The sequence below is a fragment of the Streptomyces sp. SID13031 genome, from assembly GCF_010548305.1.
In the GTDB taxonomy this organism is placed as follows: domain Bacteria; phylum Actinomycetota; class Actinomycetes; order Propionibacteriales; family Kribbellaceae; genus Kribbella.
Map to the genome: position 1 here is coordinate 227827 of NZ_JAAGLV010000012.1, position 57495 is coordinate 285321.

Annotated in this window: 50 protein-coding genes (1 of these 50 only partly in view); 29 read left to right on the forward strand and 21 right to left on the reverse strand. The window is 67.7% G+C overall.

What is annotated here, in order from left to right:
* Window positions 1-333, reverse strand: partial view of a S8 family serine peptidase gene (locus tag G3I17_RS24390; RefSeq protein WP_203590663.1) — the 5' end (the start) only. It extends 4041 nt beyond the left edge of the window; the window shows 333 of its 4374 coding nt (coding positions 1-333); it begins with the start codon at window positions 331-333; its stop codon lies beyond the left edge, outside the window.
* Window positions 334-664: 331 nt separating this feature from the next.
* On the opposite strand from G3I17_RS24390, the gene G3I17_RS24395 reads away from it, so the two are divergent.
* Both G3I17_RS24395 and G3I17_RS24400 read left to right on the forward strand, forming a co-directional pair.
* Window positions 665-1297, forward strand: coding sequence for a winged helix-turn-helix domain-containing protein (locus G3I17_RS24395; protein ID WP_164599886.1), 633 nt, complete (start codon window positions 665-667; stop codon window positions 1295-1297).
* A gap of 11 nt (window positions 1298-1308) precedes the next feature.
* Window positions 1309-2484: a threonine synthase gene (locus G3I17_RS24400; RefSeq protein ID WP_164599887.1), complete on the forward strand. Its 1176-nt coding sequence runs from the start codon at window positions 1309-1311 to the stop codon at window positions 2482-2484.
* On the opposite strand, the gene G3I17_RS24405 is transcribed toward G3I17_RS24400, so the two are convergent.
* Both G3I17_RS24405 and G3I17_RS24410 read right to left on the reverse strand, forming a co-directional pair.
* The gene (locus G3I17_RS24405; protein ID WP_164599888.1) at window positions 2481-2864 is read right to left on the reverse strand and encodes a hypothetical protein; all 384 of its coding nucleotides are present in this window, start codon (window positions 2862-2864) and stop codon (window positions 2481-2483) included. The two genes, G3I17_RS24400 and G3I17_RS24405, sit on opposite strands and share 4 nt — an antisense overlap.
* Window positions 2865-2917: 53 nt before the next feature.
* Window positions 2918-4906: an alpha-1,4-glucan--maltose-1-phosphate maltosyltransferase gene (locus tag G3I17_RS24410; RefSeq protein ID WP_164599889.1), complete on the reverse strand. Its 1989-nt coding sequence runs from the start codon at window positions 4904-4906 to the stop codon at window positions 2918-2920.
* A 251-nt stretch (window positions 4907-5157) separates the two neighbouring features.
* On the opposite strand from G3I17_RS24410, the gene glgP reads away from it, so the two are divergent.
* Window positions 5158-7770 carry an alpha-glucan family phosphorylase gene (glgP, locus tag G3I17_RS24415; RefSeq protein ID WP_164599890.1) on the forward strand — a complete coding sequence of 871 codons (2613 nt, stop codon included), beginning with the start codon at window positions 5158-5160 and terminating at the stop codon, window positions 7768-7770.
* A 204-nt stretch (window positions 7771-7974) separates the two neighbouring features.
* Here glgP and G3I17_RS24420 read toward each other — a convergent pair whose 3' ends face one another.
* Complete coding sequence (locus tag G3I17_RS24420; RefSeq protein WP_203590665.1) at window positions 7975-8430, reverse strand: hypothetical protein; 456 nt, start codon at window positions 8428-8430, stop codon at window positions 7975-7977.
* A 159-nt stretch (window positions 8431-8589) separates the two neighbouring features.
* Here G3I17_RS24420 and G3I17_RS24425 point away from each other — a divergent pair, with 159 nt between their 5' ends.
* The 4 genes from G3I17_RS24425 to G3I17_RS24440 all read left to right on the forward strand — a co-directional run bounded on the left by G3I17_RS24425 (window position 8590) and on the right by G3I17_RS24440 (window position 11400).
* Window positions 8590-9246: a hypothetical protein gene (locus tag G3I17_RS24425; protein WP_203590666.1), complete on the forward strand. Its 657-nt coding sequence runs from the start codon at window positions 8590-8592 to the stop codon at window positions 9244-9246.
* 221 nt (window positions 9247-9467) lie between these two features.
* Window positions 9468-9929, forward strand: a complete 462-nt coding sequence (locus G3I17_RS24430) for an SRPBCC family protein (RefSeq protein WP_164599892.1) — start codon at window positions 9468-9470, stop codon at window positions 9927-9929.
* Window positions 9926-10282 carry a metalloregulator ArsR/SmtB family transcription factor gene (locus tag G3I17_RS24435; RefSeq protein WP_164599893.1) on the forward strand — a complete coding sequence of 119 codons (357 nt, stop codon included), beginning with the start codon at window positions 9926-9928 and terminating at the stop codon, window positions 10280-10282. The genes G3I17_RS24430 and G3I17_RS24435 overlap by 4 nt, the downstream gene beginning before the upstream one ends.
* A gap of 161 nt (window positions 10283-10443) precedes the next feature.
* Complete coding sequence (locus G3I17_RS24440; RefSeq protein ID WP_203590667.1) at window positions 10444-11400, forward strand: DMT family transporter; 957 nt, start codon at window positions 10444-10446, stop codon at window positions 11398-11400.
* Here G3I17_RS24440 and G3I17_RS24445 read toward each other — a convergent pair.
* Both G3I17_RS24445 and G3I17_RS24450 read right to left on the reverse strand, forming a co-directional pair.
* On the reverse strand, window positions 11375-12247 hold the full coding sequence (locus G3I17_RS24445; RefSeq protein WP_164599894.1) for a transglutaminase-like domain-containing protein: 873 nt from the start codon (window positions 12245-12247) through the stop codon (window positions 11375-11377). The genes G3I17_RS24440 and G3I17_RS24445 overlap by 26 nt on opposite strands.
* A complete protein-coding gene (locus tag G3I17_RS24450) occupies window positions 12244-13095 on the reverse strand; it encodes a MerR family transcriptional regulator (protein ID WP_164599895.1) in 852 nt (283 codons plus the stop codon). The genes G3I17_RS24445 and G3I17_RS24450 overlap by 4 nt, the downstream gene beginning before the upstream one ends.
* Before the next feature lie 290 nt (window positions 13096-13385).
* Here G3I17_RS24450 and G3I17_RS24455 point away from each other — a divergent pair, with 290 nt between their 5' ends.
* Window positions 13386-13805, forward strand: a complete 420-nt coding sequence (locus tag G3I17_RS24455; protein ID WP_203590668.1) for a PadR family transcriptional regulator — start codon at window positions 13386-13388, stop codon at window positions 13803-13805.
* Between the two features lie 7 nt (window positions 13806-13812).
* Here the strand turns inward: G3I17_RS24455 and G3I17_RS24460 are convergent, their stop codons facing one another.
* A complete protein-coding gene (locus G3I17_RS24460) occupies window positions 13813-14625 on the reverse strand; it encodes an SGNH/GDSL hydrolase family protein (RefSeq protein ID WP_164599897.1) in 813 nt (270 codons plus the stop codon).
* Between the two features lie 114 nt (window positions 14626-14739).
* On the reverse strand, window positions 14740-16776 hold the full coding sequence (glgX, locus tag G3I17_RS24465) for a glycogen debranching protein GlgX (protein ID WP_239062877.1): 2037 nt from the start codon (window positions 16774-16776) through the stop codon (window positions 14740-14742).
* Window positions 16777-17163: 387 nt separating this feature from the next.
* Between glgX and G3I17_RS24470 the strand changes: the two genes are divergently transcribed.
* The 6 genes from G3I17_RS24470 (at window position 17164) to G3I17_RS24495 (ending at window position 23101) form a co-directional block, all read left to right on the forward strand.
* Window positions 17164-18210 carry a Gfo/Idh/MocA family oxidoreductase gene (locus tag G3I17_RS24470; RefSeq protein WP_164599899.1) on the forward strand — a complete coding sequence of 349 codons (1047 nt, stop codon included), beginning with the start codon at window positions 17164-17166 and terminating at the stop codon, window positions 18208-18210.
* Window positions 18210-19253: a Gfo/Idh/MocA family oxidoreductase gene (locus tag G3I17_RS24475; protein WP_164599900.1), complete on the forward strand. Its 1044-nt coding sequence runs from the start codon at window positions 18210-18212 to the stop codon at window positions 19251-19253. The genes G3I17_RS24470 and G3I17_RS24475 overlap by 1 nt, the downstream gene beginning before the upstream one ends.
* A gap of 203 nt (window positions 19254-19456) precedes the next feature.
* Window positions 19457-20236: an enoyl-CoA hydratase-related protein gene (locus G3I17_RS24480; RefSeq protein ID WP_164599901.1), complete on the forward strand. Its 780-nt coding sequence runs from the start codon at window positions 19457-19459 to the stop codon at window positions 20234-20236.
* Window positions 20237-21199 carry a class I SAM-dependent methyltransferase gene (locus G3I17_RS24485; protein WP_164599902.1) on the forward strand — a complete coding sequence of 321 codons (963 nt, stop codon included), beginning with the start codon at window positions 20237-20239 and terminating at the stop codon, window positions 21197-21199.
* A 20-nt stretch (window positions 21200-21219) separates the two neighbouring features.
* Complete coding sequence (locus G3I17_RS24490) at window positions 21220-22149, forward strand: acyltransferase (RefSeq protein WP_164599903.1); 930 nt, start codon at window positions 21220-21222, stop codon at window positions 22147-22149.
* Window positions 22142-23101 (forward strand): hypothetical protein, encoded by a 960-nt coding sequence (locus G3I17_RS24495; RefSeq protein WP_203590670.1) that lies wholly within the window; start codon window positions 22142-22144, stop codon window positions 23099-23101. The genes G3I17_RS24490 and G3I17_RS24495 overlap by 8 nt, the downstream gene beginning before the upstream one ends.
* 87 nt (window positions 23102-23188) lie before the next feature.
* Here G3I17_RS24495 and G3I17_RS24500 read toward each other — a convergent pair whose 3' ends face one another.
* The gene (locus tag G3I17_RS24500) at window positions 23189-23923 is read right to left on the reverse strand and encodes a class I SAM-dependent methyltransferase (RefSeq protein ID WP_164599905.1); all 735 of its coding nucleotides are present in this window, start codon (window positions 23921-23923) and stop codon (window positions 23189-23191) included.
* Between the two features lie 143 nt (window positions 23924-24066).
* Here G3I17_RS24500 and G3I17_RS24505 point away from each other — a divergent pair, with 143 nt between their 5' ends.
* Window positions 24067-24849 carry an electron transfer flavoprotein subunit beta/FixA family protein gene (locus tag G3I17_RS24505; protein WP_164599906.1) on the forward strand — a complete coding sequence of 261 codons (783 nt, stop codon included), beginning with the start codon at window positions 24067-24069 and terminating at the stop codon, window positions 24847-24849.
* Window positions 24850-24863: 14 nt separating this feature from the next.
* Complete coding sequence (locus tag G3I17_RS24510; RefSeq protein ID WP_164599907.1) at window positions 24864-25823, forward strand: electron transfer flavoprotein subunit alpha/FixB family protein; 960 nt, start codon at window positions 24864-24866, stop codon at window positions 25821-25823.
* A gap of 243 nt (window positions 25824-26066) precedes the next feature.
* On the opposite strand, the gene G3I17_RS24515 is transcribed toward G3I17_RS24510, so the two are convergent.
* The 10 genes from G3I17_RS24515 to G3I17_RS24560 form a co-directional block, all read right to left on the reverse strand.
* Window positions 26067-27749, reverse strand: coding sequence for a helix-turn-helix domain-containing protein (locus G3I17_RS24515; RefSeq protein ID WP_164599908.1), 1683 nt, complete (start codon window positions 27747-27749; stop codon window positions 26067-26069).
* 369 nt (window positions 27750-28118) lie between these two features.
* Window positions 28119-29222 (reverse strand): o-succinylbenzoate synthase, encoded by a 1104-nt coding sequence (menC, locus tag G3I17_RS24520; protein WP_164599909.1) that lies wholly within the window; start codon window positions 29220-29222, stop codon window positions 28119-28121.
* Window positions 29222-30184, reverse strand: coding sequence for a GNAT family N-acetyltransferase (locus G3I17_RS24525; RefSeq protein ID WP_164599910.1), 963 nt, complete (start codon window positions 30182-30184; stop codon window positions 29222-29224). The genes menC and G3I17_RS24525 overlap by 1 nt, the downstream gene beginning before the upstream one ends.
* Window positions 30181-31302 (reverse strand): M20 family metallopeptidase, encoded by a 1122-nt coding sequence (locus tag G3I17_RS24530; RefSeq protein WP_164599911.1) that lies wholly within the window; start codon window positions 31300-31302, stop codon window positions 30181-30183. Before G3I17_RS24530 ends, G3I17_RS24525 begins: the two co-directional genes overlap by 4 nt.
* Window positions 31302-34625, reverse strand: a complete 3324-nt coding sequence (locus tag G3I17_RS24535) for a serine hydrolase (protein ID WP_164599912.1) — start codon at window positions 34623-34625, stop codon at window positions 31302-31304. The genes G3I17_RS24530 and G3I17_RS24535 overlap by 1 nt, the downstream gene beginning before the upstream one ends.
* A complete protein-coding gene (locus G3I17_RS24540; RefSeq protein WP_164599913.1) occupies window positions 34622-35392 on the reverse strand; it encodes an ATP-binding cassette domain-containing protein in 771 nt (256 codons plus the stop codon). Before G3I17_RS24540 ends, G3I17_RS24535 begins: the two co-directional genes overlap by 4 nt.
* Window positions 35389-37302: a dipeptide/oligopeptide/nickel ABC transporter permease/ATP-binding protein gene (locus G3I17_RS24545; RefSeq protein WP_203590671.1), complete on the reverse strand. Its 1914-nt coding sequence runs from the start codon at window positions 37300-37302 to the stop codon at window positions 35389-35391. Before G3I17_RS24545 ends, G3I17_RS24540 begins: the two co-directional genes overlap by 4 nt.
* Entirely contained in the window at window positions 37302-38294 is a 993-nt protein-coding gene (locus G3I17_RS24550; RefSeq protein ID WP_164599915.1) for an ABC transporter permease, read from the reverse strand. The genes G3I17_RS24545 and G3I17_RS24550 overlap by 1 nt, the downstream gene beginning before the upstream one ends.
* 4 nt (window positions 38295-38298) lie before the next feature.
* Complete coding sequence (locus tag G3I17_RS24555) at window positions 38299-39882, reverse strand: ABC transporter substrate-binding protein (RefSeq protein WP_164599916.1); 1584 nt, start codon at window positions 39880-39882, stop codon at window positions 38299-38301.
* 36 nt (window positions 39883-39918) lie between these two features.
* Complete coding sequence (locus tag G3I17_RS24560) at window positions 39919-41307, reverse strand: serine hydrolase domain-containing protein (RefSeq protein WP_164599917.1); 1389 nt, start codon at window positions 41305-41307, stop codon at window positions 39919-39921.
* A gap of 228 nt (window positions 41308-41535) precedes the next feature.
* Between G3I17_RS24560 and G3I17_RS24565 the strand changes: the two genes are divergently transcribed.
* The 7 genes from G3I17_RS24565 (at window position 41536) to G3I17_RS24595 (ending at window position 49109) form a co-directional block, all read left to right on the forward strand.
* Window positions 41536-42738, forward strand: a complete 1203-nt coding sequence (locus G3I17_RS24565) for a cysteine desulfurase family protein (protein ID WP_164599918.1) — start codon at window positions 41536-41538, stop codon at window positions 42736-42738.
* The gene (gene mnmA, locus G3I17_RS24570; protein ID WP_164599919.1) at window positions 42738-43826 is read left to right on the forward strand and encodes a tRNA 2-thiouridine(34) synthase MnmA; all 1089 of its coding nucleotides are present in this window, start codon (window positions 42738-42740) and stop codon (window positions 43824-43826) included. The genes G3I17_RS24565 and mnmA overlap by 1 nt, the downstream gene beginning before the upstream one ends.
* A gap of 14 nt (window positions 43827-43840) precedes the next feature.
* Window positions 43841-44077 carry a DUF1272 domain-containing protein gene (locus G3I17_RS24575; RefSeq protein ID WP_164599920.1) on the forward strand — a complete coding sequence of 79 codons (237 nt, stop codon included), beginning with the start codon at window positions 43841-43843 and terminating at the stop codon, window positions 44075-44077.
* Window positions 44074-45081: a methionine synthase vitamin-B12 independent gene (locus G3I17_RS24580; RefSeq protein ID WP_164599921.1), complete on the forward strand. Its 1008-nt coding sequence runs from the start codon at window positions 44074-44076 to the stop codon at window positions 45079-45081. Before G3I17_RS24575 ends, G3I17_RS24580 begins: the two co-directional genes overlap by 4 nt.
* A gap of 31 nt (window positions 45082-45112) precedes the next feature.
* Window positions 45113-47242, forward strand: coding sequence for an NAD-dependent DNA ligase LigA (ligA, locus tag G3I17_RS24585; RefSeq protein WP_164599922.1), 2130 nt, complete (start codon window positions 45113-45115; stop codon window positions 47240-47242).
* A gap of 82 nt (window positions 47243-47324) precedes the next feature.
* Entirely contained in the window at window positions 47325-48878 is a 1554-nt protein-coding gene (locus G3I17_RS24590) for a PT domain-containing protein (protein ID WP_164599923.1), read from the forward strand.
* A gap of 6 nt (window positions 48879-48884) precedes the next feature.
* Complete coding sequence (locus tag G3I17_RS24595; RefSeq protein ID WP_164599924.1) at window positions 48885-49109, forward strand: hypothetical protein; 225 nt, start codon at window positions 48885-48887, stop codon at window positions 49107-49109.
* Window positions 49110-49209: 100 nt separating this feature from the next.
* On the opposite strand, the gene G3I17_RS24600 is transcribed toward G3I17_RS24595, so the two are convergent.
* A complete protein-coding gene (locus tag G3I17_RS24600) occupies window positions 49210-49854 on the reverse strand; it encodes an ACT domain-containing protein (protein ID WP_164599925.1) in 645 nt (214 codons plus the stop codon).
* Window positions 49855-50116: 262 nt separating this feature from the next.
* Here G3I17_RS24600 and gatC point away from each other — a divergent pair, with 262 nt between their 5' ends.
* The 3 genes from gatC (at window position 50117) to gatB (ending at window position 53500) form a co-directional block, all read left to right on the forward strand.
* On the forward strand, window positions 50117-50416 hold the full coding sequence (gene gatC, locus G3I17_RS24605; protein WP_164599926.1) for an Asp-tRNA(Asn)/Glu-tRNA(Gln) amidotransferase subunit GatC: 300 nt from the start codon (window positions 50117-50119) through the stop codon (window positions 50414-50416).
* A 79-nt stretch (window positions 50417-50495) separates the two neighbouring features.
* Window positions 50496-52001, forward strand: a complete 1506-nt coding sequence (gene gatA / locus G3I17_RS24610) for an Asp-tRNA(Asn)/Glu-tRNA(Gln) amidotransferase subunit GatA (RefSeq protein ID WP_164599927.1) — start codon at window positions 50496-50498, stop codon at window positions 51999-52001.
* Entirely contained in the window at window positions 51998-53500 is a 1503-nt protein-coding gene (gene gatB, locus G3I17_RS24615; protein WP_164599928.1) for an Asp-tRNA(Asn)/Glu-tRNA(Gln) amidotransferase subunit GatB, read from the forward strand. Before gatA ends, gatB begins: the two co-directional genes overlap by 4 nt.
* 126 nt (window positions 53501-53626) lie before the next feature.
* Here gatB and G3I17_RS24620 read toward each other — a convergent pair whose 3' ends face one another.
* Window positions 53627-54592, reverse strand: a complete 966-nt coding sequence (locus G3I17_RS24620; RefSeq protein WP_343238398.1) for a PQQ-dependent sugar dehydrogenase — start codon at window positions 54590-54592, stop codon at window positions 53627-53629.
* A 247-nt stretch (window positions 54593-54839) separates the two neighbouring features.
* Between G3I17_RS24620 and G3I17_RS24625 the strand changes: the two genes are divergently transcribed.
* The 3 genes from G3I17_RS24625 to G3I17_RS24635 are packed head-to-tail and all read left to right on the forward strand — an operon-like array spanning window position 54840 to window position 56871.
* Window positions 54840-55379, forward strand: a complete 540-nt coding sequence (locus tag G3I17_RS24625; RefSeq protein ID WP_164599929.1) for a hypothetical protein — start codon at window positions 54840-54842, stop codon at window positions 55377-55379.
* Between the two features lie 39 nt (window positions 55380-55418).
* Window positions 55419-56126, forward strand: a complete 708-nt coding sequence (locus G3I17_RS24630) for a hypothetical protein (RefSeq protein WP_164599930.1) — start codon at window positions 55419-55421, stop codon at window positions 56124-56126.
* Window positions 56127-56145: 19 nt separating this feature from the next.
* Window positions 56146-56871: a peptide deformylase gene (locus tag G3I17_RS24635; RefSeq protein ID WP_239062831.1), complete on the forward strand. Its 726-nt coding sequence runs from the start codon at window positions 56146-56148 to the stop codon at window positions 56869-56871.
* Window positions 56872-57495: the final 624 nt, after the last annotated feature.

Here is a 57495-nt window from a genome sequence, read left to right on the forward strand (position 1 = left end):
GCTCTGGTACGACGTGTGCGACGCGTCCAGCTCGGCCTTGACCTTGGCCTGGCTCTCCGCGGCGGTCTTGCGCAGAGCGGCCGCAACCGCGGTACCGCGCGCGTTCCAGTCGCCGATCTTGCTGGCGGCGGTCAGGTCGGCCTTGTCGCTGAACCGGACCCAGAAGTCGGTCGCCTCCTTGGCGTCCGTACCTTCCAGCTTCGACAGCAGGTCAGGCTTGATCTTGGAGGCCGGCGCCGGAGTTGCGCCGGGCGTGGTGGGTGGTGCCGCCTGAGCCAGGCCGGAGGCGGCCAGCCCGGTGGTGATGACGGCCACCGCCGCCAGAGCGCTCACCAGCGATCTGGCGAGCCCCCTCTTCCGTTGATGTGACATCTCTGCAGCCCCTCACTTGTACGACCCCGAGTCGACTCCCCCGAGTCATGGTGCAGAGGTGCAAGGCTTCACAGCGGTTTGGGTGGTGAACCGGTTCTGTGAACACTCCGTGCCCCCCAGGTCGCGACGTGTTACGTCACGTGCCTGCCGAGGACCCTATGTGTCATGCAAAGGTCTGAACAAGCACACCTGGTGAGCAAGATGTGACGGACGGTCGCTCCGTTCGAGGCAAGTTTCGCCATTATTTGTCAATGCGTTGACGATTAAAGGCAGAGGTTGACATCGTAATCAGATGGTCACCGCCCGTGTCCCCGCCACGAACGACGGCGCCCTCGATCTGACCGGTTCCGCCCAGGAGTCGTTTCCACTGCTGATCGCAGTGGCGGCGTCCCTGGAGGAGCGGGTCCGGCTCGCGGAGCTCGTCGACGATGTCGCACCACTGCTGCTCGTTTCCAGCCTGGACGAGCTGCGCAAGCTGATCACGCCCGCTCAGCCCCCACCTCCGGTACCACCGGAGCAACCCGAACCGCCCGAGCCCGAGTCGGTGGCCGAACCGCCACCCCGCAAGGTGCCGGACCGGCGGACCGAACGCGTCGGCCCGGAGGCCGACGTGCTGACCATCGACTCGGCCCGGTCGGTGGCGAAGTGGCGGGACCGCGAGGTTCCGCTGACCGATCTCGAGCACGATCTGCTCACCTGGCTGATGACGGAGCCGCTGCGCGTGTGGACCTATGAGGGTCTGCACCAAGCGGTCTGGCGCAACCGCCACCTTCGCGGTACTGCTGACGTGCACTCGCTGGTGAAGCGTGTACGCCGCAAGCTCGACGAGCTGGGCACCACGGTCACCATCGACGCGGTGCGCGGTACCGGTTTCCGCCTCACCGATCACCAGAACCCAGCGGTTACCGGGTTGCGCGCTGGGTAGCCTCTGAAGTCGTGCGCTTCTCCAGCTTGAGTCACCTCGACTGTCCCCAGTGCGGCCTGACCCACGACGCCGATCAGGTGATCGGATTGTGTACCTGTGGGTCGCCGCTGCTCGCCCGGTACGACCTCGACGAGGTGCGGGCCGGGCTGAGCAAGGAGCAGGTCGCGTCGCGGCCGGCCGATCTTTGGCGGTACCACGAACTGCTGCCCGTGCGTTCGGAGGAGAACGTGATCAGCCTGGGGGAGGGGATGACGCCGCTGCTCCCGTTGCCCGCCTACGGGCGCGAGCTTGGAGTCGAGCGGCTGCTGATGAAGGACGAAGGGCTGATCCCGACCGGCACGTTCAAGGCGCGGGGCGCGGCCGTCGGGGTATCACGGGCGCGCGAGGTCGGCGTACGGAAGATCGCGATGCCGACCAACGGGAACGCCGGGTCGGCCTGGGCGACGTACGCGGCACGGGCCGGGATGGAGGCGCTGATCGCGATGCCGATCGCGGCGCCGGAGATCTGCCGGCGCGAGGTGACCGTGGTCGGTGCGGAGCTGAAGCTGATCGACGGGCTGATCGGCGACGCGGGCGCGTGGGTGCGCTCGCAGTTGGCTGAGCGCGGGGGCTACCAGGATGTGTCGACGCTGAAAGAGCCCTACCGGATCGAGGGCAAGAAGACGATGGGGCTGGAGATCGCTGAGCAGCTCGGCTGGCAGCTGCCGGACGTGATCCTCTACCCGACCGGCGGGGGAGTGGGGTTGATCGGGATCTGGAAGGCGCTCGCCGAACTGCGCGACCTGGGCTGGATCGACGGGCCGATGCCGCGATTGGTCGCAGTCCAGGCGACCGGGTGCGCGCCGATCGTGCAGGCGTGGGAGAAGGGGCTGCCGTCGAGTGAGCCGTGGCCGGATGCCCACACAATTGCTTTTGGCATCACCGTGCCCAAGGCGCTCGGTGATTTCCTTTTGCTGCAGGCGATTGCGGAGACCGGCGGCTGCGCAGTTGCGGTCGAGGATGCGGACATCTTGGCTGCTCAGCGACGGGTCGCCGAGCTCGAAGGCAGCTTCATCTGCCCTGAGGGCGCCGCCAACTTCGCCGCGATCCGGCAACTGCGCGAGTCGGGCTGGATCAAGGCCGGCGAGCAGGTGGTTGCCCTCAACACCGGTACCGGGCTCAAGTACCCGGAGACTGTGACGCTCTAGTCCTCGGTGTGGATCTGCTTCCAGCGAGTGGCGAGCACCAGGCCGGCGATCAGGCCGACCGGGTACAGGTAGCTGTAGTTCGCTGCTCCGCCGCTCGGCTCACCGATTGGCAGGATCAGGATCACCGTGACCGCCACCCCGACGGTGGCGGGGAAGGCGAGCCGCTCGGCGAGGTCCCGAGGGCTGTACCACTGCCACAGCACCCCACCCAGAACTCCCGCCAGGCTGAGGACGCTCATGGCGATCCGGTCGGACTGGCTGAGCGGATCCTGCACGCTGTCCGAGAAGAACTGTGACAGCACGAAGCCGATGACCGCCGGGATGAGCCACCCCGTCTTGAGCCGCATCTCGGGTGACACCCGGTCGACAACCGTCCTCATCGCCCCCACCTTTCGTTGATGGGAGCGATGATGTCAGGTGATCAGGCCCATGATCAGGCCTGGCCGCGGCGTACCGCGAGGATGTGACAGGGGTCGCCGTCGGGGTCGAGCTTGACGTAGTTCTGCTGGCCCCAGCGCCAGGTGGCGCCGGTGATCTCGTCGTACACGGTGAAGGTGTCCTCCGGGCGCATGCCGAGCGCGGCCATGTCCAGGTGGACGAGGGACTCGCGGACCGAGTGCGGGTCGGTGTTCACCACGACGATGACGGTGTCGCTGTGGCCGTCGGGGCCGGTGACGCGCTTGGAGAAGCACATGATCTGTTCGTCGTCGACCTTGTGCAGGCTGAGGTTGCGCAGCTGCTGCAGCGCCGGGTGGCGGCGGCGGATGTTGTTCAGCAGGGTCAGGTACGGCGCGAGCGTGCGGTTCTCCGCTGCGGCAGCCTTCCAGTCCCGCGGGCGGAGCTGGAACTTCTCGGTGTCCAGGTACTCTTCGGAGCCCGGCCGCAGGGCGACGTGCTCGTACAGCTCGAAGCCGGCGTAGACACCCCAGGCCGGCGACGAGGTGGCCGCGATCGCGGCGCGGATCTTGAACGCGCCCGGTCCGCCGTACTGCAGGTAGGCCGTCAGGATGTCGGGGGTGTTGACGAAGAAGTTCGGCCGCAGGAAGTGGCCGGTCTCCTCGGTCAGCTCCTGCAGGTACTCCTCCAGCTCCCACTTCTCGTTGCGCCAGGTGAAGTACGTGTACGACTGGTGGAAGCCGACCTTCGCCAGCTCCTGCATCATCGGCCGCCGGGTGAACGCCTCGGACAAGAAGATGACGTCCGGGTCGGTCTTGCGGATCTCGCCGAGCAGCCACTCCCAGAAGTTGACCGGCTTGGTGTGCGGGTTGTCGACCCGGAACACGGTGACGCCGTGCGCGATCCACAGCTTCACGATCCGCAGTACCTCGGCGTAGATGCCTTCGGGATCGTTGTCGAAGTTGATCGGGTAGATGTCCTGGTACTTCTTCGGCGGGTTCTCGGCGTAGGCGATCGAGCCGTCGACGCGGACGTTGAACCACTTCGGGTGCTCGGTCACCCACGGGTGGTCCGGTGAGGCCTGCAGGGCGAAGTCGATGGCGACCTCGAGGTTGAGCTCGCGGGCGCGGGCGACGAACGCGTCGAAGTCGTCGAAGGTGCCCAGCTCGGGGTGGATCGCGTCGTGCCCGCCCTCGGACGAGCCGATCGCCCACGGCGAACCCGGGTCGCCCGGCTTCGGGTCGAGCGTGTTGTTCGGGCCCTTGCGGTACGACGTGCCGACCGGGTGGACCGGCGGTACGTAGAGAATGTCGAAGCCCATCGCGGCGACGGCGTCGAGCCGGTCCATGGCGGTACGGAAGGTACCCGAGACCCACTCCTGCTTCTCGTCGTCGTAGTACGCACCCTCGGAGCGCGGGAAGAACTCGTACCAGCTGCCGTACAAGGCGAGCTGCCGATCCACCCACACCGGGTACGTCTCCGACGAGGTGATCAGCTCGCGGACCGGGTACCGCCCGAGCGCCGAGCGGACCTGCGGCGAGATCCCCGCGGCCAGTCGCGCCTCGGCCGGCAACGCGCCGTTGGCCAGCGCCTGCGCGGCGTCACTGAGGGTCGACCGATCCACCCGTACTGCGGGCGGTACGCCGGCTGCGGCGCGATCGAAGAAGGCCGCCCCTTCGGCGAACATCAGGTCGATGTCGATACCGGCCGGGATCTTGATCTCTGCGTTGTGCCGCCATGTCCCGTACGGGTCGCTCCAGCCCTCGACGGCGAACGTCCACGCGCCCTGCTCCTGCAGGGTGACGTCGACCGTCCAGCGGTCCGAGCCCTGGCCGACGGGCGTCATCAGCATCCGTCTGGTCTGTCCCGTCGGCGACGTCAGGACGACGTTCGCGTTCACCGCGTCGTGGCCTTCGCGGAAGACATTGGCCGCGATGGTGAACGTCTCGCCGACCGACGACTTGGCCGGATACGCTCCGGCGTCGACGGTCGGGGTGACCTCGGTGATCGGGATGCGCCCAGTCATGGAGTTAACGAACCTTCGCTTTCCGCAGTAGGCAGGAACAGGGAAGTACAGCACTGACGTTATCGGTTCCCCGTACCCCGACGCGCCATGTACCAGTCACGGTTTGGATCAAACTGTGGATTGCTTGCTCACAGGGTGATACAGAATGAACCTTTGGTGTTAGTGGTCTGGTCCTGCAAGTTCTTGCTCGCGTTGCAAGATCGATGCAGGCCGGGGGTGCTCTCGGCGCTCCGGGCCGGTACGGTGTCCCGGTGCGAGCGATACGACGATTCTCCGTCCGCCCTGTCCTGCCCGAACCGTTGACCGGTCTCGGCACCCTGGTGAACAACCTGCGCTGGGTCTGGCACCCGGAGACGCAAGACGTCTTCGAGGCAGTCGACCCACAGCTGTGGCGCAGCACCGGCGGTGACCCGGTCCGGCTTCTCGGTGAGGTCCCGGCGGCCCGGCTCGACGAGCTGGCCAACGACCAAGCCTTCCTGCGCCGGCTCGAACTGGCCGTCAGCGACCTGAACGGCTACGTGACCGACGACCGGTGGTTCCAGGCCGAGGCCGGTTCGCCGGTCAACTCGGTCGCCTACTTCTCCCCGGAGTACGGCATCACCCACGTGCTGCCGCAGTACTCCGGTGGGCTCGGCATCCTGGCCGGTGACCACCTGAAGGCCGCCAGCGACCTCGGTGTGCCGCTGATCGGCGTCGGCCTGCTGTACCGGCACGGCTACTTCGGTCAGTCGCTGAACCGCGAAGGCTGGCAGCAGGAGCGCTACCCGCTGGTCGACCCGGACGGGCTGCCGATCAGTCTGCTCCGTGACGGTCCAGAAGCCAGCGCTGCTCCGGCCACGATCAGCGTGACCCTGCCTGGCGGCCGCAAGCTGTGCGCGCAGATCTGGGTCGCCCAGGTCGGCCGCGTGCCGCTGCTGATGCTGGACGCCGACATGGAGGACAACGAGCCCGCCGAGCGCGAGGTGACCGACCGGCTGTACGGCGGGTCCACCGAGCACCGGCTGCTGCAGGAGCTCCTGCTGGGTGTCGGTGGCGTCCGCGCCGTCCGCGAGTTCTGCCGGGTCACCGGTCACGCGGCGCCGGAGGTCTTCCACACCAACGAGGGTCACGCCGGCTTCCTCGGCGTCGAGCGGATCCGCGAGCTCGCCACCGACCAGGGCCTCGACTTCGACACCGCGCTCGAGGTCGCCCGCGGCGGTACCGTCTTCACCACCCACACCCCGGTCCCGGCCGGTATCGACCGGTTCCCGGTCGAGCTGATCCAGCAGCACTTCTCGCCGGACGTGTTCGGCGAGGGCGTCCCGATCGACCGGATCCTCGCGCTCGGCGCCGAGGACTTCGAGAACGGCGACCCGGCCGTCTTCAACATGGCCATCATGGGTCTGCGGCTGGCCCAGCGCGCCAACGGCGTCTCCAAGCTGCACGGTGTCGTGAGCCGCGGGATGTTCGCCGGTCTGTGGCCGAGTTTCGACCCGACCGACGTACCGATCACCTCGATCACCAACGGCGTCCACGCGCCGACCTGGGTCGCGCGCGAGATCCACCAGCTGACCTACGCCAACACCGACACGGCCGTCGACGGTGACGGGATCTTCGAGGGTCTCGACAAGACCACCGACGCGCAACTGTGGGAGACGAAGCGGATGCTGCGGCAGCGCTTCATCGACGACACCCGCGCCCGCGTCCACGCCTCCTGGGTGAACCGGGGCGCTTCGGAGGCCGAGCTCGGCTGGGTCAACTCGATCCTCGACCCCGACGTTCTCACCATGGGCTTCGCCCGGCGCGTCCCGTCGTACAAGCGGCTGACGCTGATGCTGCGCGACCCCGCGCGGCTGAAGGCGATGCTGCTGCACCCGACCCGGCCGATCCAGATCGTGATCGCCGGCAAGGCGCACCCGGCCGACGAGGGCGGCAAGAAGCTGATCCAGGAAATGGTCCGCTTCGCCGACGACCCCGAGCTGCGGCACCGGATCGTGTTCGTGCCCGACTACGACATCGCGCTCGCGCAGCCGATGTACCCCGGCTGCGACGTCTGGCTGAACAACCCGCTGCGTCCGTACGAGGCGTGTGGCACGTCCGGTATGAAGGCGGCGCTGAACGGCGCGCTGAACCTGTCCATCCGCGACGGCTGGTGGGACGAGTGGTACGACGACGAGTTCGGCTGGGCGATCCCGTCCGCCGAAGGCATCGAGGACACGGATCGTCGTGACGACCTCGAGGCGCACGCGCTGTACGACCTGATCGAGAAGCAGGTCGCACCGCGGTTCTATGACGGCGAGGTCCCGGGCCGCTGGATCGAGATGCTCCGGCACACGATCAAGGAGCTCGGTCCGAAGGTGCTCGCGACCCGGATGGTTCGGGACTACGTGCAGCAGCTTTACGTCCCGGCCGCGCACTCGTCGCGTCAGCTCAACTCGACGTACGAGGGTGCACGCGCGCTGGCCGCCTGGAAGAAGCAGGTGCGGGCTGCGTGGCCGGCCATTCGGGTTGACCACGTGGAGCTGCAGGGGCTCGGGGATATGCCGCAGCTCGGTACTACCGTCGGCATTCGCGCCTTTGTCACACTGGGCGACTTGAAGCCGTCGGACATCGACGTGGAGGCACTGCACGGGCGCGTGAACTCGGAGGACGAGATCACGGATCCGGTCGGGGTCTCGCTGTCGCTGGCCGAGACCTACGAAGGCAACCGGCACCGCTACGAAGGCGAACTGAAGCTGGACCGCACCGGACCGTTCGGCTACACGGTCCGCGTCCTGCCCCATAACCCGATGCTCGCCAGCCCGGCGGAACTCGGCCTGGCGGCGGGTCCGTCAGACCCGGACGACCCAGAAGCCCCGGACCTGCCTGCAGGCTCTGAATTCTGAGCTCTTGATCTCTGACTGAACGCGGGCCCCGCCTACCTCACTAGGCGGGGCCCGCGTATTTTTCCCACGCCCACCCCCTGGTGCGCGGGCTCCTGCGTCGCCCGCTTGGTGAAAGCGTGCCGTGCTCGCCGTGCCCGAGAGGCCGACCGTCTCCCTGCCAAGGGCTGGACCATGGCGGGGGACAGCCCATTGACCAGGTCCCGCTCAGGCTTGCTCGTCCATCGGCGACGACAGGGCCATCAGCAACTCGGGGTCCGTATAGATGTGCGCGGTGTTCGACCACTCCGTGATCAGCTGGAGGACAAAGGCCGGTGAGCCGACGTCCTCGCTGGCGTCCCATCCCGCGGCGAGTTCTCGAGCGAACTCCCGCTGATCACCATCCGGCAGGTAGCGAACCCAAGGAAACACCTGCGGCAGCAGATCGACCAGCTGACTCGATCGAAGGACAGGATCACTCAGGATCGCCCGCAGAAAGTCCCCGGCGATCTTCACGAGTCGGTCGCCTTGAGCCGCCCGTGAAACAGTGGTCAGCACGAAGTCGTCCTCGCCACCGCCGTTCTCGATGCGCAACGCTTGGCGCGGACTCGACGTCAACTTGTCGATCGTCTCAGTAGGCCGCTGCAGAAATTCGCTGAACGCTACTTCCTGCATCTCGCCCATGCACCCAAAGGTTAGATGCCAGACTGTACCAACACCATTCAGCTGCACTTGGCAGTCGAGCCTGAGTCGCGACCATGGGGGAGGAACTCGGACCTGACGGGTAAACTTCTACCGGTCTCGCTACGGGGTATGTCCGCCCGGTCGATGGAAGAGTTGCCGATGACAATCAAGTGGTTCCAGTTGGTCGGCGGATCCGGCTATGGCGAGTCGGGTCGCCCCGTGTTCTCCAGTGCGGTGAGTGATCGCGCTTGGGAAGCTTTCCCGGAGCTAGAAGGTCGCGTGTTGTCGGAGTTTGAGGGGGCGCGCTGGTTGCTCCAAGGAGGCTACGAGCGGGTCGCGGTCGGGCTTGAGTTCCGGACCGAGAAGAAGGGCCGGCAGTTGCGAACTGTCACCGAGATCGGCCGATTGATCTCCGTCGACTATTCGGTGGTTTGGCCGGAGTTACAAGACGCCACGGTCGATCAGATTCGTGAGCGTTTGATGCCGATAGTTGTGGATGCGCTCGAATTGGTGGGCGAGAAGAAGGCGCTAGGTCACCTCCCGCGCCAAGGGCTGGGAGATGAGTTGGTGGCTGTTCCACTCAAACCGCTAATCGACGACCCGGCACCGTATGCCGACGTACCAGGGGACAGTTTCGTCGTCACCCGCGAGTTGCCTGCTGACCTGAGCCCTGCGAAGGCGGTCGAGGTGCTGGAGGGCTACGAAGCAGATCTGGACGCGATCCTGTCGCGGGCCGGAAAGAAGAACGTCATCGAGGCAGAGACCTCCTCCAGCGCAGTGCGCTGGGTGATCCAGGTGCCGACTTCGAACGACTAAGACGACTCCTGGCCTGCGGAGTCTTCGACGCTGGTTCCGTACTCTCACGGTAAGGCACACAGCAACATTTCGTTCCTGCATAAGTGGGGTCGACAGCCTCGGGTATCACCCGGCGACCGACCCGACCGGTCGGCGTCATGGCCGGGTACTTCCGACTCATGCTGTCCGGCGTGGGGCTTTCCGCTACTCTGATGTGCAACCAAGCATTGCAGGAGGATGGGATGGAGTTCGGAACGCTCGAGCGCGAGATCTACGTCGGGGCGTCGCCCGAGATCGTCTTCGACGTGGTGAGCAGTCCCGAACACCTCAAGGAGTGGTGGCCGGACGACGCCCGGTATGACGCGACGCCCGGCGCGACGGGGGAGATCACCTTCGGCGAACCCGATGCCGGTGGGAAGGTCGTGCAGTTCACCGTCGTCGACGCACAGCCGCCACGGCTGTTCTCGTTCCGCTGGACGCATCCGGCCGGCGAGGTCGCGGCGGAGGGCAACTCGCTGCTCGTCACGTTCGACCTCACCCCAAGGGGCGACGGCACGCTGGTCAAGATGACCGAGACCGGCTTCCGCGAGATGGGCTGGGAGGTCGCGGTACTGGAGGAGCAGTACAACGACCACACCTCCGGCTGGGACTACTTCCTGCCACGGCTGCCGTCGTACGTCGAGAAGCTAGGTGCTCGATCATGAGCGCCGCGACGATCGACGACGACCTGTGGTCCGCGATCGGCGACCCGACCCGCCGCCGAATGCTCGACCTCCTACTGGCCGCCGGTGAAGGCACCGCCACCAGTCTCGGCCAGCAGTTGCCGGTCACCCGCCAGGCGGTGGCCAAACACCTCACCGTCCTCGACCGGGTCGGCCTGGTCCAGGCGAGATCGGCCGGCCGCGAGAAGCTGTACCACGTCGACGAGGCCCAACTCGCCCGCGCGGCCGCCCAACTGGAATCGGTCGGCTCCGCCTGGGACGCCCGCCTGAACCGCATCAAGCGCCTGGCCGAGGCGATCCAACGTAAGGCCGACGCCAGAGTCGGACGCCGCTGACCACCACCCCACGCAAACCGTTGCCAAGGGCACCTTGTGCACCGGCTAGGCATGATCGCCCCACGATTCTGCCTAGCCGGTGCACAAAGTGGTCAGCAGGCGGGTCCACCTGGGACCGGGCGGAGGCGTGAGGGTGGCGTTCGCGTGGAAGGATCCGTTGGGTGAGGCATCCTGAGGTTCGGCAGCTGGCGGCGATCGGGCTGGCGGCGGTCGGCGGAATCGCGCTGGCGGTGCAGGCCAGGTTCAACGGAGGCCTGGGCGCGAGCCTTGGTGACGGAGTTGTTGCGGCAATGATCTCCACCGGCAGCGGGATTCTCGTCCTGCTGGCGATCGTGCCGGCGTCGCGCGGTGGCCGGCGCGCCCTCCGGCAGATCCGCGAGGCCCTGCGCGTGCGGGGTCTTCGTTGGTGGCAGTGTCTCGGCGGGGTAGCGGGTGCCCTGTACGTCGTCAGCCAAGGCGTCAGCGTCAGCTCGCTCGGAGTCGGCGTCTTCGTGGTGGCCGTCGTCGGCGGTACTTCGGCCGGCAGCCTCGCCGTCGATCGCGCCGGACTCGGGCCGGGTGGCTCCCGGGCGATCACCACGCCACGAGTGATCGGCGCGATGGCCGGCGTCATCGCGGTGGCCATCGCCGGTCATGACCAACTGACCGGCAACGGCTCGCTGTGGCTACTGGCGCTACCGGTCCTGGCAGGGCTCGCCCTATCCGTGCAGTCCGCGCTCAACGGGCGCGTCGGCGCCGTCGCAGGCTCGCCCTGGGCCGCCGCGCTCGTCAACTTCGTCGTCGCCGGCTGCACGCTCTGCATCGCGTTGCCGATCGAGTACCTGTTCCGAGGCGGCCCGCCCGGCGAACTCCCGTCAGAACCCTGGCTGTACGGCGGCGGCTTCCTCGGCGTCGGCGTGATCGCCATCGCGACCACGGTCGTCCGCCGCCTCGGCGTACTCGTCTTCGGCCTCGCCAGCATCGTCGGCCAACTCCTGGGCGCAGTACTGCTCGACACCCTCGGCGCCCACCGCCCACCCGCGACGACCTGGATCGCGATCGCCCTCACCCTTGGCGCAGTCGCGGTAACCACGCTGCCCAAAGCCCCGCCGCCTAAAGCACCGTCGCGCGCCGCTTGAGATCGATGGTCACCGGCGGATCGCCGGCCGGCGAGAGTTGCAGGATCCGATCGCCCGGAGGCAGGTCAGGGTCCGAGGCATAACGAGCAGCCAGTACTTCGGCAGCGGAGTCGTCTCCGTTGTCGGCGGCAACCAAAAGGGTGGCGATCTCGTCGACCAGGGTCAGGTCGCCGTCGAGGTCCCCGGACATCGCACCCCAGCTGTCCCAGAGCAGCAACTCATCGCCTTGCAGATGGGACAACTGGAAGAGCACGTAGTTGCGGATGAACCATCCACCCCGGATCGGCAGCGACGGATCCACCCCGAAGGTGTCGCCATCCAGCTCGCCTGCGCGATAACCCAGCCAGACCTCGGCCGCCGACCGGAACCACCCGGCCGACATGTCCTGCGGGTCGAACTTCCAGTGCGGACCGGGCTCCAGTTGCGCGTCCACCATCACCCAGCGTTCGCCGTTCCAGTACTCGACCACGACATGGTCGTGGTTGAACCCCTCGGCGAAGTACGAGCTGAAGCCGATCCGGCTGCGCGCCGGGACTCCCTGGTGGCGCAGGGCGGAGACCGTCAGCAGCGTGTAGTCGCGACAACAGCCGACTACCCGATCGAACGGCTCGCGTGGTGTCGCGAGCGCAGTACCGTTGCGCCTCTGGTCCGTCGCCAGCATCGCCGACACCCAGCGATGGTTGATCTCCTCGTAGCGGTCCCCGGTGAACTCGATCCCGCCACCGCGGTAGTGGATCACCAGGTTGCGGATCACCGCGGTCAGCCCGGGAATGTCCGAGGGCAGCTCATCGAGCAGTGCCGCGTGGACACCAGGGTCACTGTAGGAAGTCTGGTCTGCATAGTTCATCGAGCTGGTCCTTCGATCGGTTGGGCGATGTCGACGGCCGGGTCGGACCCGGCGGCGACTGGGAAGCCAGGGTGGTAGACCTCGCGAACCGGCCCGGTCGTCGGCCGTCCGGAGCGCCGGACCCAGTCGTCGAGCAGGTCGTAGGCGAGCATGATCCGCGGGTACGCGCACTCGTCCTTGGTGATCGTGCAATACGCCTCGGTATGCGCAGCCTCGACCCGGATCGCGATCGGCCCAGCCGGGTCCACCAACCCGGTGAACGGCACACACACCTCGACGGTCGCCTCGCTCTCCGGCGTCACCGCCCCGTGGTAGATCACCCACGAGCCCCCGGGCAACTCAGCGCCGGCCTGACCGAGATGCGCCCGGATCTCGATCGTCGACGAGACCAGTACTCCGATCAGCGACTGCTGGTCCGTATCGGCGCGGATGGACGCCACCTTCATCTCGGGTACGACGCGAGTCAGTACTGCGCGTGGCGGCAACCCCGGCGTCGCCGACCGGAGTAGTCGGTTCCGCAGGTACTCCAGCGTCGCCCGCCGCGCCTCAGTGGTCGCCTGCTCAGCGGCCCACCACCGGTCCAGCCGGATCAGCCCCTCTTCGTCGGTCCCTGCCAGTACTTCGGTGATGGTGCTCAAAGGCATGTCCATCTGACGCATCACGCTGATCCGGCGGGCGCGCTCGAGCTGGCTCACGGAGTACAGGCGAAACCCGTTGGCCGGGTCGACTCGCGCCGGCGCCAGCAACCCCGATACGTCGTACAGGCGTAGTGCCTTGAGGGAGAGCCCCGCGCGGCGGCCGAACTCGCTGATCGTCAGCTCGCCGTCGGTGTCCTGTGCGCCCGTCATGGGGATCAGTGAACACCCTGCCCCTGGGGCAGGGGGAAGGTGGAAAGCGGGGGTTGCATTCATGACGCTAACGATATATCTTTAGTGTCATGAACAATATCGAGGAGGAGTCCATGAACACCCCCAACGAACGTGAAGGCCGCCGAGGCGGTCGCCGCCACCATCCCCGCCGCGGAGGACCGCAGCTGGGAGAAGGCATGCCGATGCACCGCGGACGCGGTGGTCGAGGACCGGGACGCGGCTCAGGCCGTGGCCGAGCCCCGCGCGGCGATGTCCGAACGGCCGTCCTGATGCTGCTGACCGAGGAGCCGATGCACGGCTACCAGTTGATGCAGGCCATCGCCGACCGTAGCGGCGGACGCTGGACCCCCAGCCCCGGCGCGATCTACCCGACCATCAACCAACTGGAAGACGAGGGCCTGGTCACCGTGACCGCGGAGGCAGGCCGCAAGCTCGTCACGCTGACCGACGCCGGCCGCGGCCACGTCGCGGAGCGTAGCGAGACGTCGACCGATCCCTTCGCCGGCTTCGCGAACGCAGAGCCCGCCACGGATCTGCGCGGCCTGCTGGAAGAGCTCCACGGCGCAACTCGCCAGGTAGCTCGGAGCGGCTCGGAAGAGCAGCGCACCGCAGCAGCCAAGATCCTGACCGACGCCCGTCGGTCGCTGTACCTCCTGCTGGCCAACGGCTCACAGACGCCCGAAGCCTGATGAACACCTATCCCTTGCTGGTCGCGCGGGCGATACTCGCCGGCAGTGCGGCCAGCAAGGCGTCGGCTTGATGCCGGTATCCGACGTCGTTCGGATGGAACAGATCAGGAGCCAGCTTGCTGCGCCACGGTGGGCGGACGTGGCGAGAGACCTCCGCCACCGGCAGGCCGCGTTCGGCGGCTGAGCTGTGGATGGTCCGGTTGATCCCGGCCACGTACGGGCTGCAGAGGCCGCCGACGGCCCAGAACTTGTCCGGCAGCAGGAGATCCATCACCACCGAGTGCGACGGCAGCCGCCGGATCAACTGGCGAAGATTGCCGTGGAACGTCTTCGGCGCCGTGCCGAGGATGTCGTTGCTGCCGATCCCTGAGGTCACCAGATCCGGTTCGACACCCAGTTGATCGAGTGCATCGAGCTGGTCATCCAAGACGTGGGCCGCCTGGGCGCCGGCCCGGGAGAGGTTCAGGACACGCCAAGGGCGAGCCGACTGGCTGTTCAGCGTGTTGAGCACCTGGCCGACATACCCGTGCATCGGCGAGGTGGCGCCCAGACCCTGCGCGGTCGAGTCGCCGAGCACCACCCAGAGCGGGCCGTCGCCGTCGAGCGCGGTTTCGTTCTGCCGATTCCAGTACTCCGCGAAGGTCCGCGCCTGGACGTCGACGAACGCAACCCCGTCGAGCCACCGGTGCACGGCCCGTCGCGACGTCGTCCGCTCCGCGTCGCCCCAGCGAAGTACCAGCTGGTGCAGCAGGCCGATCGGGGTCGTGTGGTCGTGCTTACTCGGCTCGTAGTGCCGCAACCCCGCACCCAGTAAAGCCATCGAGCGCCCCCTCCGGACATCACTCCACCGCCGGAACACAGGAGGTGACCCGGACGTGAACAGCTGGTGACGATCGAAGGTACATCACCAAGATGAACAACCCAGGGGACGAATTCAGAGCGCGCGCAGCAGCACCAGACAGCGCGGGGCGAGTGGCACCACCGCGCCGGCCGCGACCTCGGTCGCGCCGCTGGAACTGGTGTCGAGGACGACCTCGTAGGCCGGGGCCCAGGACGCGTCCGGTACGACGACGTCGCGGGTCTCGGCCGTTGCGTTGAGGGCGAGCAGGAACGAGTTGTCCACCGGAACGTTGCCTTCGGCATCGGTTCCGCGCAGTGCGTCGCCCGCCAGGAACATGCCGATCGTCCGCAGGTTGCCGTCGTGCCAGTCGGCCTCCGTCATCTCGCCACCGTGCGGCGCGATCCAGGACAGATCCTTCCGGCCGCCGGATACCACCGGCTGACCCGAGAAGTAGTGCCACTGACGCAAGGTCGGATGCGTGGCCCGCAACGCCAGCAGCTTCTTGGTCAGCCCGAAGTGTTCCGACCACGCCGACGGCAGCGACCAGTCGAACCACGAGGTCTCGTTGTCCTGGCAGTACGGGTTGTTGTTGCCGTGCTGCGTCCGTCCGCACTCGTCGCCCGCGGTGATCATCGGTACGCCGGTGGACAGCACCAACGTCGCCATCAGGTTCGCCATCTGCCGCCTGCGCAGCGCGGTCACCCCGGCGTCGTCCGTTTCACCCTCGAAACCGCAGTTCCACGACCGGTTGTCGTCGGTCCCGTCGCGATTGTCCTCGCGGTTGAGCTCGTTGTGCTTGTGGTCGTACGAGACCAGATCCCGCAGCGTGAACCCGTCGTGCGCGGTGATGAAGTTGATCGACGCATACGGGTAGCGCCCGTCGTCGCCGTACAGATCACTCGACCCCGACAGCCGGTACGCGAGGTCCTGCACCCCGTACGACGAAGTACGCCAGATGTCGCGCACGCTGTCGCGGTACTTGCCGTTCCACTCCGACCACGGCGTGCCGAAGTTGCCGACCTGGTAGCCGAAGTTCCCGACGTCCCACGGCTCGGAGATCAGCTTGACCCGCCCGAGCACGGGGTCGGCGGCGACCTCCGCCAAGAACGGATGCCCGACCGTGTCGACCTCGTGCCGCTCGTTGCGGATCAGCGTCACCGCCAGGTCGAACCGGAACCCGTCGACGCCCATCTCCTCGACCCAGTACCGCAGGGAGTCCATCACCAGCCGCCGGACCTGCGGGTGCGACGTGTCGACCGAGTTCCCGGTGCCGGTGACGTCGTACATCGTGCCGCCCTGCGTCAGCCGGTAGTACGCGCGATTGTCGAGCCCGCGGAAGCTCAGCGTCGGCCCGTCGAAGCCGCCCTCGGCGGTGTGGTTGTAGACGACGTCGAGGATCACCTCGATACCGGCGGCATGGAACGCCGCGACCATCGCCTTGAACTCCGCGACCTGCTCGCCGAGCGACCCCGAGGACGAGAACGGCGCGTGCGGCGCGAAGTAGTTGAGCGAGTTGTAGCCCCAGTAGTTCGGCAGTCCGCGAGCCGCGATCGCCGGCTCGGTGAGGAAGTGATGAATGGGCAGCAACTCGACGGAGGTGACCCCGAGGTCGACCAGATAGTTGATCACCGACGGATGCGCCAGCCCGGCGTACGTGCCGCGCTGGTGCTCCGGTACGTCGGGATGCAGCTTGGTGAACCCTTTGGTGTGGAGCTCGTAGATCACCGTCTCGGTCCACGGGACCGGCCGGCTGATCGGTGGCGGCGGCTCGGAGGCTGCCACGACCACCCCGACCGGTACGTGCCCGGCCGAGTCGCCCTCGGAGGAGTCGTAGATGAGCGGGCTGGCAAAATCCAGCACGCCGTCGACAGCTTGCGCATAGGGGTCGAGCAGAAGCTTCGCCGGATTGAACCGCAGCCCGTGCGTCGGGTCGAACGGCCCGTGCACCCGATACCCGTACCGCTGCCCGTGACCGATCCCGGCGACGAAGCCGGTCCAGTACTCGTCCGTGTGCGCGAGGTCCAGGTTGCGCTGGCCGCCGTCGTCGCCGATCAGCGTCAGCTCGACCCGCTCGGCGGCGGGCGCCCAGACGGTGAAGGTCGTGCCGTCGGGCTGGACCACCGCGCCCAGCCGGACGTCCGGATCTGGCGAGGGGCCGAGCGCGTTCGGGGCGGCGGTGGCTTCGGTCACCGGCACATTGTGCCCATGACAGGTCAAACCTGCCTCACACGAGTCACAAGCTGCACGTAAGGCCTCTGGTTATGCTCGCAACAGAGCACTTACGAACACAGACGCGCACCAACACCAGCCCGCGCCAACTTTGTGCACCACCTGAGCGAATCTCCGGCCTCAGAACACTCACGCCGTGCACAAGGTGGTCGTCTGGACGGAGGGGCGTGACTGCCAGGGGTGATGATGGCGGCGGCGCTGGTCCTCTTCGTCGTGCTGCGGCGTCGCGTTGTCGGAGGCATGCCTTCTCCGGTCTCAAGTAGCTCAAGTCTCAAGTTAAGGACATAGATGTCTGACTCTGATCTGACGGTCGGGCTGATCGGCGCGGGCAACATCGCGCACGTTCACGTCTCGGCCTGGAAGGCGCTCGGTGCGCGGGTGCTCGTGCACTCGGCCGCCGGCGCCGAGGAACTCGGCGCGAAGTACGGGCTGGAGCTCGCCCCGACGCTCGACGGCCTGCTCGCGGCGGTGGATTTCGTCGATATCGTCACGCCGTCCGCGACGCACAAGGAGATCGCGCTGGCCGCGATCAAGGCCGGCCGCGATGTGATCTGCGAGAAGCCACTGGCGCTGAAGGCCAGCGACGCACACGAGCTGTCCGAGGCAGCGGCCGCCGCCGGCGTACGGATTTATCCGGCGCATGTGGTCCGGTACTTCCCGGAGTACGTCGCGGCGCACGAGGCGGTCGTCGCGGGGCGGATCGGCAAGGTCGCTGTCGCCCGCTTCTTCCGCCAAGCGTCGTCTCCGGCCGGCGCCGGCTGGTACCGGGATGTCGCACGTTCGGGCGGCGTCATCATGGACCTGATGGTCCACGACCTCGACCAGGCGCGGTGGCTGTGCGGTGAGGTGACCAGCGTGTACGCCGTACAGAGCCCGCCGACCGTGGATGGGATCAGCCCGGTCAACGTGGCGGCGCATGTGACGCTGACGCATGAGGGTGGCGCGATCAGCAACCTGCGCGCGACCTGGGGAGCTACTGGGACGCCCTTCAAGACGGGCTTCTCGATCGCCGGTTCTGAGGGCGTGCTTGAGTACACGTCGGATCAGGCCACTGGTTATTTTGAAGAACTGCAGGGTGAAGCTGTCAGGGGAGATCTATTGATCCCTTCGTCGACGCTTTATGAGAGCCCTTATCTGACCCAGCTGCGCGAACTCTCTGCCGCTCTGAAGGACGGCTCTGTGCCGCGCGTGGTTGCCGCTGATGGCGCGGCCGCCGTCTACCTTGCCGAGGCTGCGCGCGAATCGATGGCGACTGGTCTCTCTGTAGACATGGCAGCTTTTGTACCTTCCCCACCCCGCCGCCCCGGACGCTTCAACCCGGCAGGAGTGGCCTGATGACCCTGAAGGTAGCGATCGCGTCTTTCGCGCACACCCACGCCTCGTCGTACGCGCGGCTGCTCGGCGCTTGGGGGGACGTCGAGGTGCTGTCGTCGGATCCTGACGGTGCTGTGGCGCCTGACGCGGGTCCTCGGGGCGCCTCATTTGCCGCGAAGGTGAGCATCCCTTACGTCGACTCCTATGACGAGTTGTTTGCCTGGGGCCCCGATGCCGTCGTGGTGACCTCGGAGAACGCGCTGCATCGCGGGCTGGTGGAACGCGCGGCGGCCGTCGGTGCGCACGTGCTCTGCGAGAAGCCGCTGGCGACCGAGGTGGCTGACGGCGAGGCGATGCTGGCTGCTTGCGAGGCGGCCGGGGTGATCTTGATGGTTGCGTACCCAGTGCGCTTCGCGCCGTCGTACGGGCGGCTGCGGGCGTCGGTCGAGGCGGGGCGACTCGGGGAGGTCTTCGCCGTGCTCGGGACGAACAACGGGAAGATCCCGTACGCCCAGCGGCAGTGGTTCACTGATGCCTCGCTCGCGGGCGGGGGAGCGCTCGTCGACCACACCGTGCATTGCGCGGACCTCATCGACGGGCTGACCGGGGGAGTGCCGGCCGCTCGGGTGCACGCGGTGGCGAACCACGTGCTGCACCAGGACAAGGGCGTTTCGGTGGAGACCGGTGGTTTGGTGACCATCACCTACGAGAACGGGCTGCTGGCAACCATCGACTGCTCCTGGAGCGTGCCGGACAACGGCCCGACCTGGGGAGGCGTGACCCTGCAGGTGACCGGCACGAACGGCTCGGTCGAGATCGCGCCCTTTGTCTCCCACGTAGGCGGCACCGACGCGTCCGGCGAGGTCTTCCTCCCAGTCGGCGGCGACCTCGACTCGATGATGCTCGCCGAGTTCCTCACCGCAGTACGAGCCTCCGGCGCACCAGTCCCCGGTGCTGCGCCCGCCGTCATCCCCCAACCCGACGGCGCAGTAGGCCTCCGCACCCTCCGCATAGTCGACGCAGCCCGCCGCTCGGTCGCCTTGGGGCAGCCCGTCGACGTCTAGCCGGGGCTCCCGGGCCGCCACCACACACCAAGCACCCAGATTGGCGCTGGGTCGGCGTCTGTCACGCTCAGTCGCCGCTCCAGCCGCGGGTTGGTGTGTGGTGGCGGTCCGGGTGCCTCCCGGTAGTACGACTATTTCGGGTGGTCCGGTACCGTGCCCGGGGATGTGACCGGTGGGTAGTACCACGACTTGAGGAGCTGGAGATGGGTGAGTTCGTCAACCTGACCGTCGCCGACGGGGTCGGCACGATCCGGCTGGACCGGCCGAAGATGAATGCGCTCAACGTCCAGGTCCAGGACGAGATCCACGCCGCCGCCATCGAGGCCACCGCGAACGACGAAGTCCGCGCAGTCGTGATCTACGGCGGCGAGCGGGTCTTCGCGGCCGGCGCCGACATCAAGGAGATGGCGGATATGTCGTACGCCGACATGGTCCGCCGCTCCGGTCCGCTACAGGCGGCGCTGACCGCGGTCGCCGCGATCCCGAAGCCGACCGTCGCCGCGATCACCGGCTACGCGCTCGGCGGTGGCTGTGAGCTCGCGCTCTGCGCCGACTACCGGATCGCTGCCGACGACGCCAAGCTCGGCCAGCCTGAGATCCTGCTCGGCGTCATCCCCGGTGCCGGCGGCACGCAGCGGCTGTCCCGCCTGGTCGGCCCGTCCAAGGCCAAGGACCTGATCTACACCGGCCGCTTCGTCGACGCGGCCGAGTGCCTGCAGATCGGGCTCGTCGACAAGGTCGTACCGGCTGCTGAGGTCTACCCGGCGGCCGTCGCCTGGGCCGGGCAGTTCTCCCGCGGCGCTTCGCTGGCTTTGCGAGCGGCCAAGGAGGCGATCGACAACGGGCTCGGCGTCGAACTGCACACCGGGCTGGAGATCGAGCGGCAGCAGTTCGCCGCGCTCTTCGCCACCGAGGACCGCACGATCGGGATGAAGTCTTTTGTCGAGAACGGCCCCGGCAAGGCCGAGTTCAAGGGAATCTGAATGACCACCTCTCCTCCCAAGCCAACAACCGCCAAGCCCGCCGCCACCGCCGAAGAGGTCGAGGCCGCGTGGAACGACAACAAGCTCGCCCAGGTGCTCTACCACGACTGGGAAGCGTCGACCTATGACGAGAAGTGGTCGATCTCGTACGACGAGCGCTGCGTCGAGTACGCCCGGGACCGGTTCATCGACGTGGCCGGCTCCGCGGGCTGGCCGTACGGCAAATCGCTCGAGATCGGCGCTGGTACCGGCTTCTTCACGCTGAACCTGAAGCTCGCCGGAGTACTCGCCGAGGCGCACGTCACCGACTTGTCGCCCGGCATGGTCGAGGCGGCCAAGCGCAACGCGGACACGCTCGGCTTCGCGATCGAGGGCAAGGTCGCCGACGCGGAGAAGCTGCCGTACGACGACGACACCTTCGACCTGGTGATCGGGCACGCGGTGATCCACCACATCCCGGACGTCGAGCTGGCGTTCCGCGAGATGCTGCGGGTACTCAAGCCGGGCGGCCGCTTCGTCATCTGCGGCGAACCGACCCGGTACGGCGACTTCATGGCGCGGCGGCTGTCGCGGCTGACCTGGTGGGCGACCACCAATGTGACCAAGCTGCCCGCGCTGTCGCACTGGCGTCGCCCGCAGTCGGAGCTCGACGAGTCGTCGCGGGCCGCGGCACTGGAGGCCGTGGTCGACCTGCACACCTTCGACCCGGACACGCTCGCGCGGATGGCCTCGCGCGCCGGGGCCGTCGACGTACGGACTGTCACCGAAGAGTTGCTGGCTGCTTGGGTCGGGTGGCCGATCCGGACCTTCGAGGCCGCGGTACCGGAGGAGAAGCTCGGGTTCGGGTGGCGGATGTTCGCCTACAAGTCCTGGCTGCAACTGTCGAAGGTCGACAAGGTTCTGTCTCAGGTAGTACCCGATGAGCTCTACTACAACGTGTCGATCACCGGGGTCGCGCAGTAGCTCGTGTACATACTGGACAGATGCGGTTGCTGACGGCGGCGAATCTGCGCTGGGTGGTGCGCCACCGGGCGTGGACGCCGTACTACCTGAAACGCTACTGGCGCTTCGCCTGGTTCAAGCTGCGGCACCCGCAGGTGGTGACCGAGGGATTCGTCTTCCTCGGCAAGAAGCTGGAGATCGTCGCGCGGCCCGGGCACGGCCGGCTGATCCTGGGCAAGTGGGTGCACCTCGGCGACGAGACCCGGCTGCGCGCGCACGAGGGCACACTGCGGATCGGCGACAAGGTCGTCTTCGCGCGCGACGTCACGGTGAACTGCTACCTCGACATCGAGATCGGCGCGTCGACCCTCATCGCGGACACCACCTACATCTGCGACTTCGACCACAAGACCGAAGACCTGGACCTCCCGATCAAGGACCAGGGCCTGGTTAAATCCCCGGTCCGGATCGGTCCCGACTGCTGGCTTGCCACCAAGGTCACCATCACCCGGGGCACCGACATCGGCCGCGGCGTGGTGATCGGCGCCAACAGCGTTGCCCGAGGCAACATCCCGGCGTACTCCGTAGCAGTAGGCATCCCAGCGGTAGTAGTCCGAAACCGCCAAACCCGCTACGAAGCCAACGCCCCCCACCGCGCCTACCTGGCCAATCTGGCCCGAACCAACGAAGAAACCACCACCCGCCTGAAAACCGGCAAACCCCCCACCCCAGCAGCGCCCCCACCACCTGCAGAAGCAGCCCCTCCCGACACTTCCGCAGCGCAAACCAACCCGACCCCCGCCGTCCGACAACCGGTGCCCGCGCCTTCTTTTACAGGTGAAGGTGACTCGCGGGGTAACAGCCCGGGTACGACTGGTGATAAAGCAGATGTAACCGGGGGGTTCTCAAGTTACTCACCAGTCGGGCACTATGTCCCGGAAGTCGTCGAAGGGGAGTCGCAGCGTGGCTGAGCAGGCGGACAGTGGGTCCATCCTGGACCAGGCGGCGGCCGACGGCTCGATCACCGACGCACGGCACCGGGCAGTCGATCCGGTCCCGATCGTGGTGGCAGATGTGACTGACGGTGCGGATCTGGCTACGTTGGAGTCAGCGGACGGCGCGCCGCCGGCACCGATCTGGAGGGTGCGACGCAAACTGTCGCCGCGCCCGGTACCGAGCAACCGACGCAGGAAACCGCCGGTACAGGCACCGGCGACGGACGAGGAACCGACCCTGGCTGAGGAGATGGACGACGTGGGTACTCAACCCGACAAGGCGGCCAAGACCGCCGATGCGGAGAAGGCGGTGACGAAGGACGTGGTGGCTGAGGAGACTCCCGCGGCCGAGGCGTCCACCGGCAGCCGTGGTACGACCGCGACCGCGACGAAGCCCGCGAAACCGAAGACGGCGGCGGAGATCGTCGCCGAGCAGAAGGCCCGCGAGAAGGCCGCGGCCGAGGCACCCCAGGACACCGCGGTGACGAAGCCCGTCACCCGTCAGCCGGCCGCGCCAAGCACGACCGCCGCGGTTGGCTCCACCACGCCCAAGCCCGCCGCGAAACCGGTCGCCGCCGCCAAGAAGACGGCTTCTTCGTCGAATGCGGACAAGGGCAAGGCCGCGCTGTCCGCGGTGGGTTCCAGCGTCAAGCGCTTCCGGAACGTGCTCGCCTCGCTGATCTGGCTGATCGCGGTGATCGCGGCCGCAGTGCTTGCTCTCGGCGCGCTCTTCACGGCTCTCGACCAGGCCAACCAGAGCAACGAGATCGTGAAGTGGGTGCTGGAGCGCGGGCACGACCTGGTGGGCCCGTTCAAGGACCTGTTCCGGCTCGAGACGGCGAAGAACACCCTGCTGGTCAACTGGGGCATCGCGGCGCTGGTCTACCTGACCATCGGCAAGATCGCCGAGCGCTTCATCCGCCCCTGACCTCCTCCGGCACTACGTACTCCGGTACTCCGGTACTCCGGTACTCCGGTACTCCGGTACTGCGTGGTCCGGTACCAAGCGCTGGTACTACGTGGTCCGGGACCGGGCGACGACGATGAGGTCGAGACTGTCGTCGAGGTCGCCCGCCCGGATCACGAAATCCTGGTACCTGGTCTCCTTCACCAACTGGACCAGGTCGCTCGGCCAGTCCGCGTGATCAGACGCCAGGTGCGCGTCCACGCAGGATCCGTGCTGCCGCTCCCAACCGGTCAGCTTCTCGCCATGCCAGAGCCCGAGCGTCTGGACGATCTCGAGATCCGCCTCGACGAGCTCCGCGAACTCCGGGCCGGTGAGTTCCCTGGTGTGGTACCAGTTGCCGCTCGGGAAGGTGAGCCGATTAGGCGTCGACAGTACGACGATGGCGCCCGGTTCGGCGATCCGCGCGCATTCGCTGACGAAGCGCGGCTGTTCCCACAGATGCTCGATCGTCTGCAGTGAGACGAGCAGTCCGAACGTGTCGTCGGCGAACCCGGTCTGGACGAGATTGCCCTGCACCAGATTGACCTGTGGATAAGCCTTCGCGGCATGCCGAAGCGTCGTACCTTCATAGTCGAGACCGAACACCTGCCCAGCTCCCGCCCGGTGCAGCAGGTCCGCGCCGTACCCCTCGCCGCAGCCGGCGTCGAGCACGCGGCCGGTCTCGGAGCTGAGCCAATTCGCCGTGATCCAGCGATAGGCAGCCTCGTGGCGCGCGAACCAGTAGTTCTCATGCCAGATCCCGGGGGCTGTTCTCTCACCGGTGAGCGGTAACGTCTCGGTCACCCGGTCAGACTAGGTGTTCCGGTGGGTAGGTGCTCTGCACGCCCGCCGGACTGTGATGGGACTCGCACGCGTCTTATGTTTCTCGTGAGTAACATCCGTGGCAGGCTGGGAGAGACCGTTAACCAGAAGGGGTCCCACACGCTATGAAGATCGTCGTCTGCGCGAAGTTCGTGCCGGATGCCACGGCGGACCGCCGCTTCCGCTCCGAGGACAACACGGTGGATCGCGCCGGGGTCGACGGGCTGCTGTCCGAATTGGACGAGTACGCCGTCGAGACTGCGCTCACCGTGAAGGAAGCCGGTGACGGTGAGGTGACCATCCTCACGGTCGGCCCGGATCAGGCTGCCGACGCCATCAAGAAGGGCCTCCAGATGGGCGCCGACGCCGGCGTCCACGTGAACGACGAAGGCATCCACGGCTCCGACGCCGTGGCGACCTCGCTGATCCTGGCCAGGGCGCTGGGCAAGCTGGAGGCCGACCTCGTCGTGTTCGGAATGGCCTCCACCGATGGCTCGATGGGCGTCGTCCCGGCGATGGTGTCCGAGCGGCTCGGGCTGCCCGGCGTCACGCTCGGCTCGTCGGTCACCGTCGACGGCAACACCGTGACGATTCGCCGTGACGGTGACACCGCCAGCGACACCATCGAGGGCACGCTCCCGCTCGTACTGAGCGTCAGTGACCAGTCCGGTGAGCCGCGCTACCCGTCGTTCAAGGGCATCATGGCCGCGAAGAAGAAGCCGGTCGAGACCTGGTCGCTGGCCGACCTGGAGATCTCGCCCGACCAGGTCGGCGCCGCGTCGGCGTGGACCGAGGTCACCGAGGTGACCGCCCGTCCGCCGCGTTCGGCCGGCACGATCGTCACGGACGAGGACGGCAGCGGCGCTGCCCAGCTCGTCGAGTTCCTGTCCACCAACAAGTTCCTCTGAGGGGCGAGCAAAACATGGCGAACATTCTCGTTCTCGTTGACCACACCGGTGGCAAGGTCCGCAAGACGACCGCGGAGCTCCTCACCATCGCGCGCCGCCTCGGCGAGCCGGTCGCCGTCTACATCGGCGAAGGCGTCCAGGACGCACTGCCGGCCCTGGGCCAGTACGGCGCGACCAAGGTGATCGCCCTGACCGACCCCGAGCTGACCCAGTACCTGGTGGCTCCCAAGGCCGAGGCGCTGGCGCAGGTCGCGGCCAAGATCGAGCCCAGCGCGATCCTGATCTCGTCGAGCTCCGAGGGCAAGGAGATCGCCGCCCGGCTGGCCGTCAAGCTCGACTCGGGCCTGATCACCGACGCCGTCGACGTCCAGGCCGCCGACGACAACAGCCCGGTCACGACGCAGTCGGTCTTCGCCGGCAACTACTCGGTCCAGGCCAAGGTCACCCACGGCACCCCGATCATCACGGTCAAGCCGAACGCCGCGACTCCCGAAGCGTCCGAGACTTCGCCGGAGGTGGAGGAGTTCGACGTCACGATCTCCGACGCCGCCAAGACGGCCAAGATCACCGACTCCAAACCCCGCGAGGCCACTGGCCGCCCGGAGCTCACCGAAGCCGCCATCATCGTCTCCGGCGGCCGCGGTACCGGCGGCGACTTCACCCCGATCGAAGCCTTCGCCGACTCCCTCGGCGCAGCAGTAGGCGCCTCCCGCGCGGCAGTCGACTCGGGCTGGTACCCGCACGCCTACCAGGTGGGCCAGACCGGCAAGACCGTGTCGCCCCAGCTCTACATCGCCGCAGGCATCTCCGGCGCCATCCAGCACCGGGCCGGCATGCAGACCTCGAAGACCATCGTCGCCATCAACAAGGACGAAGAAGCCCCCATCTTCGAACTGGTCGACTTCGGCGTAGTAGGAGACCTCCACAAGGTCCTCCCCGCCACCACCGAAGAAGTCACCAAGCGCAAGGCGTGAACCACCTGAAGTGCCTGAACCACCTGAAGTGATTGTCCAACGCCCGGTCCGGTCCTCCCCGACCGGGCGCTGGCATGTCTACTCGTGCCTCCAGGCTGCAAGGCCAAGCTGGTCAGGCCGAAAGACGAGCAAGACCTCAAAGCTGCACTCCCACGACTGTCAACCGAGCAGCGCGTCTGGCTGGCCGACATGATCGACCACCTCCACCCCGGCCATCCCTGGTCGGCCCGGATTCGCTGAGGCTCAGGTGCAACCGCCGACGGGGCTGACGCGGGGTGGGTTTACGACGCGGAGTTGGAGCATGGCGGCGAAGCGGGCTTCGGGGTCGTCGAGGTCTAGGGCGGCTACTTCGGCCAGGCGGCGGAGGCGGTAGCGGAAGGTGTTGGGGTGGACGTAGAGGGTGGCGGCTGCGGTGATGACGTCGCCGAAAGCGTCCAGCCAGGCTCGGAGGGTTTCCAGGAGGTTGGTGTTGTGTTCGCGGTCGTAGGTGACCAGGCGGGCGATCGGGCCGGTCGGTTGGTCTCCGCGGGCTTCGATCAGGTCGCGCAGCTCCAACAACAGGGTTTCGACGTGGACGTCGGCCAGGCGGGCGACGCGTTGGGAGCCGCGGGCGGTTCGGAGTACTCGGAGGGCTCGGTCGGCGCCGGCTCGGGCGTGGGGGAGGCGGGCGGGTTCCCGTACTACGGGGCCGACCCCGATCCTGGCGGTCACGCGGTCGCCGATTCGGTCTAGGAAGTCCTTCGCGATCCGTACTGCGTTCTCCTCGCCGTCATCCCGATCGGCACGCACCGGGATCAACCCGTAGGCGATGTCACCGACGAGCGCGCAGGCCGAGCGCGGGTGGACAGCACCCAGGTGCATCGCGAAAGCATCAGCGAGGCGCTGCCGCTCGGTGGCGAGCCCGGCCTCACCGGCCAGCGAATCGGAGTCGGGCACGCCTGCGTGACCGAGTGGGGTCCGCATTGACAGAGCCAGTACTACGACAGGCTGGTCGGCCAGGCCTAGGCGGTCGAGCGCATCGCGGGCTCCGGCGCCGCCTTCGAGCGCAGTACTGACCAAGTCGGCGCGAAGCCGGCGTTCGACGTCGGCGCCGGCGCGGATGCGGAGCATGTGGAGGGCGACGAGCTTGGCCGCGTCGCTGAGCGCCTGGGTGCGTTCCTCGCTGAGCGGGTCGCGGACCGCCGCCCAGATCGAGCCGAGGATCTCGTCGCCGGCGCGGACGGCGACGGCGACCCGGGGGAGGGTGAACTCGCCCTTGGTGACAGGCAAAGGGGGAATGTAGACCGGTTGATCGGTTCGATACAGCTCACGGAAGACGCCTCGCTCGTTGAGCAGGCGAGAGTAGCGCGGGGGGACCTGGCGGCCGAGGACGGTCTCGACCCGGGCGGGGTCGGCTTCGTCCTGCCGGTTGGAGAAGGCGAGGACGCGGGAGCTGCGGTCCTCGATGGTGACTGGCGCGTCGAGCAAGGCGGCGGCTGCGTTGGCGAGGGCGAAGAGGTCGCCGGAGGGCATGCCGCCGAGGGTTTCCGGCTCGGCCACTCCGACGTCGCCCTCGGCGAGGAGGGAGCGGAGGAGTACTGCGAGCTGGTCCCAGGAAGCGCCTCGGGTCAGGCCGAGCAGGGCGACGCCGGATTCGGCCACCGCGCTGGTGATCGACTCGTGCTGGGCGATGGGGGAGCGGACGACCAGCCCGGCGGCTTGCTGGCGGCCGAGGTCGCGTAGTACCCAGGCGATGACGGACGGCTCCTGGAGGCCGACGCCGAGGACGAGTGCGTGGTGGGGGAGGACGGGCTCGTCGAGCGGATCGTGGATGACGACGCCGCCGATCTCGGCCGGCCGGTCAGGGTCGCCGTGGACGAGTTCGAGCAGGGTGTCACCCAGATCGTCGAGGACACGGCCGAGGCTGGCGCGAGGTCGGTTCGTCACGGAAGGCAGCACCTTTCCGAAGCTAGAAGCCAGATCACCACCCTAGTTCGTCCAACCGCACAATCTCAGCCCCCCAATTAGTCCGCCCCGACAACGAGCGCTGGCCCCCTCCGCGGATGCGCCACCGCCATCTCGGGGGTTAACCCCCGAGATGGCGGGTTGCCTAGCAAGAATCTGGCTGGGCAACCCACCGTCTGAGGGGTTAACCCCTCAGACGTCGCGAGCACGGGCAAGTGCGCGAGCACGGGCAAGTGTGCGAGCACGGGCAAGTGTGCGAGCACGGGCAAGTGCGCGAGCACGGGCAAGGGTGGGGTGGGCGGCGGTCCGGGGTGGGGTGGCGACGGCGGCTGGTGGGGGTGTTGCGCGTCGCTAGAGCGGGAGCCATTCGGTGGTGGTGGTTACGGCGGCGAGTTGGTCGGGGAGGGGGTCTACGCCCACGCCGGGGGCGGTGGGGACGGGGAGGTGGCCGTTTTCGAGGGTGAAGGGGGTGGTGATGTCGGTTTGGTAGTACCGACTGGAGGCGGAGGTGTCGCCGGGGAGGGTGAAGCCGGGGAGGGCTGCGAGGGCGACGTTGGCGGCTCGGCCGAGGCCCGTTTCGAGCATGCCGCCGCACCAGACGGGGATGCCGTGGGCGACGCAGACGTCGTGGATCCGGCGAGCCTCCAGATAACCGCCGACCCGGCCGGGCTTCACGTTGATGATCGAGCAGGCGCCCAGGGAGATCGCCGCGGCCGCCGAGCGGGCGGAGGTGATGGACTCGTCCAGGCAGACCGGGGTCTTGATCAAGCGAGCCAGTTCCGCGTGCCCGAGCACGTCCTCTTCGTCCAGCGGCTGCTCGATCAGCAGCAGGTCGAAGGGGTCGAGGCGCGCGAGGTGCCGGGCGTCCGAGACCGAGTAGGCGGTATTGGCATCGACTTGGAGCAGCACATCGCCGAAGCGTTCACGGACGGCGGCCACCGGCTCCACATCCCAGCCGGGCTGGATCTTCAGCTTGATCCGCAGGTAGCCCTCGTCGAGATATGCGCCGACCGCGTCCAGCAGCTCGCCGATCGAGTCCATGATGCCGACCGACACCCCGCACGGCACCCGGTCGTGCACCGCGCCGAGTTCGCGCGCCAACGGCCGCCCCTCGGCCCGCAATTCTGCATCCAGTACTGCAGTCTCCAGCGCCGCCTTCGCCATCCGATGCCCGTGGAACTTGGCCAACGCCGGCCCCACCCCGACAGCAGAAAGCCGTTCCACCGAAGCGACCGCAGGTACGAAGAACCGCCGCAGTACGTCGATCGCGCCGTCCACGTACTCCGACGAGTAAAGCGGTCCGCTCATCGCGACGCACTCGCCCCACCCCTCGGCCTCGGTGCTGACGACGCGGACCAGCAACGCGTCGCGCGTCGTCTCGGTCCCGAACGACGTCCGGAACGGCGACACCAACGGCAACGAGATCCGCCGCAGTTCGACCCCGGTCAGCTTCATCACATGACTCCATTCGCAGGAAGTTCCAGTACGTACCAACCGGCCCGATCGAACCCGGTCACCCGCGCCCCGTCGGCCAGCAACCCACCCAGCACCTCCCGCAAGGCCACCCGCCACTCCTTGGCCGCAGCCGGGTCCGTACCTCGCAAGCTCTCCACATCACCCGGTACTGCGACCAGCACCGTCTCGCCGGACGTCGTACCAGCCGCAGGTCGCCCGTCGTCGGCGACACCCAAAGCAACCGTTGCCTCCCGCAACTTCTCGGCAAGATGCGAGCTGAGGGGCGCGGCAAAGGCGATGGCGCCGATCGGGGGAGTTCGGGCGGCGGCCTCGATGACCGCGGGCGCGTCCAGTTGCCAGCGGACGAGGAGGCGGTCGCTGTCGTCGCCGTTGTTGATGCCGTCGGCCATGAAACCGTAGAAGTTCGTCAGGTACTCCGTCGGCCGGGCGGCGAGTTTCACCAGGTTGAAGTAGGCGTTGCGGCGGATCAGCGGGTCGAAGGTCCAGGAGATCGCGGTCACGCCGCGTTGCAGGGCCCAGGCTCGCTGGTGCAGTTTCAGGGCGAAGCCGACGTTGCGGCCGCGAGCGGCGCCGGAGACGCCGGCGACGTGGCTGTGCATCGTCACCTCGGCCGGTGCGCCGAAGAAGCCCACGCAAGCGCCGATCAGGTTGTCACCGTCGTAGGCCCCGCCGACGTAGTTGCCCGCCTTCGTCAACGCTCGCAGCAGTTCCGTCGTCACCGGTGGGTTCTTCGGGTCCGGTCGCCAGATCGAGTTGTACAGGCGGTAGACCTGGTCGAGCTCCGCGAGTTCGCTAAGCTCACGCACCTCGATGCCGGCGGCTACAGCCGCCGCCAACCCATCCCGCTCAGCAGCGTCGACGACGCCAGCCGCTCCCGAGGCACCAATGGTTTCCGGGGCAGCGGCGAGGTCTACCAAGCCCGTTTGGTCAGGCGAGATCATGGTCTGTCCAACAGGTCGGCGATCAACGCCGTCAACAGGGCTGTCCGCGGCGCGATCTCGGCCACCACGACGTGCTCGTCGTCAGCATGAGCGCCACCACCGACAGCTCCCAACCCATCCAGCGTCGGAGTACCGACCCCCGCGGTGAAATTCCCGTCGGAGCCGCCCCCGACCGAGATCTCGCGCAAGGCAGGAAGCCCCAGCGACGCAGCAAGCTCAGAAGCCCGCTCGTACAGGTCCGCCGACATCTTCCGCTCCAACGGCGGCCGGTTCGGACCACCCAGGACCTCCAGCGACGCCTCAGCGAGCACTGGCTCCAACGCGTGCAGCGCCGCGTCGACCCGAAGCTGCTCGGCGACGGTCCGCGCCCGCACATCCACCAGGAACGAAGCCAACGCGGGCACCGTGTTCCGCGTAGTACCGGAGGTCAGGAACGTAGGCGTGACGGAGGTGCCCAGAGCAGCTGAGCCAAGCTTGCTGACGGCAAGGATCTGGTACGCCGCCTCGATACTCGCGTTCACCCCGAGCTCTGGTTCGAGCCCGGCATGCGAGGCGCGCCCCACGATCCGGATCTCGTAGTTGGAGACCCCCTTGCGCTCCAGCTTGAGCGCGCCCTCCGCCGAAGCCTCCAGCACCAACGCGGCTGAGCAACCGGCCGCTTCCGCTTCGATGAGCGCGCGAGACGACGGCGACCCCAGTTCCTCGTCACCGGTCACCAACAGCGTGACTCCTGTCGAAGAGGGCAGCGCGGCGAGCGCATGGAAGGCCATCACCAGACCGGTCTTCATGTCGAAGCTGCCAGGCCCCCGCAGTACGCCGTCCTCAACCCCAAATGGATGAGTAGCAAGCGAACCGACAGGCCAGACCGTGTCGTGATGTCCGAGTACCAGCACGCGCGACGGTCCGTCGCCGAGTCGCCAGCGCAGATGCGTACTCCCGTCGACCACCACGTACTCCGGTGCGCTTCCGAGCCGCTCCGTCCCGAGCTGCGCCACCAAGTCGGCGCTCGCAGCGACCGCCGCTTGGTCGGAGGACGGCGACTCGAAGGTCACCAGCGTCTCCAGGTCGGCCAGCATCAACGGCAACGCGGCCTGCATACGCTCGACAAGTGCAGTCATCAGCTCACCTTCGGTGTGGCACGGACTCCGGAGTGCAGATACTTCTCCCCGGTCGGCAGTGAGTAGAACGTCACCGGCGTCCAGGTCTGCGACCCAGGTTGCCGTACGACGAACAGGTCGCCAGTCGAGTCGACCGGGACCATCGTGAATTCGTGCGTCGGCTCCGGCAACAGCGCGGCGAGCGGCCCGGTCACCGTCGACCGCAGTACCGCCTGCCCATCGCGGAGCAACACCTCTTCGATCACGCTCGCCCGCTCGTACCGCCCGAGATGCTGCTGCAGATCGACGACCGGCGGTTCCGCGGGAGGTACCAGCGGTGAAGGCATCTCGACGTCGGCCAGCTCCCGGAAGATCTCGCGATACAGGTCTTCGTAGAGATCACGCGTCTTGCCGCCGTTGGTCAGCAGAACCACAGCGAGCCCCTCCGAGGGCAGCACCCGCAGGAAGGCGGCCTGGCCGATCGTGTTGCCGTCATGCCCGATCAGGCGCTGACCATCCCACCCGAACCGGATCCAGCCGAGCCCCCACGAGTCGCCGAGCGAGTACTTGTCCGGCAGCTCGGCATGCTGCGCTGCCATCGCGGCCACCGACTCCGGCCGAAGCACCTGCGTACCAGAAGGTGCGACCCCGTCCCGCAGATGAAGCTGGGCGAAGGCCAGCGTGTCCGCAACCGTCGAGGTGATCAGGCCGGCCGGCCCCAACGAGCGAGGCAGCCCCCAGACGGGCGCGACAGAAGGCTCTTCGTCACCCTCACCGACATGCCCGACGGCGGCGCGATGCATGAGCGCCTCCTCGGGCAGCGTGACCGTGTGCTCCAGCCCGAGCGGTACGAAGATCCGCTCGCGCAGAGCCTGGTCCCAGGAATGACCGGTGAGCTTCTCGATTACCCGTCCGGCCAGCGAGAAGCCGGAGTTGCAGTACGACCAGGTGGCCCCGAGTGGATGGTTCTGGCCGACCTCGGCCAGCCCGTCGACGTACTTCTCCAAACAGTCGTCTCCCCGGCCGGTGTCGGTGAACACGTCGCCGTCGATCCCGCTGGTGTGCGTGAGCAGGTGCCGCATCGTCACCTGCTTGGCGACGTCAGGATCGGCCAGCCGCAGCTCGGGCAGCACCTCGATGATCGGCTGGTCCAGGTCGAGCAGTCCTTCGTCGACGAGCTGCATAGCCAGAGTCGCCGTCCACACCTTCGAGACGGACCCGATCTGGAAGAGCGAGTCTGTAGTCGCCGAGACGCCCGTGCCCGTGTGCAGCACGCCGGTCGCGACTGAGACCAGTTGCTCATCAGAACCAATCCCCAACCGCAGGATGCCAAGCGCAGCACCCGGTACGCCGTGCTTCGCCGCGAGCGTGGTGAGCCGGCGTTGCCACTGCGCGGCGTCGATCCGGGCTCGCCGCGGGCCGGCCGCGTCGCCGGCGTACTGCTCGACCCAGTCGAGGATGCGGCGGTTGAAGTCGAGGCGGTGCGACGGCCTGCCCTCGACGATGAAGAGGTGGCTCGCCTCTGGGTAGAGCACTAGTTGCGTCGGTACGCCTTGCTCGCGCAGCGCTGTGTGCCACTGCTGAGCCTGTCCGACCGGGCAACGGACATCCGCGTCGCCGTGCAGCACCAGGGTCGGCGTCTTCACCTGGGCGACCTGGCCCAGTGGATTCATGGCAGTGAAGTCGCCGGGGCCGTCCAGCTCGTAGACGGTGAGGAAGTGCCCGCTGTCGGAGGTGCCGGCCATGCTGGTCAGGTCACTGACCACACCACCGGTGACGGCCGCCGCGAACCTGTTGTCGCGACTGGTCAGGTAGCAGGTCATGAAGCCGCCGTAGCTGTATCCCGCCACCGTGAGGCGCTGCGGATCAGCGATGCCCTCGGCAACCAATTCGTCCAGCGGCTCGAGGAAGTCCTTCGCGTCCGCGGTACCCCAGCCGCCCGCCACAGCGTTGTAGAACTCCTCGCCGTAGCCGTCGCTGCCGCGCGGGTTCACCAGCAGGACGGTCCAGCCGCGCGCCGCGAGCTCCTGGTGGTACAGGTGCACCTCGTCGGCCACCGCGTTCCACGCGTTGTGCGGACCGCCGTGGATGTCGAGCAGCAACGGCTGCGGCCCGGTCGCCGAAGGATCGCGGATCAGGTAGCCCGCCACGACAGTCCCGTCGGAGATCGTGAACGACCGCTCCTCCCGCGCGTAGTGCTCCACGTCGGAGAACTTCTCCCCGTACGTCGTCCGCGCGGCGGCTTCGCCGGTCGCCAGGTCCAGCGTGACGACCTCGCCGTATGACGTCTCGGTGTAGAGCACGACGGCCGCGACGCCACCCGCGATGCTGAGACCCGACACGTTCTGCCCCGGCTCGCCCAGCACCCGTTGGGGCGTGCCGCCCGCGACAGGTACGGAGTACAGGTGACTGCAGCCGCGGTCGCGGATACAGAAGAGCACCGTGCGGCCCTCATCGCTCAACGCAGGAAGGGCTCCCGGGTACGCCGGCCCGCCGGGCATCACGTTGCGGTCGAGCGACTCTGCGAGGTTCACCAGCTCACCGGAGGCGAGCGAGAGGCGGAGCAGACCGGCGTGACCGACGGGGCCAGACGGGTTGCCCACGATCAGCAGTGCCTCGCCGTCAGCCGTCCAGAGCACCGGACCGGCCAGGCCCTCAGCCAGACCGACCTGCTGCGGTACCGCCTTCTCATCGGTCGCATCGAGCACGTACGCCGGTGATGTCGGGTTGAGGTCGACGTCGGGTGCAGTGGCGGCCCCGAAGGCCAGCTTGGTGCCGTCAGGCGACCAGGCGGGGTCACCGGCGTGCCAGTCGCCCTCGGTAGCCTGCCTGCACTCCTTCGTCCCGACCTCCAGCAGGTGCACGTGCTTGCGCATCGTGCGCAGCCAGCCGGCACCGTCGGCCTGGTAGTCCAGCCGCTCGGTGACAACTGGCGCATGGTCGCTGGCGTCAGCAGCGATGTCTACTGGAGCAGCGAACGCGATCCGGGTCCCGTCCGGGCTCCACTGCGGCGCACCAGCTCCCAACGGCAGCGTCGTGAGCTGCTCTGGCTCGCCACCGCCGGCCGGAAGCAACCAGACTTGCGCCGGTCCGTCCTTGGCGCGCAGGAACGCCAACTGACTCCCATCCGGCGACCAGACCGGCGTGCTGTCGGCATCACCGCGGGTGAGCCGCTGTGGCTCGCCACCGGACGCTGGTACTCGCCACAGGCTCCGCAGCGTGCGGTCGCCCTCCAGGTCGGTGGTCCGTAGTACGTAAGCGACCTGGGTGCCGTCCGGAGACAGCGCCGCTTGCTCCGGTACTGCGAACTCGGACAGGTCGTCGATGCGCAGACGTCGGGTCACTGGGAAATCCTCCTTGAAGACGAAGTGGTGCCGCGGCGGGGTACGGCCGCGAGAAGTTCTCTGGTGTAGTCGTGCTGCGGGTTGCCGAGCACCTCGTGAGCCGGCCCGAACTCCACGATCCGGCCGAGGTACATCACCGCGATGAGGTCGCTCACGTAGCGCACCACGGCGAGGTTGTGCGAGATGAACAGCATCGACAGCCGCAGTTCGCGTTGCAACGAGCGGACGAGGTTGAGCACCGTGCCCTGGATGGAGACGTCGAGCGCCGAGGTGATCTCGTCGGCGATGATCACATCGGGCTGCCCGGCCAGCGCACGGGCGATCGCGACCCGCTGCCGCTGACCACCCGACAACGCTCCCGGGTAGGCAGCGGCCTGCTTGGCGTCGAGCCCAACCAACTCGAGCAGCCGGTTCACCTCGCTACGACGGTTCTTCTTGTCGGCTCGAGGTACGGCCTCGCCGATCGAATCGCCGACGGTCATCCGCGGGTCGAGGGACGAGTAGGGATCCTGGAACACCATCTGCAGCGGCCGACGTTGCCCGGCGCGGTGCACGAGCGGTACGCCGTCGAGCAGGATCTGCCCGGACGACGGCGGGTTCAGCCCGACCGCGGCGCGGGCCAGCGTCGACTTGCCCGACCCCGATTCACCGACCAGTCCGACCACTTGCCCGGACGGTACGACCAGGCTGACCCCGTCGACGGCGGTCATCGCGCGGCTGCCCGTGCCGAACCGGACAGACACGTCGTCGAAACGCAGTTCGCTCATCGTTGCCCCGTCCGGATCGATTCGCTGTCCAGATACCGAGCTTGCCAGGCCGCCGTCGCCTGCGGGTTCCAGCAGGCCACCTGATGGTCCACACCGTGCCTGACCAGCGCCGGGTCCTCGACGGTGCAGCGATCCTCGGCGAACTCACATCGGGCTGCGAAGGCACAACCAGGAGGGAACTGCGCCGGATCCACCGGGCGCCCCGGGATCACCGCCAGCGGCTCGTCGAGCGGCGTATCCAGATCCGGTACTGCGGCCAGCAACGCGCGCGTGTAGGGATGGCGGGCCCCGGTCGCGAGCGCATCGGACGGCAACTCCTCGACGATGCGCCCGGCGTACATCACCAGGACGCGATCGCAGACCTGCGCGACGACGGTGATGTCGTGGCTGATCAGCAGCACGGCGACGTCGTTCTCGGTCCGGATCTTCTCCAGCAACCGGAGCACCTCCCGTTGCACCGTCACGTCGAGCGCGGTGGTCGGCTCGTCGGCGACGATCAGCGCCGGCGCTCCCATCAGTCCCATGCCGATCATCGCGCGCTGCCGCATCCCGCCCGAGAACTCGTGCGGATACTGCCGCGCCCGTCGCTCGGGCTCGGGGATGCGGACCGCGCGCAGCCGGTCGATCGCCCGCGCCATCGCCTGCCGCCGGGACATTCCCTGATGCTCGCGAGCGCCTTCGGCGAGCTGGACTCCGATCCGCTTCGTCGGGTTGAACGAGGTCATCGGGTCCTGGAAGACCATCGCGAACGACGTCCCCAGCAGCCGTCGCCGCGCAGCCGCAGTACTGCGAACCGCCAACCTCCCGAGCAACGGCGCACCGAGAAAGGACAACTCAGCGGCTCGTACCTGACCAGGCGACTCGATCAGCTGGGCAACCGCGAGCGCGGTGAGGCTCTTCCCGGAGCCGGACTCGCCGACCACGCCGACGATCTCGCCCTTGCCGATCGTGAAGCTGACCCCGCGAACCGGGGTGACCGGCCCGGGAAAGCTGACGTGCAAGTCCTTGACGACCAACACGGCATCGTCATCGACGGCCGCGGCAGGCCTGGTCTCCGGCACCCGATCGGGCAACCGCGCCCCCTTCAGGACCGGTACGCCGAAGCCCTTCGCCACCGACTCCCCGAAGAGGTTGAACGCCAGCCCGGCGATGACCACTGCGACTCCAGGCGCCAGCGCCGCGGCCGGGTGGACGTAGATGCTGTTGAGGCTCTCGCCCATCAACCGTCCCCAGTCGTACGCCGGTGCCTGCACCCCCAGGCCGAGGAACGACAGCCCGGCGAAGGCGAGCAAGGCGCCGCCGGCCCCGATCGTTGCGTTCACCGCGAGGGGTTCGGCGATGTTCGGCAGGATGTGCCGCAGCAGGATCCGGAACCGGCCGACCCCGACGACCCGCGCGGCCGCGACGAAGTCCCGCTCCGCGACCCCGGCCACCAGCGTCTGCGTCAGCCGCGCGAACGCCGGCGCTCCAGCAAAGCCGATCGCCAGTACCGCGCCCTTCGCGCCCACTCCGAAGATCACCGCGAAGAACAGTGCGAGCAGGAGTCCGGGGAACGCGACGGCGATGTTCACCACTGCCGTCGTCAGCCGTCCGGCACGGCGACCGAGCAACGTCGGCGCACATCCCAGCGCGAGACCACTGACGACCGCGATCGACGTCGCCAGCAAGGCGAGCAGGATCGACGTACGGGAGGCGACGAGTACTCGGTAGAAGATGTCACGACCGAGGTTGTCGGTGCCGAGCCAATGCGCTGCGGATGACCCTTCCAACAGGTGGTCGGTGTCGATCGCGCTCGCTTGGTGCGACCAGATGATGGGGGCGAAGAGAGCCAGCAGGAGTACGCCGAGCAGGAGCACTCCGGCGCCTGCGCCGACCGGCGTACGGAGTACTGCGATCCAGCGGGATCTCATCAACTCTCCCTGATGGTGGATCGGGGGTCCAGCAGGGCGAGGATCACGTCGACCGCCAGGTTGACCAGTAGGACGCCAGCGCCGTAGACGAGCACTACGCCCTGCACCAGCGGGTAGTCCTTGGCCAGGATCGAGGACACGATCGTGCTGCCCAGACCTGGCCAGCCGAAGACGTTCTCGACTAGTACGGTCCCGGCGACCAGTCCACCGAGCAGTAGGCCGCCCAGGGTGATCGTGGCCGTCACTGCGTTGGGGAGGGCGTGCCGTAGGTAGACGGCGGCTGCGGGGAGGCGCTTGGCCCGCGCAGTACGCAGGTAGTCCGTCTGCAGTACTGCGAGCAGCTCCACCCGGCAGATACGCGCCAGCACGGCCGCCGGGCCGATCGCCAGGGAGATCACCGGCAGCACGTACGACGCGAGGTTGCCGCGGCCGGCGACGGGGAACCAATGGAGCTTCACGGCGAAGAGATAGACGAGCCCGACCGCCAGCAGGAACTCAGGGATCGCGGCCAGCACCACTGAGGCTGACGTGAAGCTCAGCTCAGCGCGTGGCCGGCGCCCGGCGCGGGTGAGGACACCCACGACCAGGCCGACGGGTAACGCGATGAGGACTGCCACCAAGAATGCGGCGAAGGCGAGCTGCACGGTGGCCGGTAGACGGTCCTGGATCACGTCGGACACCGGGAGGCCAGTGGTGATCGACGTACCGAAGTTGCCGGTGAACAGGTGCTGCAGGAAATGCAGGTACTGCTGCCACAGCGGGTCGTTGAGGCCCAGCGACTCGCGCTGCGCGTCGACCAGGCTCTGAGCTGCGGCCGGACCGAGTGCTCCCCGGACCGGGTCGCCGGGGATCAGGTGGATCATCAGGAAGGCAGCACTGACCAGCACCAGGACAGACCCGATCAGCCGTCCGATCCGGCGGACCGCGAACCGGACCCACGGGTGGGTGCTGAAGTTCACCGCCGCCCGGGGGACGCCGACCGTCGTGGTCACCGGATCACCCCAGCATCCGGATCGAGGCGGGCGAGACGCCGTCGCTCAGCTCGAAGGTCGCGCCCTTGGCGAAGATCGGCACGGTCGCGTTGACGAACGGCACCAAGTTGAGCTGCTTCATCAGGGCGCGCTCGGCCGTCGCCCAGTCGGCACAGCCGTCCGGGCCGGCGATCGAGGACGCCTGGTGGACCGCGGCGTCGTACTCGGGGTTCTTGATCGAGGAGAAGTTGCTGCCGTTCGGCGGCGTGGTGCCCGACATGAAGCTGACGAGCTGGCTGGGCAGGTTCACCGTGAGTGGGATCAGGCCGGCGTGCCAGGTGCCCTGGCCGCCCAGGATGAGCGTGCCGATCTCGGCGGTGGAGACGGGTTTGAGTGAGACTTCCACGCCCAGCTCAGCCCAGGTCTTCTGCACCAGCTCCGCGCCCGACTGCACCGGGGGACCGAGACTGGTCAGGAAGTAGAAGACGACTGAGAGTTTGGCGCCGGCCTTCTCCCGGATTCCACCCGCAGCTGCCTTCCAGCCGGCTGCGTCGAGAGCGGCCTTGGCGGCGTCGAGGTCGTGGCCGGGCAGGTTGCCGGTGACGGTGTCGTCGTTGCAAGGGCCGGTGCCCGGGACAACCAGGCTGGTGGTCGGTGTGCCGGTCCCGCTGGTGAGCACCTTGCCGAGCTGGGTCAGGTCGAGGGCTTGCGTCAGCGCTCGGCGTACGGCGAGGTCGGCGGTCGGCAGGCCGGCCTTCTGGTTGAACCAGAGCTCACCCAGCGGAGTGCCCGCGCTGCGAGAGTAGAGCTTCTGCGCTTCCAGCCGCTGCTTGTCTGGTCCGGCGATGCCGGCGATGTTGACCTGTCCGGAGATCAGCAGGTTCGCCGCGGTGGTCTCGTTGGCGACGACCTTGAGCACCACCTTGTCCGGCAGGCCGGGCTGGTCGGCCTTGAAGTCGCCCGGGCCCCACGCGTACTCCTTGCGGCGAGTCAGCGTGTAGTGGTCGCCGGGGACGGCCTCGGCGACCGTGAACATGCCCGTGCCGTCCGAGCCCTGCTTGAGCAGTCTGCGGTCCTTCATCCCTTTGCTGCAGACGATGTGCAGGCCGCCGACGTTGCGGACCAGGAAGGCGTCGGGAGCAGCCGCCGTCACGGTGACAATGCCGGTCGCGTCGTCGCCGGTGGCCTTGGCGCCGGCCGGCACGAAGACGCCAATCCGGGTCGACTTGCTGGCCGGGTTGCCGACGAAGGTGATGTTCTCCGCCACCGTGCTCGCCGTCAGCGGGCTGCCGTCCAGACACGTGATGCCCTTGCGCAGCGTGTACTTCGCCGTGGTGGTCGTGCCCTCCCACTTCTCCGCGAGTCCCGCCACCTGCTTGCCGGCCGAGTCGAAGTTGACCAGCGAGTCGTAGAGGAACGCGTCGACCTGCTTGGTGATCGACAGCGAGGTGAACTGCGGGTCCAGGTTGCCTGGGTCGGACCCCAGCGCCATGGTCAGCGTCTGGCCTGCGACGGGTTTGCCTGCACCGGTGGTGGTGGTCTGGTCGCCCGAACTGCAGGCTGACAGAACCAGCCCGGCTGCGACCGTGACGATGAGTACGGATCTCATGGTGTACCTCTCAGGGGACGGGACAGGACGGTCGGGTCAGGCGGAGGCGCGGCGGATGGCGCGGCCGCTGTGGACGTACAGGGCGTGGCCGGCGCCGTCGTCGCCGAGGAAGACGTGCGGGACGTGCATGCCGTTCTCCGCCTTCAGCGCGATCAGGCTCTGCTCGTTCCGGCCGACCAGCTCGACCGGTTCCGGCGCGGGACCGAGCTCGGCGAAGATCCCCTTCGGCGTCTGGTCGAGCCAGACCCGGCCGTCCTCGTCCTGCCGGATGGTCAGGTCGGCGACCTCACAGCTGTAGGTGCCGAGGAACCGGTCCGCGTCGATCGGCACGGGCGTTGCCGGCGGGGTGGGCAGCGCCGGCAGGTCCAGGCCGGCGAGTTCCTTGACCACCTGGGCGACGACGGCCTTGTAGAGCTCGATCGTGTCGCCACCGTTGGTCAGTACCGCGACTGCCAGACCATGCTCGGGTACTACGCGCAGGAAGGCGTTCTGTCCGATGGTGCCGCCGTCGTGGCCGATCACCGTCGTCCCGTCCCAGTCGAAGAGCTCCCAGCCGAGCCCCCACGAATCACCCATCATCCCGAGCGCCGGCAGCTTGACCTGCGGGTCCTGCATCGCCTTGACGCTCGCCGGGCTCAGTACCGAAGTACCGTCCGCCGCTGTTCCCGAGTCGAGGTGCAGCTTGGCGAAGGCGAGCAGATCGCGTGGGCTCATCGCGAGCATGGCGCCGGCGGGTGCCATGCCGCGCGTCATCGCCCAGATAGGAGCAGGCGCCGGTGCCGCCTCGGGTGCGGGCCGGAGGTGCCCGACCGCGGCACGGTGCAGGATCGCCTCGTACGGATCGGTGGCCGCGTGCTCCAGGCCGAGCGGGGTGAAGAGGTACTCCCGCAGGACGGCGTCGAACGGCTTGTCGCGCAGTACCTCGACCAGCCGGCCGAGGATCACGAAGGCCGCGTTGTTGTAGGAGAACATCTCGCCGGGCGCGAAGAGCTGGCCGACCTCGGCGAACGTCCGGACGAGCTTCTCGATCGCGTCGTTGCCCTTGCCGGTCTCGTTGAAGATGTCGCCCTCGAAACCGGACGTGTGGCAGAGCAGTTGCCGGACGGTGATGACCGCGGCGGCCGCGTCGTCGCCGAGCACGAACTCGGGGAGGTACGCCCGGACCGGCTGGTCGAGATCGACCCTGCCCTCGTCGACCAGCTGCATCACCAGCGTCGTCGTCCAGACCTTGGTGATCGAGCCGATCTGGAACACCGTGCCGGGGGTCGTCGGCACCTCCGTCGCAGTGCTCAGGACGCCGGCCGCGTGGTCGATCACCTCGCCGCCGAACAGCACCGCGACCGCCGTCCCGGGGACCTCGTGCTCGGCGAGCAACGCCGGCAGCCGGTCTTGAAGCCACGTCTGGATTTCGCTCAGGGTCGCCATGCACCGACGCTAGGACCGGCGGGGCGCCGCGTATTCGTCGCGAGCGACAACTGCCGAACCCGATTTCGTCCACTCCGACGAAGCCCGGACCGCCACGCCATCAAACCCCCTCACCGCAGCGGGTGGGACGCGGTTACCGGGGCGATCGGAGGGTGATTGATGGGCTGGCGGTCCGCGCCCCGCCCACCGAGCGGGAACAACCGCCCTCGCCGTACCCTTAAGGTTGTTATGACCTCTTCTGGCCGCCGTACGGTCTACCTGGATCACGCCGCGACGACACCGATGCTGCCCGTGGCGATCGAGGCGATGGCCTCTCACCTCGGGCTGACCGGCAATGCGTCGTCGTTGCATGGATCCGGGCGGGCTGCGCGGCGGACGGTCGAGGAGTCGCGGGAGACGATCGCCGAGGCGCTGGGCGCCCAGCCGAGCGAGATCGTGTTCACCTCAGGCGGTACGGAGGCGGACAACCTCGCGCTGAAGGGGCTGTGGTGGGCCCGGCTGGCGGAGGATCCGCGTCGCCGGCGGATCCTGCTGAGCGGGATCGAGCATCACGCAGTGCTGGATCCGGCCATCTGGCTCGCGCAGCACGAGGGTGCCGAGATCGAGTGGCTGCCGGTCGACGAGCTGGGCCGCGTTCGGCCCGAGGATGTCCAGCGGGCGATCGAGGCGGACCCGGAGTCCGTGTCCTTCGTCACGTTGATGATGGCCAACAACGAGGTCGGCACGCTGCAGCCGGTCCAGGAGATCGCGGCGCTGGCCAAGGCGCACGCGATCCCCGTGCACACCGACGCCGTCCAGGCGGTCGGGCAGGTGCCGGTGGATTTCGCCGAGCTCGGTGTCGACGCGATGACGGTGAGTGCCCACAAGGTCGGCGGGCCGTTCGGGATCGGTGCGCTGGTGGTCCGCAAGGAGACCAAGCTCGTGCCGATCGTGCACGGCGGCGGCCAGGAGCGCGACGTACGGTCCGGCACGCTGGACACCCCGGCGACAGCCGGGTTCGCCGTGGCCGTCGAGCACGCGATCAAGCACCAGGCTGAGCATGGGGAGCGGCTGACCGCCCTGCGCGACGCTCTGATCGAGGGCATCACGAGTACCGTCCCCGGCGCGATGCTCTCGGGCGACCCGGTACGCCGCTTGCCCGGTAACGCACACTTGTCGTTCAAGGACTGTGAAGGCGATTCGCTGCTCCTGCTGCTCGACGCGCGGGGGATCGAGGTCTCGACCGGATCCGCCTGCAACGCGGGCGTCGCGGAGCCGAGCCACGTGCTGCTGGCGATGGGGTACGGCGATCAGCGCGCTCGCGGTTCCTTGCGCTTCACCCTGGGGCACACGTCCAGCCGGGCCGACGTGGACGCCGTACTGGACAACATCGGGCCCGTCGTCGAGCGGGCGATGTCCGCCGGATTGCAGAACGTAGGAAGGAACCACTGATGCGGGTACTCGCAGCCATGTCCGGCGGGGTCGACTCCGCCGTCGCGGCGGCGCGGATGGCTGAGGCGGGCCACGACGTGGTCGGCGTGCACCTGGCGCTGAGCCGCAACCCGCAGTCGTACCGCACCGGCGCCCGCGGCTGCTGCACGGTCGAGGACTCCCGCGACGCCCGTCGCGCCGCCGACGTGATCGGCATCCCGTTCTACATCTGGGACCTGGCCGAGCGGTTCCACGCCGACGTGGTCGAGCCCTTCGTCGCCGAGTACGCGGCCGGCCGGACGCCGAACCCGTGCCTGCGCTGCAACGAGAAGATCAAGTTCAGCGCGGTGCTCGAGCGGGCGCTGGCCCTCGACTTCGACGCCGTCGCCACCGGGCACTACGCGCAGATCGTCGAGACCCCGGCCGGTCGCGAGTTGCACCGCGCGGTCGACCCGGCCAAGGACCAGTCCTACGTGCTCGGCGTCCTCACACAGGAGCAGCTGAAGCACGCGATCTTCCCGCTCGGCGACACGGACAAGACCGAGATCCGTTCGGAGGCCGAGCGCCGCGGGTTGTCGGTGGCCGCCAAGCCGGACAGCCACGACATCTGCTTCATTGCCGACGGCAACACTCCGGGCTTCCTCAGCAAGCAGCTGGGCGAGTCGCCGGGGGACATCGTCGACGCCCAGGGCAACAAGCTCGGGGAGCACAAGGGCACCCACGGCTTCACGGTCGGCCAGCGCAAGGGCCTCAAGATCGGTACGCCGGCCGCCGACGGCAAGCCGCGATTCGTGCTCGACATCTCGCCCGTCGACAAGACCGTGACGGTCGGGTCGCGCGCGGAGCTCGCGGTCGAGCGGCTGACCGCGTCGAAGCCGCGCTGGTGTGGCCCGGTGCCGACCGAGACGCTGCACGTGAAGGCTCAGCTGCGCGCGCACGGCGAGGAGATCGCCGTCACCGCCCGGCTCGAGGGCGACCAGGTCCTGGTCTCCTTCGACGAGCCCGCGGATGCCGTCGCGCCCGGCCAGGCAGTCGTCCTGTACGACGGGACGCGCGTGATCGGCTCGGCCACCATCGACACGGTCGAGCGCGTACCGCAGACGGTCTGATCCCCGTGCTCCGCATGAAGGACACGTGCGAGCGCTGTGCCACGTCGCTCGGTCCGGCCGACGACGCGGTGATCTGCAGCTACGAGTGCACCTTCTGCCCAGCGTGCTCTTCCGCGATGTCCGCTGTCTGCCCGAACTGCGGCGGTGAGCTGGTCGCACGGCCCAAGCGGACCACGGGTGCGACCGACATTGCCTCTCGGGCGCCCGGTCGCGTCACCAGATATCTCCAGCGGAACAGGAACACCACGTGAGCAGTCCCTTCGGCCCAGCGGCGACCACTGCGATGGGCTCGTTGCCTGGCGAGGACATGCGCGAGTGGACGAAGTATGTGCTGGACGCGGTGACCATCCCGTTCCTGCCGGAGCTGCCGGCCCGCCCGTACGCCGACATGGTGAGCCGGGCCGCCGGGCTGGTGACGTCGTTGGCGATGGACCTGCAGCCGGCGGGCTGGCGGTTGACGGGTGGCAACGACCCGCGGGCCAGCCTGGACCAGCGGCGAGCTCGCTCCTTGCTCTTGCAGGACTTGGATGTCCTGGAGGAGTTGGCGGACGGCTACACCGGTCCGCTGAAGCTCCAGGTGACCGGGCCGTGGACACTCGCTGCAACGGTGGAGTTACCTCGCGGCGACAAGGTGCTCGCTGACCACGGCGCTCGGCGCGATCTGGCTGAGGCCTTGGCCTACGGGTTGCAGGAGCATGTTGCTGACCTTCGACGACGGGTGCCGGGGGCTGACCTTGTCGTGCAACTTGATGAGCCGGGGCTTCCCGCAGTACTGGCGGGGGCTGTTCCTACTGCCAGCGGGTGGGGCAAGCACCGCTCTGTCGACGGTCCTGGGTCTGTAGACCTCCTGAGCCGAGTGATCGAGGCTGCGGCGCCTGCGATCACTGTGGTTCACTGCTGCGCCGCACGGCCGCCCATCGAGGTCTTCCGGAAGTCTGGCGCCGGGGGAGTGGCGGTAGACGTGGCACTGCTCACCGACGCAGCTTGGGAGCAGATCGCCTTCGCAGTGGAGGACGGTACGACCTTGTACGCGGGCGTAGTACCGACCACTGGCGCCATTCCTCAGGCGGAGAAGGCAGCGGGGCTGCTGACCCGGCGCTGGCACGAGATCGGCCTGACCCAGAAGGACCTGGTCGACGTCGTCATCACCCCAGCGTGCGGCCTCGCGGGCTCCCCGTCACCGGCCGACGCCCGAGCCCGGCTCGAACTTCTCCGTCGGGTTGCGGAAGTCGTCGGAGATACCGCAGAAGCCTAAAACGTCGGTGGCTGGCGGTAAGTTCTGGTCTATGAGTACGGAGATCCCCGAGACCAGTGCCGCCGACCAGCCCGCTCCGCCACCGGAGGTGCGCGAGCGGCATGCCGCGCTGAGCCGGGAGATCGAGGAGCACCGGTTCCGCTACTACATGGCGACCTCGACCATCTCCGACGCGGACTTCGACGCGTTGATGCACGAGCTGCAAGCGATCGAGGAGCAGTACGCCGAGCTGCGTACGCCGGACTCGCCGACCCAGAAGGTCGGCGTCCCGATCTCGACGCTGTTCACCGCGGTCGAGCACCCGCAGCGGATGGAGAGCCTGGGCAACGCCTTCTCCGCCGAGCAGATGGAAGCCTGGGCGAAGCGGCTGGAGCGCGAGGTCACCGTCCAGCAGATCCACGACAGCGGCTTCCTGTGCGAGCTCAAGGTGGACGGCCTGGCCCTCGACCTGGTCTACGAGAACGGCCGGCTGGTCAGCGGCGCCACTCGCGGCGACGGCCGGACCGGCGAGGACATCACGCTGAACGCCCGCACCATCGACTCCATCCCGAACGAGCTGAAGGTCGCCGAACCGCCTGCTTTCCTCGAGGTCCGCGGCGAGGTCTACTTCCGGGTGGAGGACTTCACGGAGCTCAATGCGCAGCTGGTCGAGGCAGGCAAGGACCCGTTCTCGAACCCCCGCAACAGCGCGGCCGGTTCGCTGCGGCAGAAGGACCCGCGCGTCTCCGCCAGCCGCCCGCTGCGCTTCGTCGTGCACGGCATCGGGAAGGTCGAGGGGCTCCACATCAACCGGCTCTCCGAGGCGTACCAGCTGTTGAAGGAGTGGGGCCTGCCGGTCAGCGACCGCGCCCGCCGGGTCGAGACCCTGGACGAGGTCAACGAGTTCATCGCGTACTACGGCGAGAACCGGCACTCGGTGGACCACGAGATCGACGGCGTCGTCGTCAAGGTGGACGAGGTCGACCTTCAACGCGCGCTCGGCTCGACCTCGAGCGCCCCGCGCTGGGCGATCGCCTACAAGTACCCGCCGGAGGAGGTCACCACCAAGCTCCTCGACATCAAGGTGAACGTCGGTCGCACGGGCCGCGTCACGCCGTACGGCGTCATGGAGCCGGTCCGGGTGGCCGGGTCGACCGTCGAGTTCGCGACCCTGCACAACGGGCAGGAGGTCGAGCGCAAGGGCGTCTGGATCGGCGACACCGTTGTACTGCGCAAGGCCGGTGACGTGATCCCCGAGATCCTCGGCCCGGTGATGGAGCTGCGCCCCGACGACGCGTACCCGTTCCGGATGCCGACCAAGTGCCCTTCCTGCCAGACGGAGCTGCGGGCGATGAAGGAGGGGGACATCGATATTCGTTGCCCCAACTCCCAATCCTGCCCGGCCCAGCTGCGCGAACGGCTGTTCCACCTGGCCGGCCGGTCGGCGTTCGACATCGAGGTGCTCGGCTTCAAGGCCGCGGACGCGCTGATCAGCAACGAGCTGATTGCGGACGAGGGCGACCTGTTCTCGCTGACCGAGGAAGACCTGGCCGGTAGCTCCTTCTTCACCACCAAGGCGGGCGCGCTGTCGGCCAACGCTGTCAAGCTGCTCACCAATCTCGAACAGGCCAAGACACAACAACTGTCGCGTGGCCTGGTGGCACTCTCGATCCGGCACGTCGGCCCGACCGCGGCGGCGGCGCTGGCTGCGGCGTACGACGACATCGACGCGATCGAGGCGGCCTCCGAGGAGGAGCTGTCGCAGATCGAGGGCGTCGGCCCGACCATCGCGCACGCGGTGATCGAGTGGTTCGAGATCGACTGGCACCAGGAGATCGTGCGGAAGTGGAAGGAGGCCGGCGTCGAGCTGCGGCAGATCCGGACTGGACCAACGGTCGAGCAGACGTTGGTAGGCCAGTCGGTCGTGGTCACCGGCACGGTCGAGGGGTACAGCAGGGACGAGGCGACCGAGGCGATCGTCTCGCGCGGTGGCAAGGTGGCCGGCTCGGTGTCGAAGAAGACGTCGTTCGTGGTGGTGGGCGATTCGCCCGGATCCAAGTACGACAAGGCGGTTCAGCTCGGGGTACCGGTTCTGGACGCGGCCGGCTTCGTAGTACTGCTCACCGAAGGGCCGGAGGCCGCCGCGGCGGTGGCGACGAACCCCGAGCCGGAAGATGCCTGACGATGAACGGATCCGGCGGGCTCACTGATCCGTCCGACTGTTAGTTTGCATCCCTCTACACGTGGGTTTTTAAGGAGCGCATATGACTACGCCGCCACAAGGACCATGGGGTCCTGGGCAGCCGGGGGGCCAGCCGGGCGGACAGCAAGGGGGCCGGCCGGGCGGACAGCAGGGCGGCCAACAAGGTGGGCAGCAAGGCGGCCAACCGGGTCAGGGTGGCTGGGGACAGCAGCCGGGCCAAGGTGGTGGCGGCTGGGGTCAGCCGCAGCCTGGGCAGGGCCAACCTCCGCACCAGGGTCAGCCTCCGCATCAAGGGCAACCTCCGCATCAAGGGCAACCTCCGCATCAAGGGCAACCTCCGCAGCAGGGCGGCTGGGGTCCCGGGCAGCCTCCGCAGGGCGGTCAGCCTGGTGGCGGTTGGGGTCCTCAGCAGCCTCCTCAGCAAGGTCAGCAGCCGGGCGGTTACCCGCAGCAGGGTGGCTACCAGCAGCAGCCATGGGGTCAGCAGCCTCAGCAGGGTGGTTGGCAGCAGGGCCAGCAGCCTTGGCAGGGTGGTCCGGGCGGCCCGAAGAAGGGTGGCATCTCGAAGGACAAGCTGCCGCTGGTCATCGGTGGCGGTCTGATCGGCCTGGTGCTGATCGCTCTGGTGGTCTTCCTCGGCGTCAGGGCACTCGGTGGCGACGACGACGGCGCGGGAACGGCTCCTGCCGGCCCGCCGGCGACCCAGCCCACGAGCCAGCCCACGAGCCAGCCGTCGGGTGAGCCTTCCGGCCAGCCAAGTGGCGAGCCGAGTGGTGAGCCGAGCAGCTCGGGCAGCGGCCTGGGTAACGCGACGGGGCAGGCGAAGGTCTCGACCGACAAGTTGCAGGCCGCTGGGTTCCAGTGCAGCGACCTGTTCAACGGCGCGCAGGGTGCACACCGTGGCTGCTTCAAGTTCGACGAGGTCAGCCAGGCCGAGGTGATCTTCCAGTTCCAGGCCGACGGCACGATCATCGGCGTCCTGGTCCGGTCGCAGAACCGGGAGAACGTCAACAACGCCGCCGTCACCTTCGACGCGGCGCTGCAGGCGATCGGCAACGACACCTTCGGCGGTAGCGAGGTGGCCAAGATCCAGGCAGTGGTGAAGAGCGGGCAGAAGGACGCCAAGGTCGGCAGCAGCTGGGGCGAGTTCAACCTGCTGAACAGCGGCGACAGCGTGCAGATCGCCGGTGGCAAGTCGGGAGCGGATTCCTACGACCTGCCCCGCAAGGAGTTCCAGACCACCGAGGCACAGCTGACCGCGGCGCTGAAGGCGAAGCAGTACGTGTGCACCTCGTCCTGCCGCAAGGATCTCGGCAAGGCCGGCTCGCAGCGGATCTTCGGGATCGGCGGCAACAGCGGGGTCCGGATCCTCGAGATCTCGGCCTCCGGCGACACCGCCGAGGTCAAGGCAGCGCTGCCGGCCGCCGTCGGCGACGCGATGGCTGCGGTCCGGGGCGCCGATGTGGCGGCGATCAAGACCTTCCTCGACGCACACAAGGACGGCAAGCCGTACGCTGGTTATGTGGCCGGCTGGCGAGTACAGCAGACCGGCTCGACCGACGACGACTACTCGTCGCAGACGATCAGCATCAAGTACGAGTCGTACTACGTGTGAGGTGTGATGAATTTCAACCCGGAGAAGCGCGAGCAGACCCCGGTGGCCAAGCCGCCGCCGGAGTCGCTGAACCGGGTGGACGGGGGCGGCCCGTGGGGGCCGACCCAGTTCGACCTGCCGGAGCGTGAGGACAGCAACACCCAGGCGGTGGTGATCGTCACGCTGATCGGGGTGGTCGCCTTGCTGGTGATCACCGTGATGTGGATCTTCTGGTACCGCCAGCTCAACTGAAACGTCGCAGCGAACGAAGAAGTCGCCTCCCGCAGCGGGAGGCGACTTCTTCGTCGTTCAGCTGTCAACCAGTGCCAGTGGGTCAGCCAGTGTCAGTCGGTCAGGCGGTGGCGCGGATGGTGACCGCGAGGTTGGCCAGGTAGCTCAGCCGGGCGACCTCGGAACCGAGGAACTCCGGTCCACCGCGGCGGCCGATCACCAGCACCCGGCGGTTCGACTCCAGCGGCGCGGCGACCAGCACCGACTCCGCCAAGCCCTTGTGGTCGGGAGCGACCAGCGTGGTCGCCTTCTCCAGCGGCAGCCACTGCTCGGCCAGGTCGCCGAACTCCGGCGTCGCGCTCGTCTCCAGCGCGACCTTGATCTCGCTGCCGGTACCGTCCAGCAACGCGGCCCAGTCGGCGTGCAGTACTGCCGGGGCCTGCTCGACCAGGATGTCGACCGCTTCGGCCGGAGCCGACGTCATCTGCTCGACGGCTTCGAGGTCCATGTGCAGTCCACCGCCGGCGCCGTACCGGGAGAACCAGATCACCTCGACGTCGGGGACGCCGTTGCAGGCTGAGACGAGCCGGTCGGGCAGGACGCCCGGCGGAAGGTCGACCACGATGTCGTCGACGGCGGTGCCGTTCTCGCGCCGGTGCTCCACGATCTCGATCGCGTGGATGTCGGCGTTCACCTCACCGAGTGCTGTTGCCACGGTGCCGAGGGACCCCGGCCGGTCCGGGATGATCAATCGCAGCAGGAACACCGAACGATCATCTCCCAGCCGAATACCACGCAAGTTACGCCCTGTCGCGGCCAATGTTACAGAGCGGAACAAAGTGACACGCCCGGGGCTCTCAGCTGGTGGATAATTTGGCCCGCACAACCGGATGCGGGCGCTGCCTCGATAGCCCACTAAGCTGGCCGCAAGCCATCTGTCTACATAGCTGGCGCGAAACGTTCGGAAGCGGCTGCGAGCAAACGTCAGTCACGGCCGGCAGCCCACCTGCAGACCATTGGAATCCTTCATGCCATCGATAACCCGCGAAGAGGTCGCGCATCTGGCGCGCCTGGCGCGGATCGAGCTCACCGAAGACGAGCTCGACCACCTCGCTCCGCAGCTCGAGCAGATCATCGGCCTGGTCGCCCAGGTCAGTGAAGTGGCTGCCGAGGACATCCCGCCGACGTCCCACGCCCTGCCGCTCACGAATGTGATGCGCGCCGACGTGAACGTTCCCTGCCTCACGCCGGAGCAGGCGCTGTCCGGCGCCCCGGCCGCGGAGGAGCAGCGCTTCCGGGTACCGCGGATTCTGACCGAGGAGGCATAGTGAGAGAGCGCATGCGAACGAACCAATCAACACAGCGAGTCTCACTCATTGGCGGTTCCGAGCGAAGCGAGGCCCGCGGATGAGTGACTTGACGCGGAAGACCGCGGTTGAGCTGTCCGAGCTGATGAGTTCCGGCCAGGCGTCGTCGGTGGAGATCACCCAGGCGCATCTGGACCGGATCGGTGCCGTCGACGGTGCTGTGCACGCTTTCCTGCACGTCGACACCGACGGCGCCCTGGCGCAGGCGGCCGCCGTCGACGCGCGCCGCGCCGCCGGCGACGAGCTCGGCCCGCTCGCCGGCGTACCGCTGGCATTGAAGGACGTGCTGACCCAGGACGGCATTCCGACCACCGCCGGTTCGAAGATCCTCGAGGGCTGGAAGCCGCCGTACGACTCGACCGTGGTGAAGCGGCTCAAGGCGGCCGGCATCGTGATCCTCGGCAAGACCAACATGGACGAGTTCGCGATGGGCTCCTCCACGGAGAACTCGGCCTACGGGACGACCCACAACCCGTGGGACCTCAACCGGATCCCCGGTGGCTCGGGTGGTGGCTCGTCGGCCGCCATCTCGGCGTACCAGGCTCCGCTCGCGATCGGCACCGACACGGGTGGCTCGATCCGTCAGCCAGCCGCGTTCACGGGCACCGTCGGCGTGAAGCCGACGTACGGCGGTACCTCGCGGTACGGGCTGATCGCGCTGGCCTCCAGCCTCGACACGCCTGGTCCGTGTGCGCGCACGACGCTCGACGCGGCGCTGCTGCACGAGGTGATCGCGGGTTACGACCCGATGGACTCCACCTCGATCAACCAGCCGGTACCGGCCGTGGTCGACGCCGCTCGTAGCGGTGACGTGACCGGGCTGCGGGTCGGCGTCGTCAAGGAGCTCGGCGGCGAGGGGTACCAGCCGGGTGTCGAGGCGCGCTTCCACGAGGCGGTCGAGCTGCTCACCAAGCTCGGCGCCGAGGTGGTCGAGGTGTCCTGCCCGCACTTCCAGTACGCGCTGCCGGCGTACTACCTGATCCTGCCGAGCGAGGCCTCGTCCAACCTGGCCAAGTTCGACGCGATGCGGTTCGGCCTGCGGGTCGGCGACGACGGCGAGAACGATGCCGAGAAGGTGATGAGCCTGACCCGCGAGGCCGGTTTCGGCCCCGAGGTCAAGCGCCGGATCATGCTCGGCACGCACGCGCTGTCCAGCGGGTACTACGACGCGTACTACGGCCAGGCGCAGAAGGTCCGGACGCTGATCGCCCGCGACTTCACGGCGGCCTACGAGCACGTCGACGTACTCGTGTCACCCGCGACGCCGACCACCGCGTTCGCGATCGGCGACCGGGTGAACGACCCGATCGCCATGTACAAGAACGACCTCTGCACGATCCCGTCGAACCTGGCCGGTAACGCGGCCGCGTCGTTCCCGGTCGGCCTGGCCGACGAGGACGGCCTGCCGGTCGGCTTCCACGTGATGGCGCCGGTGATGCGCGACGATCTGTGCTACCTGGTCGGCGCCGCGCTCGAGTCGGCGTTCGCCGATCAGTGGGGTGGCGTGCTGATGTCGAAGGCTCCGGAGCTGGAGGTCACCCGATGACTGTCGTTGCTGATGTGCTGACCATCGATGACGCTTTGGCACAGTTCGACCCGGTGATGGGCCTGGAAGTCCACGTCGAGCTGAACACCTTGTCGAAGATGTTCTGCGGTTGCCCGACCGAGTTCGGCGCGCCGCCGAACACGCAGACCTGCCCGGTCTGCCTCGGTCTACCGGGCGCGCTGCCGGTGGTGAACGCACGCGCCGTCGAGTCGGCGATCAAGATCGGCCTCGCGCTGAACTGCGAGATCGCCGAGTGGTGCCGGTTCGCCCGGAAGAACTACTTCTACCCGGACATGCCGAAGAACTTCCAGACCTCGCAGTACGACGAGCCGATCGCCTTCAACGGGTGGACCGAGGTCGTCGTCGACGGCGAGACGTACCGGATCGAGATCGAGCGCGCGCACATGGAGGAGGACACCGGCAAGTCCACCCACGTGGGTGGCGCGACCGGTCGTATCCACGGTGCGTCGCACTCGCTGGTCGACTACAACCGGGCCGGTATCCCGCTGATCGAGATCGTCACCAAGACGATCGAGGTCGCGCCGGAGAAGGCCGCGGCGGTCGCGCGTGCCTATGTGAGCATGCTGCGCGATCTGCTGCTCGCGCTCGACGTCTCCGACGTACGGATGGACCAGGGGTCGCTGCGGTGTGACGCCAACTTGTCGCTGAAGCCGTCGGGCTCCACCGCGCTGGGTACTCGTACCGAGACGAAGAACGTGAACTCGTTCCGTTCGGTCGAGCGCGCGATCACCTACGAGATCACCCGGCAGGCCGCCGTACTGGTTGCCGGGGGCAAGATTCTCCAGGAGACCCGGCACTGGCACGAGGACACCGGGATCACCACCTCGGGCCGGGAGAAGTCGGACGCCGACGACTACCGGTACTTCCCCGAGCCCGACCTGGTACCGGTCGCCCCGGCGCGGTCATGGGTCGAGGAGATTCGTGCGACCCTGCCTGAGGCACCGCCGGTCAAGCGCTTGAGGTTGCAGACGGAGTGGGGCTTCACTGATCTGGAGATGCGCGACGTCGTCAACGGCGGCGTGCAGACCCTGATCGAGCAGACCGTCGCGCTGGGTGTGGCTGCTGCCGCCGCGAAGAAATGGTGGCTGGGCGAGCTGGCCCGCGCGGCCAACGAAGCCGGTAAGGATGTCGATGAGCTCGGCGTCGGTCCGGTGGAGATCGCCGAGGTCCAGAAGCTCGTCGAGGCGGGCGCGTTGAACGACAAGCTCGCCCGCGAGGTCTTCGACGGCCTGGTCAAGGGCGAGGGCTCGGTCACCCAGATCATCGAGGCCCGCGGCCTCGCCCTGGTCTCGGACGACTCGGCCCTCCAGGAAGCCATCGACCGCGCGATCGCAGCCAACCCCGCCGTCGTCGAAAAGGTCAACTCGGGCAAGCCCGCGGCAGCCGGCGCCTTGATCGGCGCCGTCATGAAGGACATGCGCGGCCAGGCCGACGCAGCCAAGGTCCGCGAACTACTGAACGCCACGCTGGGAATCTGAACCTGGTCGCTGGGCCCGGTCGCCACCACGGCGCCCGGGCCCAGCGCTGTCTCTACCCCAGCGCTTTCCCCGACTCGGGGTGGGCGGGCCCAACCCCAGCGCTTTCCCTGAGGTCGGCCTGCTTGGCTAGCGGGTGATGGTGAGGCGGAGGACCTGGTCGTCGCCTGGTTTGGGGTCGCCGCGGCCGTCGGTGTTCGAGGTGGTGAGCCAGAGGGAGCCGTCGGGAGCCGCCTCGACGGTTCGCAGCCGGCCGTACTGGCCGGTGAAGAAGGCGACCGGCTCGCCCGTCCGCTTGCCGTCGGCTACCGGGATCGCCCAGAGGCGTTCACCCCGCAGACCCGCCATGAAGATGTGGCCCTGGGCAAACGCGATCCCGCTGGGGGAGGCGTCCTTGGTCGCCCACTGGGCGATCGGGTCGACCATCCCGTCCAGTTGGCTCACGCCCTCAGCGGCCGGCCAGCCGTAGTTCGCCCCCGGCGTGATCGCGTTCAGCTCGTCCCAGGTGTCCTGGCCGAACTCCGCGGCGTACAACTGCTGCCCGTCGAACGCGAGCCCCTGCACGTTCCGATGCCCCTTGGAGATCCACAACCTGCCGTCGGGGTTGCCCGGTGCGGGCTTGCCGTCGGTGGTGATGCGCAGGATCTTGCCACCGAGCGAGTCGTCGCTCTGCGAGTTCGGCCGATCGGTGCCGTCGCCCGTACCGGCGTACAGGAACCCATCTGGCCCGAACCTCAACCGCCCACCGTTGTGCACCGCCGCCTGCGGAATCCCTTCCAGGATCACGCTGGGGTTGCTGATCTTGCCGTCGACGTAGTCGAGCCGAGCGATCCGATTGTCGTCGCCGGTCGAGTAGTAGACATAGACATAAGGCCTCGTCGGGTACTGCGGATCAACCGCGATCCCCAGCAGCCCGCCCTCCGACGACGGATCGACCCCCGCCACCGTCCCGACCTCAGTGACCTGGTTGCCGGCGATCCGCTTGATCTTCCCCGAATCCCGCTCAGTCACCAACGCGCTCTTGTCCGGCAGGAACGCCAACCCCCAAGGCACCTCGATCCCAGTAGCCACCACCCCGGCCACCGCAACCTTCACCGCCCTACTGGACGTAGTACCGGACTGCGCCCCTGTCGGCGAAGAGGTAGACACCGACGGCTGCGCATCCGCACTCCCATCGGAGCACCCGGCAACCACCCCAGCCACCACTACCGCCACCACAACCCAGCGACCCTTACCCATGAGCACCATCCGTTCCTGACCCATCCCCAGGCTCCCAAGGTATCGACCACTCCAACGCCACAAACCCCGAGACGTTATGCACCCACCCTCGCAGACTCCCACGGTGCCCAACCCGCACTCCCTGAGAGCCACGTTGCTCACCGCAACAGGCCTGACCCCCGACCTCACCACCGACGTCGGCCGCTGGCAGCTCTACCGCACCGCCGCCGAGGACACCGCGAGCCACGCGACCCTCCTCCAAGCCGCCACCGTGGATCCAGACCGCGCCCTGGTCATGTCCCTGGTAGTCCACCTGCCCGCCCTCACCGCGACGGCCGATCACCCAACCTGGCTCGCGGCGCTGGCCCCCTCGGAGCGCGCCTACGCGACCCAGCGCAGTACCGAATACGCCCTCCTCCGCACCCGACCACCCCACGACACCCTGACCCGAGACCTCGACACCTACACAAACTGGCTCCAACTCCGCCTGGCCGAATCCCTCACCCACAAGCCCTCCCTCCTCGAACTCGCCGACCGCGGCCGCACCAAGCGAATCCGCAACCTCGCAACAACCAGGCGCGCAGCGTCTCCAGCTGACTTACACCGCCGCTCCGCCTCCGGTTGCAGCTATTCACAGTTGTCGTCACACGGTCGCGCAACGTAGCCTTCGCTGGCTCGGGGCTGACAACGTGAGGACAATTTGATGCGCAAGGCACTGATCGCGGCAGTACTTCTGGCTGCTTCGGCGGGACTTTCCCCCGCCGCGGCCGAAGCCGCTCCGCCCCCGATCACCACCGCCAGCCTGAAGACCACCCAGCCGGCAACGACGTGTGTCCGAGGCGCGGCCCGGCCGCTGATCAACGGAACCACGCCCGTTCTGCATGCCTTCGTGCCTGCCCCGGCGGGGGGCAACCCCATCTCGGTGAGCGTCGACTTCCGGATCACCGACCTGGCGGACAACTCCGTCGTCTTCTCGGCGCAGAGCTACACCAAGGTGCAGGGAGTCTGGTACGAGCCGCAGATCAACCCGACGTTGCTCGACGGCAAAACCTACAGCTGGCAGGCCCGGGTCTTCGACGGCACGGAGTACTCAGCCTGGTCCGCCACCTGCGAGTTCTCCATCGATACCGTGAAGCCGAATTCCCCCGTAGTGACAATCACGCCGGCGGGTGGCGTCTACAAGGTGGGCCAGAGGATCACCCTGCACTTCGGGGCCAACGGCTCGACCGACGTCGCGAAGTACAGCTATCACCTGATGGGCAAGCCCCCGGTCGACGTCAAGCCCTGCCCGGGTACGGCGACCATCAAGCTCACCACGGTCGGCCCGGACTCCATCACCGCTGCCTCCTACGACAAGGCGGGCAACGAGAGCTTCGACGATACGATTGTGGACTTCACAGTGCTGAGCTGACCTACGCCACAATGAGGCCATGAGCATCAGCAGGAGAGCCTTGCTGGCCGGTACGGCGGCTCTGCCGCTGGCCGCGTCTGCCCACACAGCCTCAGGAGTTGGCCGCCCGCCTATGAACAGCATCAAGGACCAGATCACGCAGCTGGTCGAGAAGTACCCCGATGGTGTCGCTCCGATCGTCGAGCTGGGCGATCGCGTACTACGCCAGGTGGCGGAGCCGTTCGACGCTCAGGTCGACGACTCGGTGCTGACCGAGTTCGTCGAGCTGATGCGCCGAACGATGCTCGCGGCCCCCGGCGTAGGGCTGGCCGCCCCGCAGATCGGCGTACCGGTGCGCATCGCAGTACTGGAAGACCCCGCAACAGTCTCTGAAGAGGTAGCCGAGGCCCGCCACCGCTACCCCCTGGCGTTCTTCGCCGCCATCAACCCTTCGTACCGCCCCCACGGCCACAACCGCCGAGGCTTCTACGAAGGCTGCCTAAGCATGCCCGGCTACACCGCCGTAGTGAACCGCCCCGACGCCGTAGACGCCACCTACACGGACCCGACCGGCCACCTCCACCACGAGTCCTTCGAAGGCTGGCAGGCCAGAATCGTCCAACACGAGACGGACCACCTCCACGGCACCGTCTACGTAGACAAGCTGGAAACCCGCTCCCTCTCCACCACCCAGAACTACCTGGACAACTGGAACGACCCCATCCCCACCAGAGCCGCCAAGGCCCTCCGCTTCCGCCTCGACTAGCGCCCGGAGGCTTCAAGATCTTGAAGGAGCAGGATATGAGATGCATTTCGTGCCGTGCAATTAGCCTGCCATGAAAGACGACCCTAAGTTTTCATGCGACATGTCAAGATATTGTTGAGATGGTAATGCCATGGGTGTCGGAATTCCAATTGACGCTGGTGTATTAGGAGCTCTTTCCGAATTGCCGTGCGGAGCTAGTGACCCGAACCGATGGGAGTCGAAGCGGCTTCGACTTCGCAGGTTCGTTGGATCGACTGTCTCTGCATCTTGGTGACGTGAATCTCGAGGCCAATTCTGCAATGAGTTTCATTGACAAGAACCCAGATGGGCTATCAGTCACTCTTGGAGCAGAAGGTAGTGAGGGGCTCCGTGTGCCTCGCTTGGGAGCAGGCACGGGCAAGGAGACTGCGGCGCGCATCTGGAAAAGGTTGCGTGATCGGGCGCGGAAGACGATGTATAAAGGTGCCTGGATAGTCAATACTGAGTCCGGCAATCGTGTACGAGACGATACGTATCTGTATATGTTGGGCGCCAAGGAGCTGCAAGAACGAGGAGTTCCCATTCTTGGGCCGAGCGATTGGATCAGGTTTGACCTGGGATAGCCCGTGAGGCACCAGCAACGAG

Excerpts from the sequence above, each read along its gene's own strand:
- G3I17_RS24480 (WP_164599901.1), top strand. The coding sequence starts at position 19,457 with ATGGGTGAGTTCGTCAACCTGACCGTCGCCGACGGGGTCGGCACGATC.
- G3I17_RS24450 (WP_164599895.1), bottom strand. The coding sequence starts at position 13,095 with ATGACGGGCGCACAGGACACCGACGGCGAGCTGACGATCAGCGAGTTC.
- G3I17_RS24510 (WP_164599907.1), top strand. The coding sequence starts at position 24,864 with ATGGCGAACATTCTCGTTCTCGTTGACCACACCGGTGGCAAGGTCCGC.
- G3I17_RS24630 (WP_164599930.1), top strand. The coding sequence starts at position 55,419 with ATGCGCAAGGCACTGATCGCGGCAGTACTTCTGGCTGCTTCGGCGGGA.
- G3I17_RS24635 (WP_239062831.1), top strand. The coding sequence starts at position 56,146 with ATGAGCATCAGCAGGAGAGCCTTGCTGGCCGGTACGGCGGCTCTGCCG.
- G3I17_RS24525 (WP_164599910.1), bottom strand. The coding sequence starts at position 30,184 with ATGATCTCGCCTGACCAAACGGGCTTGGTAGACCTCGCCGCTGCCCCG.
- G3I17_RS24505 (WP_164599906.1), top strand. The coding sequence starts at position 24,067 with ATGAAGATCGTCGTCTGCGCGAAGTTCGTGCCGGATGCCACGGCGGAC.
- gatB (WP_164599928.1), top strand. The coding sequence starts at position 51,998 with ATGACTGTCGTTGCTGATGTGCTGACCATCGATGACGCTTTGGCACAG.
- G3I17_RS24575 (WP_164599920.1), top strand. The coding sequence starts at position 43,841 with ATGAAGGACACGTGCGAGCGCTGTGCCACGTCGCTCGGTCCGGCCGAC.
- G3I17_RS24445 (WP_164599894.1), bottom strand. The coding sequence starts at position 12,247 with ATGAACTATGCAGACCAGACTTCCTACAGTGACCCTGGTGTCCACGCG.
- G3I17_RS24490 (WP_164599903.1), top strand. The coding sequence starts at position 21,220 with ATGCGGTTGCTGACGGCGGCGAATCTGCGCTGGGTGGTGCGCCACCGG.
- G3I17_RS24565 (WP_164599918.1), top strand. The coding sequence starts at position 41,536 with ATGACCTCTTCTGGCCGCCGTACGGTCTACCTGGATCACGCCGCGACG.
- ligA (WP_164599922.1), top strand. The coding sequence starts at position 45,113 with ATGAGTACGGAGATCCCCGAGACCAGTGCCGCCGACCAGCCCGCTCCG.
- G3I17_RS24395 (WP_164599886.1), top strand. The coding sequence starts at position 665 with ATGGTCACCGCCCGTGTCCCCGCCACGAACGACGGCGCCCTCGATCTG.
- G3I17_RS24540 (WP_164599913.1), bottom strand. The coding sequence starts at position 35,392 with ATGAGCGAACTGCGTTTCGACGACGTGTCTGTCCGGTTCGGCACGGGC.
- G3I17_RS24545 (WP_203590671.1), bottom strand. The coding sequence starts at position 37,302 with ATGAGATCCCGCTGGATCGCAGTACTCCGTACGCCGGTCGGCGCAGGC.
- G3I17_RS24485 (WP_164599902.1), top strand. The coding sequence starts at position 20,237 with ATGACCACCTCTCCTCCCAAGCCAACAACCGCCAAGCCCGCCGCCACC.
- G3I17_RS24425 (WP_203590666.1), top strand. The coding sequence starts at position 8,590 with ATGACAATCAAGTGGTTCCAGTTGGTCGGCGGATCCGGCTATGGCGAG.
- G3I17_RS24435 (WP_164599893.1), top strand. The coding sequence starts at position 9,926 with ATGAGCGCCGCGACGATCGACGACGACCTGTGGTCCGCGATCGGCGAC.
- G3I17_RS24555 (WP_164599916.1), bottom strand. The coding sequence starts at position 39,882 with ATGAGATCCGTACTCATCGTCACGGTCGCAGCCGGGCTGGTTCTGTCA.
- G3I17_RS24460 (WP_164599897.1), bottom strand. The coding sequence starts at position 14,625 with ATGGCTTTACTGGGTGCGGGGTTGCGGCACTACGAGCCGAGTAAGCAC.
- gatA (WP_164599927.1), top strand. The coding sequence starts at position 50,496 with ATGAGTGACTTGACGCGGAAGACCGCGGTTGAGCTGTCCGAGCTGATG.
- gatC (WP_164599926.1), top strand. The coding sequence starts at position 50,117 with ATGCCATCGATAACCCGCGAAGAGGTCGCGCATCTGGCGCGCCTGGCG.
- G3I17_RS24405 (WP_164599888.1), bottom strand. The coding sequence starts at position 2,864 with ATGAGGACGGTTGTCGACCGGGTGTCACCCGAGATGCGGCTCAAGACG.
- G3I17_RS24430 (WP_164599892.1), top strand. The coding sequence starts at position 9,468 with ATGGAGTTCGGAACGCTCGAGCGCGAGATCTACGTCGGGGCGTCGCCC.
- G3I17_RS24560 (WP_164599917.1), bottom strand. The coding sequence starts at position 41,307 with ATGGCGACCCTGAGCGAAATCCAGACGTGGCTTCAAGACCGGCTGCCG.
- G3I17_RS24420 (WP_203590665.1), bottom strand. The coding sequence starts at position 8,430 with ATGGGCGAGATGCAGGAAGTAGCGTTCAGCGAATTTCTGCAGCGGCCT.
- G3I17_RS24410 (WP_164599889.1), bottom strand. The coding sequence starts at position 4,906 with ATGACTGGGCGCATCCCGATCACCGAGGTCACCCCGACCGTCGACGCC.
- G3I17_RS24595 (WP_164599924.1), top strand. The coding sequence starts at position 48,885 with ATGAATTTCAACCCGGAGAAGCGCGAGCAGACCCCGGTGGCCAAGCCG.
- G3I17_RS24530 (WP_164599911.1), bottom strand. The coding sequence starts at position 31,302 with ATGACTGCACTTGTCGAGCGTATGCAGGCCGCGTTGCCGTTGATGCTG.
- G3I17_RS24455 (WP_203590668.1), top strand. The coding sequence starts at position 13,386 with ATGCTGCTGACCGAGGAGCCGATGCACGGCTACCAGTTGATGCAGGCC.
- menC (WP_164599909.1), bottom strand. The coding sequence starts at position 29,222 with ATGAAGCTGACCGGGGTCGAACTGCGGCGGATCTCGTTGCCGTTGGTG.
- G3I17_RS24590 (WP_164599923.1), top strand. The coding sequence starts at position 47,325 with ATGACTACGCCGCCACAAGGACCATGGGGTCCTGGGCAGCCGGGGGGC.
- mnmA (WP_164599919.1), top strand. The coding sequence starts at position 42,738 with ATGCGGGTACTCGCAGCCATGTCCGGCGGGGTCGACTCCGCCGTCGCG.
- G3I17_RS24475 (WP_164599900.1), top strand. The coding sequence starts at position 18,210 with ATGACCCTGAAGGTAGCGATCGCGTCTTTCGCGCACACCCACGCCTCG.
- G3I17_RS24470 (WP_164599899.1), top strand. The coding sequence starts at position 17,164 with ATGTCTGACTCTGATCTGACGGTCGGGCTGATCGGCGCGGGCAACATC.